Raw genomic sequence first — 57,671 nt, forward strand, 5'->3', positions numbered from 1 at the left:
CGCCCCACGAGGTCGACTGGCCTGTGCGCGTCGGCGCCGTGCCCGGTCCGGCACTGCACTTCCGTCCCCGTGAGATGACCGGAGAGCTCGAGCGAACGCTCGGGCAATCCGGAACGGTGGTGCTCCGCCAGGTGCTCTCCGGAACCGGCGGGGTCGGAAAAACCCAGCTCGCAGCCCACTACGCGCGTACACTCACACAGGTCACCGACCCCGAACACCGGGTGGACGTGCTGGTGTGGGCCGAAGCCTCCAGCGCCGAACGCATCACGACCGCGTATGCACAAGCGGCGCGATTCCTCTTCCCTCAGGTCCCCGACGACCCAAAGGAAGCCGCGAAGCTCTTCCTGACCTGGCTGGGCGACCCGAACAAACACCAGGGCCGCCGGTGGCTCGTGGTCTGGGACGACCTCACCGACCCCGCCAAGGTCGATGACCTCTGGCCACCCGCCGACCAACCCAACGGTCGGGTACTGGTGACCACTCGAAGGCGCGACCACGGGTTGTCGGTACAGGGCCGAGAACGTATCGACATCGACGTCTACAGTCCGGAAGAGGCCAGGGCTTTCCTCGCGCACGCCCTGGTCGAGGCCGGTATCCCCCACACCGACGAGCACGTGGACGATCTCGCCGAAGCGTTGGGGTATTTGCCGTTGGCGCTGAACCAGGCGGTCAGCTACATGGTCGATCGCCGGTTGAACGCGCCTGCCTATCTCGAGCTCTTCCACGACCGGATGACGAGTCTCCATGACGTCTTCCCGGACTGGGAGAGCCAGGCCCGGCTCGCCACGACCTGGGAACTCTCACTCGAGCAAGCTGACAGCTATGGCCCGAAGGGGGTTGCGCTCCCACTGATGGGGATCATCGCGCTCCTGGACGGGACCGGCATCCCCGAAGACGTGCTGGCCTCGGAACCTGTCGTCAGATGGGTGGACCCTTCACCACCTGCGGCCCCGGCCAAGAAGAGCCTCAGCCAGAAACTCACGAACGCCATGCGTGGCCGTACTGGCGCTCCAGATCCCCTGCCCCAACCGAGCATCGGCGCCCATCAAGTGCGCGGAGCTCTGGCCAATCTCGAACGATTGAGCCTGATCTCCCGCACCAGCCGTGGGAACAGCCAGCATGATCCAGCTGAGCCGAGGACAGATGCCTCAGTCGTGCGCTGCCATCAGCTCGTACAGCGCGCAACGCGCGAACACCATCTCACCCGGCCGAGTTACGAGGCCGTGCGCTTCACGGCTGACGCCCTGATGGATGTCTGGCCCGCAGTTGAACGCGACAGCTTCCTGGCCCAGCAACTCCGTGACAACGCTCGGTCGCTTCGCAGTCATTCCGCCTCCGACGGGCGTGGCGAGCGCTGGCTGTGGGAGCCCAATGGCCATGCCCTCTTGTTCCGAGCGGGGCGAAGTCTGGGCGAAACTGGCCGTGCCGCAGAAGCCGTCCGCTACTGGTCTGAAATGCACTCACTTTCCGATCAGGTTCTCGGACCTCACCACAGCGACACACTCACTACCCGCCACAACCTCGCCAATTCGCACGGCGAAGTCGGCCAACACAGCAAAGCCCTCACCCTTCACGAAGAACTCCTGACCGACCGCACCCGCATCCTCGGCCCCGACCACCCCGAAACACTCGCTACCAGGGCAAATATCGCCCTCTGGCTCGTCGAAACCGACCAACACAACAAAGCCCTCACCTGCCTCGAACAACTCCTCTCCGACTGCACCCGCATCCTCGGCCCCGACCACCCCGACACACTCACCACCCGCCACAACCTCGCTAGCTGCTACGGAGACGCCGGCGACCATGAGAAAGCCCTCACCTGCCTCGAACAACTCCTCTCCGACTGCACCCGCATCCTCGGCCCCGACCACCCCGAAACACTCACCACCCGCCACAACCTCGCTAGCTGCTACGGAGACGCCGGCGACCATGAGAAAGCCCTCACCTTCCTCGAACAACTCCTCACCGACTGCATCCGCATCCTCGGCCCCGACCACCCCAAACCCCTCACCAACAGAGCAAACATCGCCAGCTGCTACGGCGAGGCCGGCGATCTCAACCAAGCAATCACCCTTTACGAAGAACTCCTCACCGACTGCACCCGCATCCTCGGCCCCGACCACCCCGACACACTCACCACCCGCCACAACCTCGCTAGCTGCTACGGAGACGCCGGCGACCATGAGAACGCCCTCACCTTCCTCGAACAACTCCTCACCGACTGCATCCGCATCCTCGGCCCCGACCACCCCAAGACCCTCACCAACAGAGCAAACATCGCCAGCTGCTACGGCGAGGCCGGCGATCTCAACAAAGCAATCACCCTTTACGAAGAACTCCTCACCGACTGCACCCGCATCCTCGGCCCCGACCACCCCAAAACCCTCACCAACCGAGCAAGCATCGCCAGCTGCTACGGCGAGGCCGGTGATCTCAACAAAGCAATCACCCTTCACGAAGAACTCCTCACCGACTGCACCCGCATCCTCGGCCCCGACCACCCCAAAACCCTCACCAACCGAGCAAGCATCGCCAGCTGCTACGGCGAGGCCGGTGATCTCAACAAAGCAATCACCCTTCACGAAGAACTCCTCACCGACTGCACCCGCATCCTCGGCCCCGACCACCCCAAAACCCTCACCAACCGAGCAAGCATCGCCAGCTGCTACGGCGAGGCCGGTGATCTCAACAAAGCAATCACCCTTTACGAAGAACTCCTGATCGACCGCATCCGCATCCTCGGCCCCGACCACCCCAAAACCCTCACCAACAGAGCAAGCATCGCCAGCTGCTACGGCGAGGCCGGCGATCTCAACAAAGCAATCACCCTCTACGAAGAACTCCTCATCGACTACACCCGCATCCTCGGCCCCGACCCCCCCAAAACCCTCACCAACAGAGCAAGCATCGCCAGCTGCTACGGCGAGGCCGGCGATCTCAACAAAGCACTCACCCTCCTCGAACAACTCCTCACCGACTACACCCGCATCCTCGGCCCCGACCCCCCCAAAACCCTCACCAACAGAGCAAGCATCGCCAGCTGCTACGGCGAGGCCGGCGATCTCAACAAAGCACTCACCCTCCTCGAACAACTCCTCACCGACTACACCCACATCCTCGGCCCCAACCACCCCGAAACACTCCGCATCCGCAACAACCTCGCCCACTCCTACGGCAAGGCCGGTGATCTCAACAAAGCAATCACTCTCCTCGAACAACTCCTCACCGACTACACCCACATCCTCGGCCCCAACCACCCCGACACACTCCGCATCCGCAACAACCTCGCCCACTCCTACGGCAAGGCCGGTGATCTCAACAAAGCAATCACTCTCCTCGAACACCTCCTCACCGACTACACCCACATCCTCGGCCCCAACCACCTCCACACCCTCCGCATCCGCAGTAATCTCGCCTCCTTTCTCGGAGAAACCGGACAACACAACAAAGCCATCACCCTCTTCGAGCAACTCCTCAAGGACCAAACCCACACCCTCGGACCCAACCACCCCCACATCCTCACCACCCGCAACAATCTCGCCTTCTGGCTCGGCGAAGCCGACCGCCTCGACAAAGCCATCGCCCTCAATAAAAAACTTCTTACCGACCAAACACGGATCCTAGGCCCCCATCACCCCGACACGCTCAACACCAGGGCAAATATAGCCCGCTGGCTCGGAGAAACCGGCCAACACAACAAAGCCCTCACCCTCTTCGAGGAGCTCCTCACCGACTACACCCACACCCTCGGACCCAATCACCCCGGCACCCTCCGAACTCGCAGCAATCTCGCCCACTCCTGCAGCGAGGCCGGTGACCACAACAAAGCCCTCACCCTCTTCGAGCAACTCCTCACCGACTACACCCGCATCTTCGGCCCCCACCATCCAGAAACACTCCGCATCCGCAATAATTTCGCCCTCTGCCTCGGCGAAACCGACCACCAAAACAAATCCATTAACCTCTACGAAGAACTCCTGACCGACCAAACCCGGATCCTAGGCCCCCATCACCCCGACACGCTCATCACCCGCAACAATCTCGCCTTCCGACTCGGCCAACACAAAAGAGCCATCATCCTTTTCGAGGATCTCCTGGCCGACCAGACCCACATCCTAGGGCCCAACCATCCTGACACCCTCCTCACTAGGGCGAACATTGCCGGCTGGTTCGGGGAATCCGGACAACAGGGCAAAGCTATTTCCCTCTGCGAAGAACTACTCAACGACTACGCCCGCACACTCGGACGCGAACACCCCCGCACCCTCACCACCCGAAGAGAAATTGCTATCTGGACCTTCGAATCCGGCGATACCACCCGAGCCGTCGAACTATTGAGGGGCCTGTTGAGGGACAAAAGAGTATTTCTAGGTGCCCATCATCCTGATGTTCAGGACTCAGAAGAAATTCTTCAAGAATGGCTCGATGAGTGGGATAGACAGAACTCGGGCGAAAACCCTGAGCAGGACTGACGCCCACGCGGAAAGGGGCTCCGCGGTTTTCCCCGCAGTGGCGCCTCAGGTCCGGCTCCCCCGTATGAGGCATGGCCTCCGGGGGTACACGCTCATCCGTTCCCTACGCTCGCTCCCGGGCCGGGGATCCACCGGATCCACCTGTTTACCCCGGTTGCTCCGCCCGCTCTGTGCCTGCCCTTCAGCTCCGAGAAGCCCGAGAGATCCGAGGGACAGGATGAGACCCGCTCATTCCCAGGTCGGGGCTCCGGTGGTTGACGTGGGACCGCACCCTTCGCACTCCGCCGTTGAGTGAGCCGGGGGTTGGCCGATCGAGCGTGGCCGGGCGTGATGCACCGCCCAAATGCACCGGCCGCGGCTACGCCCCGGGGTTGAACGCGCCTGACCAGGTACGCCCCCGGGGAGGCGTGGGCTCTAACCCGGTCGAGACGCTGTGGGCACAACGGAAGTTCCGAGGATCCATAAGGCCCCCGAACCGGTCGTTCCGGTCGTTTTACCCCGGAGCTTGCAGGCGTCGGCCGTCGGTCGTCGGTCGTCGCCCGTTAGCCATTGGGCCCGTTGGCCGGCCGCGCGTCTGGCGGTCAGATCGACGGCGTTCGAGCGCACTTGTCGGTGCCGCTCGTCCGGTCTCTTCGAGAGCCTGGCCTGGTCAGCGATCCGGTCGGAGCCGTCCGGCCCCGACCAGAGCCGTCCGTGCCGACCGGAGCCGTCCGGAGCCGTCCTGACCCAACCGGCACGGACCGGATCAGACCCGAAAAGAGGGGTGCACCATGTCGTGGCCTAAAGGACAGGCAGCGTTCGTCACCGGGGCAGCATCGGGGCTGGGCCTGGGCATCGCCCGGGCTCTCGTGGCCGCCGGAGCCAAGGTGGCGCTGGTCGACATCGACGAGGAGCGGGTAAACGCCGCCGCCGACGAGCTGAGGGCCAAGGGCGGAACCGTCACCACGGTCGTGTTCGACATCAGCGACCCGGCTCTCTGGAAGCAGGCCGCCGACCAGGCCGAAGAGGCGCTGGGCCCGATCTCCATCCTCTGCAACAACGCCGGCGTGAGCGGCACCGCAGCGTTCGAGAACACCCCGTACGAGACGTGGCGCTGGGTGCACAGCATCAACCTCGACGCCCAGTATCTGGGTGTCGACACCTTCCTCCCCCGCTTCAAGAAGCACGGCGGCCGGGCGCACATCATGAGCACCTCGTCCATGGCCGGGATCGTGCCCATGAAGAACACCAGCGCGTACACGTCGTCCAAGTTCGCGAGTATCGGTTTCAACATGGTCCTGCGCGAGGAGCTCGACGAGACGGAGATCGGGGTCTCCGTGCTCTGTCCGGGCACGGTCGCGACCCGCATCGTCCAGAACGACGGAGCACTGCAGAAGAAGATGCTCGGCCGCGAGGTCGACGCCGAGTCGATCGTGCGCAACGCTGCTCAGCTCGCTGGTGGCGCGGGCCCGGACAAGGTCGGCGAGCAGGTCGTCGAGGCCATGCGGAACGATCAGTTCTGGATCGTCACCCACCGCGAATGGCTCCCGGTCGTGCAGCAGGTGCACGCGGAGACCGAACAGGCGTTCACCGAGTTCGACGGCCGCCATGGCGAAGATCCCACCGCCGTCGCCATGCTCGATGGGGGCTTCTCGGTGGCCGGCAAGTAGCGGGTCCGGTTCCGCCTTCAGTTGGAAATCCGGTGCCGCGCGCTCCGTTGATCCTCTGTCGCACCGATCGAGAGGGCCCCGAAGTTATATAGACACCAGTCATGCTGATGCGCAGGTCTGTGTGAATCTGCGCGAAAACTGTTCTATATAGGTTCGAGGCGCAGGGCCCACCGGAATCAGGTTAAGGCCCGGACCGGAATCGCACTGTCCGTCCGCACAGAAAGAGGCTCCGCGGCTTTCGCCGCGGAGCCCTTCTCCCCCACAATATGGCTCTGTGTCCAGGTACCCCCGGGCCTGTTTCCTGAGACAGGCCCGGGGGCCCTGGAGTCCCGGTTCACTTCCAGTGTCTGCTCGGCGTCACCTGAACATGAACCGGGGGTTTGTGGGCCGGTCGACCGTGTCACCTCGTGACCTGTGGTCTTCCGGCCTCATTCTCTTGTGGTCATGCTGTCTTGCGGGTCATGCGATCCTGCTTGGCCCTGCTGGTGCTGCTGGTACTGCGGGTCCTGCTGCTTCGCGGTGGCCGGTACCGCAGGGCTTCATCCCCCTCAATCCACCCTGCGGCCCGGACTCGGTCGTCCAAGGCCCGCCCCCTCCACGGGCCGCGGCACCGACCTCCACCACGGTTCGGGCATTGCCGAACCTACCTCCATTGCCTGGAGGAGCTGCCGCCATTCTACACCGGCTTTCTCGAGGTGGCGTCCGCTTTCCACGAGCTTTCCCGGCGAGGAACCCATCCTGAGGTTCTCGGACAGGGCGTCGTACCGTTTTGTCACGAACTGACGCCCTTCCTCGTCTTCGGCCCCCAGGACGTTCCACGAGAATGGCGGTTCCTCCCCCGCCCGGAGACGTTGGTCCAGTCGGCCGAACAGCAGATCGGCCAACATGATGAGTTGGACCTCGTTCCCCGGAAGGGGCGGTGTCAGAAGCATACTGCTGATCACACTGGCGATGGAACCCACCGAGGGCTCCTCCCCCTGGCACACGCAGAGCGTTTCTTGCTCTTTGGAGAATTCAGCGCCATCCAGCCCCATGTGCAACCCCCGATGGTGTATCAGCAGCGCACACCCGGGCTCGGGGCACGCCTCGACTTCCTGCTCTTCAGAACGAAATCCCAGGTCAGACCGGTTGATCGAGCCGACCGGGAGGCCGGACGCCGGATCGGACAAAGGGGAAGAACTCAGACCTTCCCGGAACCGAGTTCTGGGTTGTGGCTCACCCGTTTCGGCGTTGGTGGCTTTCCACCACGAACCCTTATGGGCGATTTCTGATGGGTTATCGAGTTCGTCATCAGGCACGGATCAGACCCCCAGACCCGGCGAAAAAATTTTCTGAGAGGCCCCGATCGAGGGCTCAGGAGGCCTTCCAGACCCCCGTTCGGCGGTGTTGGGGACCCCGGAAGCGGGGGTCCGGCCCCCGATCGCGGGGCCCGAGCACCGGTCCGCGGGGACCAGAGACCGGCCCGGAGGCACCGGAGATCGCCCCGGAGAGGCCGAGGTTCGACCCGGAAGGACCGAAAGGGCCGAAGGGGCCGAAGGCAAGCTCGAGCGTCGGCTCGAGGGGGCCGTCGGCCAGGTCTCGTCGCCCGAAGGCCGGACCTCAGGGGACAAAGGGCGGATCTCGGGCGCCGACTCGAGCTCCGGCGCGAGATCCGACCCAGCCCCCGGGCCATGTATCGGTTTGATCACGGATGCGGGCGTCGACTCAGCCCCGGGCTCGGACGTAGTCCGGCACTCGGGCGCGGACCTGGACTCGGAGGCTGCCCCGGACTCGGACACGAGCCCGGGGTCGAGCATCGAGCTGAGCCCGCATCCGGGACGACGGACTCCAGGCTTACCCCCGGAGCCCCTTCCGGCCGCCGCTCGACGATGCTTACCTCCGGACCCAATCACCGTGGCGGTGGGATCGACCCCGGTCCCGGTCCCGACTTCGACCCCGGAACCGGGTCCGGATGCGGCGCCGGGTCCGACCTCGGCCCCACCTTCGGAGGAGGGAGCGGTCGCGGACGCAGGTGCGCCCGGGCCGGCTGCGAGGGCAGCGGGGGCAACGGAGAGGACGCGGCGAGCGGGAGACACGTGCGACAGGTCCGACGCGTACCTGCGCACCCGGCGCGATCGCTGTCGACGCTCCTCCCGTCCCCAGTTGAGGGAGCCGAGCGAGTGGAGTGAGCTCAGCTGCCTGAGGGTGCTCAGCGGGTTCGGCAGGATCGAGGGGTTCCGCGGACTCAGAGAGCTCACTGAGCTGAGGGAGCCGAAGGCGCCGAGCGGGTGGAACGAGTTGAGGAGTTTCAGGGGTTCGGGGGTCCGGACCAGCGGCTGAGCGGGGGCCCGTTCCGGGGTCGAGCTCGCCTCACAGGGAGGAGGTGGAGGCGGAGGCTGGAGCGTAGACGGAGGCGGACTGAGGTTGGGGACAGGTGCCAACACACGTTCGGGTGGCACCGCAAGTACGCTTTTCATGTCGATCTGCCCTTACAGGTCGGCCATGGCCCCGGGGCGTGCTGCTACACGTCGCCGGGGTCCTTGCGTTCATCGGTTGCTCTGATCGTACTTCACTCTTACCTACCCGTACATAGACTTCTTGATACTGACCCACTGGGAACTGTTGACCCTCACTCAGCCATGCTCTGGACATGGACTTGCCGAGTGGCTACGGGCCTGACACGGAAATCGACGACGAGGGCATGGACCCGGTGTGGAAGCAGCTTGCTGCGATCCTCCTGGCCCGCATCGAGGCCGAGGTCTACCCGGCGGGTAGAGCCATCCCTTCACTCACACAGCTGCTGCAGGAGTTCGGGGTCTCCAGAGGAACGGTGCTGAAGGCAACCGGATACCTGGAAGATGCCGGGCTCCTGAGAGCCGTGCAGGGGCGCGGAGTGTTCGTTCTCCCGAAGCAGTGACCGCAGTACCTCCCGAGCGGGGGCGCTGCACTCCGGGGGTCGGTGTTCGCGGGGGCGTATCGACGACTGGGGTGACGACGTTCGACATGACAAGCGGCTCCGTTCGCTTGTCCCGGGCCCGGGGGTGCCGGTGGCACCTCCGGGCTCCTGCTTGAGGGGCTGTAGGGGGCTCACGTTACCTCAACTTGTATGCCTTGTTGGCAACATTGCCCATATGTTCTCTGTTCCAAACGTTCTTAACGTGTCCGCCATGGATGTTGACCGCTTCGACCCGACCCCCATCTACAAGCAGGTGGCCACGGCGCTCCGTGACCGGATCAAGTCAGGGGAGCTCAAGCCGAGAGATCCGATCCCGTCCGAGTCGAAGATGGTCGCCGACTACGACGTCGCCAGAGACACGGCCCGCAGAGCGATCGCACTCCTTCGCTCCGAGGGCTGGGTCGTGACACTGCCGCAGCGGGGCACCTTCGTCTCCGACTCCCCCGGTACGCCGCCGAGCAGCTGACCCGGACCCGGAATGTTCCGGGGGCCGTCCCGAAAAGCGTCCCGCGGGCTGCTCCTGAGGGCCTTCCGGCCCCGGTCTGCAATCCCGCTCCGGGTTCGATCCTGGGCTCCGTGCCGAGTTCCGTCGCGGGTTCTCCGCCGCGTTCCGCACCGGGCTCTTTTCGGGCTTCCGTTCCGACCCCAGAGCACGAGCCGGAACCAGCTCCGAGGTCGGAACCAGCTCCGAGGGCGGAGCCGGCCCCGATCCAGATCCCGACACCGGTTCCGAGCCCGGGTCGCGTCCCGCCACACCTGATCCCCGTTCCTTCCACAATCCGCATTCGTTTCCACGGACCCCGCCCGGGCCTACGGGTGGGGTCCGTTGTCGTGGGGTTGGGTCCTGCAGTTCCGCCTTCGTGGCCTTCGTGGCCTTCACGGTCTCCGTAGCCTCCGTGGGCTTCGTGGGTTCCGAGACCTTCGGGGCCTTCGGGGCCTTCGAGGCTCGTCCGGCCGCGCTGGCCTCGTTCGATCTCTGGGGGTTTACGCACCATCACACTGTGTCCACACTTCTTTCTGCCCCGGTCAAGGCGGGATCCACACCATCGAACTCCTGGTCGGACGGGCAGAAACGCGGCCCGGGGCGGTGGCCGTGCGGTGGACGTCGGGATTTTGCGAACTCCGAGCGGGAACTCATCCGACACCGCACGCATCGGAGCTAACCAAGAAGGACAAGAAGCCAACGTCGACCAGCAAGCTAGAAACACTGTGTTGGGTTCGGCGTGGCTCGTCGAGATGACTGACGGCCGAATGCGGACCCCTGACCCCCGGTCCGTCCTCGACACCGAGTGGGAGACATGGACACCAACGAAGAACACACGCCCCCTGGAACCCTCCCCCTGCGTCTGCTCGCCCTCGGCAGCGCGTTCGTGCTCCTCACAGCCGGCTGCGGGCTCGTCGGAGACAACTCCGAAAACCCCGGCGAGGGCGGAGACGACGGCGGAGAGGAGGCCGCAGGGAACGGCGAGGGCGGCTCCGAGCTTCCCGTCAGCTCGACCACCACTTCCTCCGAGTACGGACCGGACCTGGAGATCGAGGTTCGGGCACTCGAGACCGTCGGGGACGGGATCCTGCGCCTGACCGTAGGCGTGGGCAACCACGGCCACGACGACATCGGAAGTTTCCGGGTCCTGGAGAACAAGGACATCGGCGACAAGGACATCTCCGGTATCAGCCTCCTGGATCCCTCCACCGAACTACAGCACCTGCCATTCACCCTGTCCTCCGACGGCACATGCCACTGCGGCGGCCTGGAGGACGGCGTCGAGGCCGGCACGTTCGAAGAGGCATGGGTGACCTTTCCCGCGCCCGAAGGCGGGGCCGAGTCCCTCACGGTGCTGACCCCCACCACGGCGCCCTTCCCCGCGGTCCCCGTGTCCGAGGGCGAAGAGATCCAGGACCCGGGCTTGGAGGAGCCGGTGCTCCTCGAACTGCGCGACATCTCCGACGAGATGGTCGGGGACGGGCCGGAGAACGAGGACGGCTCCGAAGGCTCGGACGAGGACTCCGATGGAGGCAACGGCGACGGCGGCGACCGCGACGGTTCCGACGGGCTGGAGCGCAACGAGACCGACGACGAGATCAGCTACGACATCTCTTCGGACGTCCTGTTCGCCACCAACAGCAGCAACCTCGGCGACGACGCCGAACAGACCCTGGAACAGGTCGCCCAGGACATCGACGACGCCGGGATCGAGACCGTGCACATCGACGGCCACACCGACGACACCGGCAACGACGGGGTCAACGAACCGCTGTCACAGGACCGCGCCGACGCGGTCGAGGACCTGCTCGACGAGCTCGTGGACAGCAGCGGCGTCGATTACGAGTCCGAGGGGCACGGGTCCGCCGACCCCGTCTCCGACAACGACACCGACGAAGGCCGCGCGGAGAACCGCCGCGTAACCATCACCCTGGACAAGTGAGGACACCAGCGATGAGCACGCAACAGACCCCCCGCCAAGAATCCGTGCAGGGTCCGCGCCCCACCCGCACGCTCGTCCTGGGCACGGCCGCGGCCCTGGCCCTGGCCCTCGTACCCGTCAGCGCCGGGGCCACCGAATCGGACGCGCCCTCCTCCGCCGACCTGGAGGTCTTGGGCAGCTCCGAGGGGACCGGCGAGGACACCGCAGACATGGTCGCGGAGGTCAACGAAGTCTCCCGCCACCCCTCCGGCGGTTTCGTGAGCGTGGTCTACAGCATCTCCAACAACGGGACCGACGGCGTGCACATGGGAACGACGCTCGACTCGGACGGCGACTACAGCAGCTCTGCCCTCGCCGGGGTCACCCTGGCCGACCAGGGCGGAGCGACCCGCTACCACCCCTTGATGAACGCCGAGACCGAATGCATCTGCACGGTGACGCACGGGAACTCGGCCGAGAACCGGATCGACCCCAACGAGACCTACACCTACTGGGCGCTCTACAAGGTTCCCGACGAGGTGGAGAGCGTGGACGTGGAGATCCCCGAGTTCGGCGAGATCACCGACGTGGCGATGGGCTGAGTCGGGTGGAGCGCGCGCCCGAGAGCCCCGGTGCCCGGGCGCGCAGGCTCCCCCACCCCGTGTCGCGCTGCGCCCCCGGGCGGGCGCGCAGTGAACGCGGGCCCGGTCGTTCCGCCGTCCGGGGCGGCACGTGAGCCCGCCGGTACGGGATCGGGGAGCCCCTCCGAAAACTCCGAACGCGCGCTGCATCGGAGAGACAAGCGGGGAAGAGCGGCGAAAGACCGTCAGCGCACCGAACACGGAGAACAGCCCCGACGGGCCCATGAACCCCGGTCCGTCCCCGATACGAGCGGGAGACATGGACACCAACGAAGAACACACACACTCCAGGACCACCCCCTTGCGCCTGCTCGCCCTCGGCAGCGCGTTCGTGCTCCTCACAGCCGGCTGCGGGCTCGTCGGCAACAATTCCGGGGAGTCCGGCGGGGACGAGAGCGGAGAGGCCTCCGAGAACGGCGACAACGGCGATGGAGCCGAGGGCGCCGGCGGTGGGACCGCCGAACTGCCCGTCAGCACCACCGTCGTCGCGCACGACGACTACGAGCTCGAGCTGGAGGTGCGCGCCCTCGAACGCATCGGCGACGGGGTGCTGCGCCTGACCATGGGCGTGCACAACCACTCCGACGACGACGTGGGGACACTGCACGGCATGTACGACCGCGACTTCGGCGGCGGGGACCTGTCCGGGATGACGCTGCTCGACGCCGAGGAGCAGAAGCACCACGTCGCGTTCTCCACCGCGGGTGAGGACGACTGCTACTGCGGCGGGCTCGACGACGGCATCGAGGCCGGGACCGTGGAAGAGGCGTGGGTGACCTTCCCCGAGCCGACCGGGGGCGCGGAGAGCATGTCGGTGCTGACGCGTATCGCGCCGCCGTTCCACAACATCCCCATCAGCGACGGCGAGGAGACCGACCACCCCGACCTGAACGAGCCTGTGGTGCTGGACCTGCAGGAGAACGTCGACGAGCTGGCCGGCGGTGCCGGGGACGACAGCGAGGGCGACGGGGACGGCGATGGTGACAGTGACGGGGATGGCTCCGAGGGGCTGGAGCGGAGCGAGACCGACGACGAGATCAGCTACGACATCTCCTCGGACGTGCTGTTCGCCACCGACAGCGCCAACCTGAACGACGACGCCGAGCAGTCCCTCGAGCAGGTCGCCGAGGACATCGACGACGCCGGGATCGAGACCGTGCACATCGACGGCCACACCGACAACACCGGCAACGACGCGGTGAACGAGCCGCTGTCGCAGGACCGGGCCGAGGCGGTGGAGGAGCTGCTGGCCGAGCTCGTGGACAGCGGGGACGTGGAGTGGGAGGTCGAGGGACACGGGTCGGCCGACCCCGTGGCCGAGAACGACTCCGAGGACGGGCGGGAGCAGAACCGCCGGGTGACGATCACGTTGGACAAGTGAGGCTCGGCTGCGTCGAGACATCAAGCGCGATGCCTGAAGCCCGAAGCCTGAAGCCCGCGACGTGAAGCATGAAGCGTGAAGCAAGTGAGGACTGCACCTATGCGTAGTGAAGACACCCCGATCCCCACCCCCATCACCAGCACGGAGGGCACGTCCCGAGGCGGCGCTCGCCTGAGCGCGCGCCTGGGTACGCGCGTAAGTGCGCGCCGGACCGGCTTCCTGGCCGTGGGCGCGGCCGGGGCCCTGCTCCTGGCGCTGACGCCCGTCCAGGCCTCCGCCGCGCCTTCGGCGTCTTCCGCGCCTTCCGCCCCCGCCGAGCTGGAGGCCCTCGCCAGCGCGCAGGGCACCAGCGACGACACCATGGACGCGGTCGTCGAGGTCAACGAGGTCTCGCGCGACGCGAGCGGCCAGTACGCGACGGTCGTGTACACGATCGAGTACGACGGCTCCGACGACCTCTACCTGGGCAACGTGCTCACGCCCGGGGACTACGGCATGTTCGACCTGGCCGGCGTCTCCCTGGTCGATGCGGGCAACATGAAGTACCGCCCGCTGACCGACGCCGACGACAGGTGCCTGTGCTCGGAGCGCCTCGGTTCCAGCGTCACCGACCGGTTGGAGTCCGGGGAGTCGGTGAGTTACTGGGCGATGTATCCGCTGGAGGAGGGGGTCGAGAGCGTGGATGTCGACGTGCCCGAGTTCGGCGAGATCACGGATGTGCCCGTGAGCTGAGTGGGCCGACCAGGCCAGGCCCCATCCGCGGGGATCTTGCCACCAGAGCCGATTTCGGCGCTGAAACTGGCTCCAGTAAGATCCCCGAACTCTCGCGCGGCGATGCGATCCCCCGGCTCGCGGTCGGGCGGGTCGTGGTCCTCGCCGCCGAGCCAGTGGTTCCAGATGCGGACGGAGTGGGCCTGGGAGGTGTCGACGTGGAAAGGGGGGAGCGGACCCGCGCCGCCCCTGGAAAGCAAACGCGGATCCGCACTACCGGAAGGCCCCGGCCAGCCGGTCACGAACGGCCGGTTGGGGCCTTCACCGAGAACCGGGAATCACACCCCCGGCATCAGGTAGGCGCCGTCAGCATTCGGCACTGTAGAACGACTCGTTGTTCATCGTGGCCCGCTTCGCGTTCGCGCGAGCCCAGTACCCTGCGTCCGCTTCGTCGCGCACAACGGTCTCACCAGACGCGGTCGCGCCGTGGCAGGCGTCCGGCCCGGAAGGCTTGGTCGGAGACATCGAAGACGTCGTCGCAGGCCTGCGTAACGCTCGTGACGTGGGTAGCGATGACCACAGCGCAACCGCTCCGGGCCATCTCGCCCAACACGTCCATGACCATGGACGTGTTGGCCTCGTCCAGAGCCCCGGTCGGTTCGTCGGCCAGCACGACCGATGGATTTTTCACCATCAGCCGCGCCAGGGCGACCCGCTGTTGTTCACCACCCGACAGGTGGTGCACGGTCTCTTTCTCCCGACCGCCCAGGCCTACCCGCTCCAGGGCCGCGGAGCGCTCAGCAACGTCAGCTCTGCGTGCGACTTCGAGGTTGGCCCGCACCGTGGCGTTGTCGATCAGCGCATAGTCCTGGAACAGGTAGCCCAGGTGGTCACGGCGGAACCGGCGCCGCCGCCCCGGCCAGCTTGCGGCCAAGTCGCGGCCTTCGAACACGATGCGCCCGCGCGTAGGCGGTTCGAGCAAGCCCAAACAGTTGAGCAGGGTGGTCTTACCGGTCCCGCTCGCGCCGACCAGAGCCAACATTCGTCCGCCGTGCACGGTCAGGTCCAGGTCACGCCACAGGTGACGCTCCCCGAAGGACTTGGTCAGGTTTTCGGTCGCGATCATGCTGCTCCGTTTCATGCCTGGGAAGCTCCGTCACGAATCACGCGGCGGTGTAGAACGGCCAGAGTGAGCACGGTCAAGGCCAGCGCACCGAGGGCGATGCAGCCGGCCAGGGCGGGGGCGAGCGAGGCTTGGGCGGCCTGGACCGGGTCGAGTCCGCCGTACGAGGTGGCGAGATCGGACCTGGCCCGTAGGAAGGACCAACCCACAAAGGCCGAGAGCACCAGGACCTCGGCGATCAGGAACCGTCGGTGCACGGCGAGGAAACACCACCCGCTGATGTGTCGGGCGAAGATCGTCTGAGCTCGGACACGGACGACGACCAAACAGGTGGCCACGGAGGTCAGCAGTAGAACGACAGCCGCGGCGCCCAGGTTGAGACCCTCGATGCGTATGTCGGCGACGGTTTCGCCGTACTCGGCAGCTGCGAGGTCTCGGACCGGTTGCACCATGCTGATGTACTCGGCCATCTGTGGATCCTCGCGCAACCGGTCGGCCACAGCCGGGTCGGGAAAGGCCACTGCATTCTGGGTCATGAAGGTGACATAGCTGCTCTCCGAGAGGACCTGTTCCGAGGGCAGGGCGATCACGACCGGGTCGCGCACGAGGGGACGGGGGATCATGTCGGCGAAGGATCCGTAGGTGAAGACCTCCTGGCCCGCCGCCAAGGCCTCGGCGGAGAACTCAACGCTGCCCGGGTCCTCCTCGTAGATGTCGAACCAGCCACCTGGGCCGTTCGCGTGCAAGTCGTCGACACGCTCGCTCTGGGAGGGCGGAACAAGAATGCGCACCTGGTCGTGGTCCTGGTCCTGGTCAGCGGACTCCACGCGTTGGCCGTCCGCAGTGAACAGGTCGTGTTCTTCCAGGTAACGATCGTTGACGATGACCGCGTCGAAGCCCTCTTCCGCCGCGGGGTCCTGGGCAGTGTCGAAGCTCGAAGCCTGGGCTGCCAGGACAAGTTCGCCGCGGGCATCGGCCGAGCGGAGCCACTGTCCCAGCGGTCGGTCGACACCTTCTCCGGCCTCCTGGGCACTCAGAGCACGGGACAGACCCAGCCGCGATGTCTCCTCGGTCTCCGCAAAGGCAGGCATCGCCGCCTGTTGTTCAGCGGCGCGCTGTGAGGCTGCGACGAAAGCCCCCAGAACGGCCAGGACCAGGACCAGTGCCGGAATGCGGACCAGATACGTGCCCACCACCGTGGAGCGCACCGGAAGTCTGCCCTTGAGCGCCGGGATGAGCGGTGTCAGGTGCACGACGGCCAGAACGGTGGAATGCACGGCCAGGGCTGCCGCGCTGAAAAGCGCCGTGAACACCAATGCGGTCCGGGTGAACAATGCGATCTGGTTCCAGCCGTTGTAGACCCCCAGCACGGCCAGGGTCACCGCCGCGACGGCCGGCACCGCCATCGCCCACACTCTGGCCAGGGCCTTGAGGTCTCTGCCCAAGATCGACCAGTAGGAGCGCCCCTGCAGACGGCATACGGCGTAAGCGGTCGATGCGGTCAGCACCCCGGCCGCCGTTCCCGCAGCGATGACCAGCAGCCCCACCAGCCCCACGCGCGCAACCGGGCCGTCGACCGCGAACTCCCAGAGCTGAGCCGCGGAAACACCCTGCTCTTCCTTCAACCCGTGCTGGGACAGAGCGTCGACCAGCGCCGGACCAGCGGCTGGGTCACCGAAGACAAGGTAGTCGCCCCGTGCGCTGGTGGCTCGGGAGAAGTCCTCGATCGGATGAACCCGAAGTTCCATGAGCCGGCCGAAGGAAGGGTAGCCCTGATCCAGCCACTCGGCGTAGGGAGAATCGGCATCGCCTACGGCCAGGTACATGTGGGTCAGCGCGTCGGGCCGGTGCACATCGCGGGCGGCGTAACCGATCGCTGAGTCGTGCTCTTCGGCGACCTCTTGGACGGTCTCGACCACTTCCGACTGTTGAGCGGATCCCTCGTCCACGGTGATCCAGACCGTTTCAGAGTGCTGGGTGGTCATCATCCTCGGTTCCGCACCAGCCAGTGTGAACCCTGCCAAAAGAACGGAGAAAAGAAGAAGTGCGACGTGTGAGAAAAAGAGAACGCGGTTGATCATACCTGTTCTGCAGCGCCCCCTCGGAGCTATCGTCCACCCTGGCCCTTCGGCGCGCCCATTCAGCCCTGAATACCGAAGAGCGCCAGGCCAAGGTAGGGATTTTGTTCCCCGTTCGCAAGTTCCGGTCGAACAAAGCGAGTGATATGGGAACAGAACCCTAGCCAGATACTCTCCAGATGGTCATGACCAACAGAAACGCACAGGGCTGCGTCAAGGGTTTCCGGTGGCGCCTCTACCGACCCAGAAAGACTCTCACTGCGAAAGCCAAAAAAGAAACCCATTCACGGCGCACACCGAAGAACGTGCATTCGCGCCCGGAAAACGCCTTCATATCACCGAAGCATCTGCGCTCAATAATGACGCGCAATGCGCCTCCGGATCGAGACGCTAACCGCGCACTCGATAGCTCAGGTGGAGCACCCTGTTTCCCTGGATCACCACGTCAGGACCGTCCAAGAGGTGCTGCGCGTGGACGGATCCGAAGAAGCGTTTGCCGGACCCGAGCACGACCGGCGCGACGTCCATGCGCACCTCGTCGATCAGACCCGCGGCGAACACCTGGCCACCGACATCGCCGGCGGCGACGTTGACCACCCGGTCCCCCGCAAGCTCCTGCGCCTTGGCCATGGCGGCTTCGATGCCTTCGACGAAGTGGAACGGCGCTTCGGGGTCCCAGTCCTCGGGCGCCGGCCGGTGCGTCACGACGACCACGTGCTCACCCCCGCCCGGAGGCGTCCCGTCCCAGCCGTTCGTCAGGTCGAACACGTGGCGGCCGACGATGGTCGTCCCGATCTGGCCCCAGTACGGCCGGGTGTGGTCGTAGGAGGCCTGCGAGACCGTCATCCAGCCGTTGTCGTCCAACGGGACGTCGCCGTTGAAGTACCAGTCGAACAGCGGTCCGGGCTGGTCGTTCTCGTCCGCGACGAAGCCGTCCACCGAGACCACGTTGTACATGATCGCCTTGCCCACGGGGATCTCCTCCTTGAACTCCTGGAACACCTCGGGTTCCTTGGACCCTTCGGACCTCTTGGTCTCCCCTGGATTCCCTGACCCCCTTGATCCGCTGGAACCGCTGTGCCTGGTGAATGCTGTGGACACCGGCCGGCACGCTCGGGGCCCTGATCGCGACCGCCCCGCCGGTCAGCGCGCTTGTGGCCATGCTGGTCGCCGGTCACCAACGATCGCCGCGCTGGTCGGGCGCCGTGGTCGGGCGCGCTGTTCGGACTCCGGTCACCACGCGGTTCCCACAGTGCCCACGCTGTCGCCGCAAGGACGCTGTTCGCTGCTCACTGCTCGTCGCTGCCCGCTGCTCGTTCCGCGCAGCTCGTACGGCAGACCAGCCCAGCTCTCGTTGCCACTCCCCTGCCCGCTCGCGCACGCGCTCGAACGGGCGAACGAGCGGAACGAGCGCGCGCGGGCAGGCGGACAGAGCGCACGAGCGCCAAGCGCTGCTCGTATGCAGGCAACCCGGGAGGGCCTGCATACTGGTGCCACGCTCTGCATCACTTGGGCACTGCATTACTGCATTACTGCACGCCTGGCACAGGAGCTGACGCTGGACGCGGCACTGGGACTGGGGCTGGGAACCATTTGTGACCTGCACAGCCACAACTTGCAGATTTCCCGGTTACCCACCGGTAGACATGCAGGTCAGGAAGAGTGCTCCCCGCACGCGCGGGGGTGGTCCCGGCGCGTTCGGAAAACGGTCGGATACCGAACGGTGCTCCCCGCACGCGCGGGGGTGGTCCCGTCCCAGCTCCAGGACCCTGAGCTCGACGAGGGTGCTCCCCGCACGCGCGGGGGTGGTCCCATCGATACTGCTGCCGGCGCGCTTCCCGGTAAGTGCTTCCCGCGCACGCGGGTTGGTCTTACACGGCAGCGGTGGCTGGTGGCCAGTGCGCCTTTCAGGTGGCGGACGAGTCTTGGGTGGACAGCTCCATGGCCAGTTCGACACAGCGCCGTCGGGCTGGGGAGGCGTCGTAAGGCACCATGCCGATGACTTCGAGCGCGCTCATGGAGCCGACCTTCCGCCTGCCAGAGCTGGGGCCGGCCTCGTCCTGGCCGTCATCGGCGGGAGCGCCGTCATCCTCAGCAGCAGGGTGCAAAGCGTCCCAGGCGTCGAACAGGGCATCGTCCTCCTCATCCAGGCCGGATTCCTCGATGACGGCCTGCAGGGCGCTTTCGAAGGCGTGCCGCTCGGCGGCCACTTGAGTCACCCGTGGATCATCGACGGCGACACCGTCATCGAGCGCCTCCTCGGCTTCATCGATGCGGTCGGAGTCCTCCCGCAGAGAAGGATGCGTGGCCAAGGCGATGAAGCGGGAGGCCTGGACGGCCGCGCCGAGCGGGCCAAAGATCCGCTCGGTGACCAGGAGAGTGTCCAGGTCCGCCTGGCGCAAGGAGCCCTCGGGCAGGCCTTTGAGACGGTCCGTGACGAAGTCGGAGAGCAGGCCCATCCGGCTGCCTTCGGTGCGCATCCGCTGCACGGCGGTCCGCTGCCGCCGCAATTCCGCCTCCTGCTCGGCGAAGGTTTCCTCCAAGCGCTCCAGGATGCCCGCGATACCGTCTCCGCTCTCCGGACCGGCGGCAACCGTGCCGGTGGTAGCCGTGCCGGCCGTGAAGGCGTCACGGATGTCGTCGAGGGCGATCCCGGCGTCGGCCATTTTGCGGATCCACAGCAGGTGGATCATGTCCTCGTACCCGTAGCGGCGGCGGTCATCGCTGCCCCGCTCGGGCTCGGGGAGCAGGCCGATCTCGTGGTAATGGCGGATCGCCCGTGGCGTGGTGTCGGCGAAGACCGCCGCGTCCCCGATCTTGATCTGGCGGGATGGCACGAAAGACGAATGCATGAGCAGGGACCTTTCCTCAAGCGCTCAAGGGATCGGGACGTGAGTCCACCGGACCACATGCCGCTACGGAAGGTGCAACCCCAGGCACTCCGGCCCGCTCTGCACCACGCGCAATGCGCTCGCCACCCGTGCGCTGCCTGCGCGCGGCACGCACAAAGCACCGCACGCCGAGGCCCGGGGAACGGGAACCGGATCGGGGGTGCGCCCGCGTGCCTCGAACAGCGTGCATCGCGTTCCCTGTGCGATGGGCGATGCGCTTGAGGCGGGCGCTCCACGTAGGCGAGTGGGTCGGCAGCCGACACGGCCTGCATACTGATTCCACAATCAACCTGAACGGCACTCAGAACCACTTGTGACCTACACATCCACTTCTTGCAGATTTCCCGGGCGCTCACCGGCAGACATGCAGGCCAGGAAGAGTGCTCCCCGCGCACGCGGGGGTGGCCCCGAGACCGGGTCGTGGTCGGATGGTCCCGGACCGTGGCTCCCCGCGCACGCGGGGGTGGCCCGCACCTCGGCGTGCCGCTGGAAGAGTTCATGCCGTGCTCCCCGCGCACGCGGGGATGGTCCCTCGTCGTCCAAAGCCTGGGCTTGCTCCAGCTCGGGCACGTCCCGCATGCATGTGAAGGAAGCAGGGCGCATTCACGGGTGGCGGGTAAAAGATTGCGCCAACCACGCCAGATTGGTGCTCGGCGCGGCATCGTGGCGGTATGGGCATCGAACGGAACGAACCCCATGAGTGGAGCGAGCTCTCGGTCACCGAGGCCCGCGACCACTTCTCCGAACGCGTCAATCGCGCCCACTACGGCGGCGAGATCACGTACATCACCCGTGGCCGCCGCCACCAGCGGGCCGCGGCGATCGTTCCGGCTGACTTGGTCGAGCACTACGAGCAGCTGCTGGACGAGCGCGACGCCCGCGTCGCTGCCGAGCGCTTGGCCGACAACGAGGCCGGCCGCTCGAGCACCGTGCCTTTCGATAAGGCAATGGAGGAGCTCGACTTGGCCGAAGAGCTGGGCCGGTGACGGACCAGCCCTACGAGGTCTCCTTCGATGAGCCGGTCCTCAAGCAGTTGCGCCGGCTCGACAAGCCCGTGCGGGCCCGCATCTCCCGGACAGTCCGGGAGTTTCCCGGTTATCCGCCGGTAGACATGAAGGTCAGGAAGAGTGCTCCCCGCGCACGCGGGGATGGCCCCCTTGCCGTTGCAGTTCTGGCACGTGTCTTCCGCCCCGGAGCTTTCCGTGTCAGGGGTAACAGGTACCGGGTTCCGGGCACCGGTGGATGGCGGACGGTGGTCGGCCGATGGCCCCGACAGCGCGAGACCACCCAGATCACGTGCGGGCGATGATCAGGTAAGCCAGGTACGCCAGATACAGGCTCACCAACAACAGACCCTCCAGGCGGGTCACCCGCCTCCCGGTGCGGAAGAGCACCACCACCAGCAGCGAGACCACGGCCATCACGATCATGTCGATGTAGAGCACCTCCGCCGAGACCGCGACCGGCACGGGGGCAACCACCACGGTCAGGCCCAGGATGAACACGATGTTGTAGATACTGGAGCCGATCAGGTTCCCGATCGCGATGGAGGCCTGCCCCCTGATGGTCGCCACGATCGAGGTGACCAGCTCGGGCGCGGAGGTACCGATCGCCACGACCGTCAGCCCGATCAGCACGTCCGAGACCCCCAGCGCTGTGGCGATGTCGACCGCGCCGCTGACCAGCCAATCCGCCCCCAGAATCACCAGCGCGATCCCGGCGAGCAGGAACAGTGCGTCCAGAGCGAGACGGCCCGGGCCACCGCGAGCGGGTTGTTCGGGCACGTCCGTGTCTGCGGTGTCAGCAGCTTCGTGGGCGTCATCGGGGCCACCGGTGTCGTCGGTTTCGCCGGGGCCGCCGGCATCGCCGGCTCCGGCGGTGTGGCCGGCTTCGGCGTTGTCGCCGTTACCACTGGCTCCGGCAGTGCCACCGGTTCCACGGGTGCCACTGGTGCCACCGCCCGAACTCTGGGAGGACGGCTCCACAGCGTGAGGACGTCGGGCGTTCCGCACGATCGCGACGGTATAGGCCACCCCGATGCCCAACAGAAGCACGCCCATCGGCCAGCTGAGGCTCCCGCCCAGAGACAACAGGAACAACAGGACCGCAACCACGGCAACAACCGGAAGGTCCAGGCGCATCATCTGACGCTGGGTGAGGATCGGGCTCAGAGCAGCGCTGATGCCCAGGATCAGCAGCAGGTTGACGATGTTGGTACCGACGATGTTGCCGGTGACCAGACCCGGGTACCCGCGCAGCGCGGCTTCGATACCGACCGCCAGCTCGGGCAGGCTGCTGCCGATCGCGACCACGGTCAGGCCGATCACCATCGGCGAGATGCGCAACAGGGCCGAGACCCCGGTGGCGCCGCGGACCAGAAGCTCTCCACCGACCACGAGCACGGCCAAGCCCGCGGCCACGATTGCGTAGCTCATCATGCGGCCTCCCCGCACCCTCGGAGCAGAGCTTTCGCGGCCGAAGGCACTGCCGCGGTTGCGGGCACGGCCGCGATTGCGGCTGCGGTGCACTGGTTGGAAAGGCCAGGAAGGCCAGAACGGGGAGGAAGCGCAGGAACACCCGGGGGGCCTGGGACCCCTGCGGCCGCTCCGGTTCCTGCGGCCCCTGCGGCTCCTGGCCGACGCCTGTGTTCCTCATCCCCTGTCTCCGGGCGACCCGGCATCGTGGCTACGGCTCGACCGGCTCGTCCTGATCGTGCGGATCTCCTGTCCGTCCCGGTTCGAGACGGCCGGCCGGTGGGCGGAGCGGTGGGCGAATCGGCAGGTCGGCCGGTGGATCGTGTCATCGTGCTGTCCAGTGGTCGCGGGCGTTGAGGCCGGGGTATCCGGGGGGTGCGGGCGATGGTCTTCAGCTCGGTCGCTGAACCGCTCGGGGTCCAGTCGCTCCGAGACTCCGAGGCTCGGAGGTCGGCGGTTCGGAAGCTCGGCAGCCCGGCAGCTCTCGTCGCTGAGAGCCGGGGGCTTGCGACCGCTGCACGACCGGCTGCTGAGATAGCGGTCGACAACTCCGAGTGCGTCAGTTGAGGCAGTCGCGGCAGCTGAGGCAGCCGAGGTGGTCGAGGTAATCGAGGCGAGCGGCAGTTGCTGCAGTTGCTGCAGCTACGTAAGAGCGTTCCGGGTCAGCTCGGATCAGGCTCGGGGAGCAAGGTCCCGAAGCACCAGAACCCGTTCTCCGGATCCCGGACGCCGTACTCCCGCTGCCCGTAGGGCATGTCCTGCGGCTCGTACCAGATCGTCGCGCCGGCCGATCTGGCGTGCTCGAAGTGCGCGTCGACGTCGTCGACGTAGACCATGACGCCCGCGTGCACGGCCGGCAATGCGCCCGGTCCAGCCATCCCCATCGAAGGCTGGGCGCGGCTGAGCATCACGAACTGGTCGGCCATGCGCAGTTGGATGTTGCCGACCTCCCCGTCAGGGCTGCGGTGGGTAGCCACCTCGGTGAAGCCGAGCGCTTCGCTCAGGAAGTCCCTGATGCGGGCGGGATCGTCGTAGAGCAGGTACGGAATGACGTTGGGCGTGTGGATATCGACGGCCATGCTGCACCCCTCGGATACGGAGAGTGACTACTGACGCGGCCACCGTACAAGCGCGCGACCTGCCCGTATCGGATACTCGTCCGTTCCGGGGCCGTCCCGTTCAGGGGTGTGGCTGTCCTGCCGTCGGAGGAGGCCGCGCGGTCCGGTCTAGAGCTTCCGGACGGGCCCCTCGAACGATCGAACGGAGACGGCGCGCTCCCCGTACGTACTGGGATGGACCCCGGCACCTCAGCTCAGCGGACACCAAGCCGGTCGTAACTATCCAGGCGCATGCCCGTCAACCCTGGGCACCCGGAGCCCCGTGTGAAGTGACCCGGTCGCACGACCTGCATACTGGCTACAGGACTCGGATTCATGGAACTCAGAACCACTTGTGACCTGCATGCCCACAAGTTGCAGATTTCCCGGTTACCCGCCGGTAGACATGCAGGTCAGGAAGAGTGCTCCCCGCGCACGCGGGGGTGGTCCCGGCGCCGAGTGCGCGCTGTGCGGGGTCACCGTGTGCTCCCCGCGCACGCGGGGATGGTCCCAGGGCGACGTGGCCCCGGCGTTCGCGGTGGCGGTGCTCCCCGCGCACGCGGGGATGGGCCCCCGGCATCTCCAGCTCGTGGGACTTCCAGTCGTGCTCCCCGCGCACGCGGGGGTGGTCCCCGGCATGGGGTGGGCAGCGGCACCCACCGGTGGTGCTCCCCGCGCACGCGGGGGTGGTCCCCCCGGCGTCCCGATCCCCGACGGCGCGGCCGAGTGCTCCCCGCGCACGCGGGGGTGGTCCCGGTGACCGACCCCGGGTCGGTGAAGGCGGCAAGTGCGCCCCGCGCACGCGGGGGTGGTCCTTCGGACAGGTAGTGGTAGGCGAACCAGGTCATGTGCGCCCCGCGCACGCGGGGGTGGTCCGGAACAGGGAACAGGGAAAGGAAAGGAAACTAGTGCTCCCCGCGCACGCGGGGATGGTCCTCGGGACCACCAGTCCTTGGCGCCACGGCCCCAGTGCTCCCCGCGCACGCGGGGATTCCCCTACTCCCCAGACATGCGGCCTTACGCAAATGCGGCAGGAGACAACACCATGAGCAGCCCCAATGCCCGCCCCGCCGTCCTGCTCATCCTGGCGACGGCAGTGCTCGGCAGCGCGGCCGTCATCCTGACACCGGCACTGTTCGACGAGTTCCACGCCGGCCGGCTCATCGCCATCATCGCCCTGGTGGGCGCTGCCATCGCGACGGGCTTCATGGCCAAGCGACACCGGAAGAAGCTCACCGGATAGCCAGAAAACCCGAGCAGCTCGGAGAGCTCGGACAACTCGGACCGCACCCGAGGCACCGATTCGGCACGGCTTCGCGCGATGATTCGCCGGCGAGGCCCTTCGGGTGAAGCGCTTGGAGAGACGAGTCCGGGGCCGGTCGGGTGACCCAGCGAGTGGCGAGCGAGTGGCCGAGAGGTGTCCTGGCGAGCGTCTTCTCGAAGGGGAAGCCGCTCCTTGCAGACGCCTCCCCGGCGGGGCGAACCGGAACCGCCCGGGCTGCATCGCACCACAAGATCCGGGTTCCAGGCTCCACACCCCCTACAACCACAACAGCATCCCGCAGTCCGCAACCCTCAACCCCGCGGCACCGACCTCTGAGGGTCGTCATACGGCCCGTGCGCGGAGACCCCGTGCTCAGGCGGCCGATCCGATGACGACCGGTCCTCTGACCACGAGCCCTCTGACAGCGAGGTCTCGGGGTCACGGACAAGTCGGCTCACCGGCCCCAGACTCATCCGAGCCTCGGGGGCTGAGACATCGCCCCATCAGTAACCCCCGTCCCTCAGCCCCCGGGACGGGTCCCGAGCCCCGGGAGTCCGCAGGACTCGTGGCTCTCATTGGCCCCATAGGTCTCGCAGGCCTCGTGGTGCTCTCAGGCCCAGGAGCCCAAGGAAGCCCAGAGGGCCCAGCGAGTTCGGCGAGTTCGGCGAAGCCGGTCAACCCGGGTCAAACCGACGAAGCCGGTGAACCTGCGAAGTCAGCCGAACCTGAAGAGCCGGTGGGGTCCGTGAGCTCCACGGGGTCCGCGAACTCCGTGGACACCGCAGGCCGCGCAGTCTCCGTGTGCTCCGTGGACTTCACGGCCTCCGTGGGGTTGACGGGGTCGGCGGGACCGGTGGGAAGAGCGGGTTCAGCGGGATCCGCGGTACCCCCGCGCGACCACACGACCCGAGCGCCCCCAACGCCCCTCGGGACCCGTGGGACCCGTGGCCGACGCGGGATCCGCGGCTTCGAAGGTCCGGTGGCCCAAAGGTCCGCTGGTCCGGTGGACCGCTGAACGGTGGACCGCTGTGCCGCGGAGCAGTGGACTGCCGGCCCGGCAGGAGCCCTGGCCCCTCGGATCCGACAATCGAATCGACATGACACCTGGTGAAACCTCATGCACAAACCTGAAGGACACACGCCCGGCGAGACGCGCGAGGCCCGCGAAGCGCACGAGGCGCGCGATCCCCGCAACCCCCTCACCCCCTCCAGCGCACCCGCACCCACCCCCTCCGCCTTCCCGCACCGAACCCTCCTCCGCGGTCTCGCCGCGGCCGGCGCGCTGACCCTCGCGCTCACCGGATGCGGGCTGCTCAACGGCAACGATTCCGGCGACGGCGACGAAGAAGGCGAGAACGGCGACGCCTCCGGCGGGGGCGGCGCCCAGGAGGCGATCGAGCTCCCGGTCAGCTCCGAGACCACCTCCACCGAGTACGGCTCCGACCTCCAGGTCGAGATCCAGGCCCTGGAGCGCATCGACGACGACCTCCTGCGCCTGAGCATCGGCGTCGGCAACGACACCCCCGAGGACATCCGGAACTTCGACCACCTCCGCGACCGCGACTACGGACGCTACGACGCCTCCGGCGCCACCCTCCTCGACCCCGGCAGCGACTCCCAGCACATGCCGATGACCGTCTCCGGCAGCGACGGCGAGTGCTACTGCTCCGAGCTCGAGGACCGCACGGCCGGCGCAGGCATCGTCGAACCGCTCTGGGTCGTCTTCCCCGCCCCCTCCGAGGACGTCGAGGCCATGACGGTCACCACCCCCATCACCGGCCCGTTCCACGGCGTTCCGATCACCGACGCCGACGACGCGGGCGACATCGACGTGCCCGACCTCGACGACCCGGTCGTGCACGAGCTCCTCCACGAGACCGACCAGACCGTCGAGGGTTACCAGCGCTACGAGACCGACGACGATGTCACCTACGAGCTCGCCTCCGACGTGCTCTTCGACACCGAGAGCGCCGACCTCGGCGACGAGGCCGAGGAGACCCTGACGGACGTGGCCTCGGAGATCGACTCCGTGGAGCCCGACAGCGTCACCATCGACGGCCACACCGACAACACCGGCGACGACTCGGTCAACGAGCCCCTGTCCCTGGAGCGCGCCGAGGCCGTGGAGACCGCCCTCACCGGTCTGGTCGGCGCGGACGTGGACTACGCGGTCGACGGCCACGGTTCGGCCGATCCGGTCGCCGACAACGACACCGACGCGGGCCAGGAGCAGAACCGCCGGGTCACCGTCTCCTTCGAGAAGTGAGCGCGGGACGTGGCCAGGGACACGGCCGAGCGCGCGGCCGGGCGTCCGGCCAGGAGCGTGGCCGGCAGCGCGGCACCCGCACGGGCGCGGGCGCGCACGCGTTCGAGCAGGTCCGGCAAGAGCCGGTCCGGCGAGGGCAACAGTCGCGGCAGATTCGACGGATGAGGGAAGAGAGCATGACTGAGCAGCACGAGACCGGGGCCGGACTCGGATCCGGGGTCGGGTCCGAGCCCGAGGGCGGGCACACGAGCAAGGTCGCAGGCAAGGGCCGGGGACGCAGGGGCGCACTGGCAGCCGGGGCGCTGTCGATGGTCGCGGCGGGCGCCCTGGTGCTCTCGCCTGCGGCGGGGGCGGTCACCGCTCCGGCCGACAACGCGGAGGCCGGCAGTGACGGGGCCGACGGGGAGAGCCTCGGTTCCGTCGAGGCCGCCGACCCGGACGCCGAGGGGCTGGTCGCGTCGGTCGAGGAGGTCTCGCGCGAGTCCTCCGGCCAGTACGTGACCGTGCTCTGGAGCATCACCAACGAGACGGCGGAGAGCGGCACGCTCCAGTTCCGGTCCGAGGACAAGGACTTCGAGCGCAACGACTTCGCCGGCGTCACCGTGCGCGACGACGCGTCGAACACCCGCTTCCACCCGGGCATGAACGGCGACAGCCAGTGCCTGTGCTCGAGCGATCGCCCGGGTGCCATCGAGAACGAGGTGGAGCCGGGCCAGACCCTCACGTACTGGTCGCTGTACTCGGTGCCGGGTGAGGTGGAGGAGCTGTCGGTGGAGATCCCGTTCTTCCACGACATCCCCGACGTCCCGATCTCCTGACCTGGCCGGAGAGCGGAACGTAGGTCGGGGCCGAGGCCGGACCGGGACCGGAACACAGGCCGAGGCTCAGTCCGGTCCGGGGGACTGCTCCGCGGCCCCCCGGGCCTGGTCGGGCCTGACGGGATCTGACGGGACCTGACCGGGTCTGACGGGGGTCTGCGCAGCAGCTGGCCCCGGCAACGTCCGGGTTCGGTGGAACCCCCGACCCTGCGGGCGCTCGACCAGCCGGCGCCCCAGCCCGGCGGGCCCCGACCCCGTGGGCATCCACGCGCGGGTCGGGGCTTCTTCCATGGAGGCACCGGATCCAACGACGGCTCGGGGCCGAGGACTCCAGAGCACCCGATCCACCGACCGGTTCGGGTTCCAGGGGCACGACCCCGGCGACTCGGGACCCGCCACGCCGGCTCGGGCCCCGCTCAGACCGGTGGACCGACAGGTGCGCCCGCCCGCGTGCGCGAACACACGGGCGGGCGCGCTCACCTCACCTGCGCCTCGGTTTCACCCGCTCACTCCGACCGTTCGGAGCCCTCGCGGGGGAAGGGCGGCGGGTCGTCCGGCCACCCCGATCCCTCGGGGACGTCCGCTCCACCGGGTGAACCGGCCCCATCCGGCCCGGGGACCTGCGGGGCATCGGGAGCTCCGTCCCCGTCAGGGGAGCCCACCGCGCCCGGGTGACCGGGGATCTCCGGGTAGTCGGGCCACTCCCCAGGGCCGGGGCCGGACGCACCATCGGTCGCCTCATCCGCCGCGTCCTCGGTCTCACCGCAGTCCGCGCTCTCATAGGTGAAGCTCACGCCCCCGGCCAACTCGTCCACGGCCCTCACGTCAGCCCCTTCGGGCGCCAGGGTGGAACCGCCACCCCCGCCTGCGCCGGTGGGCGAGTCGAGCTCGGGCGCTCCAGCGCCCCCGCCCCCGTAGAGGCCACCGCCTCCGCCGCCGCCCGCACCGGCGAGCGTGTTCCCGTCGGTCGGCCCGTGCGCCCCGGCACCCCCGGTCCCGCCACTGCCGTCGAAGCCCGGGAGCCCGTCGTCATTGGTGTCTCCGCCGAGCCCGGGAGCGTTGGTGGTCGCGCCCTCCCCGCCCCCGCCGTTCTCCTCGTTGAGCCGGTGCGGCTCGCCGTCCGAACCGTTCCGTCCACCGTCACCGCCGTTTCCGCCGGGCACATAAACGTTGTCTTCACCGTCGAAACCACGACCGCCCTGGCCGCCACCGCCGGCGGCCACGATGATCTCCTCGCCCTCGTGGGAAACCACGGTCGCGCCGCCGCCCCCGCCGGCGCGCAGCGTCTCGCTCCCGGAACTGGTGACGCCGCCATCGCCCCCGTCGTGTCCGCCACCGCCGTAGGCGCCGCTCCCGTTGGAGGCGGTCCCCGCGGTGTCCACGGAGAAGGACTCACCCGGTGTGGCCTCCACCGTCGCGGTGACCTGCGCGGCGTGACCAGCCGTCCCGATCTCACCGACCGATTCGCCGCTCGACCCGTGCGCGACGATCTCCACGTCGCACGTGCTCGACGGGTCACCGGGCAGGGTGAAGGTCAGGTCCGATCCGGACGCGTCCTCGTGCTCGAACTCCTCCGTCACGGTCTCCGCCGCCACGGGTGCCGCACCGGCGGCGTAGAGGGCCCCCGCTGCCAGGCCGATGGCCGACAGCGCGCTCATACCACGTTGAGTTACATTCATGCCACGCACGCTAGGTAAGACGAGGGTTGCCGAAAGGTAATGACACACACCTGCGGAACCGTTTCGGCAAGTTCGCAGCGACGAACCCGCGGTTTCCGGGTGAGCCGGTCAGATCAGCCTTCCCTCGCGGACAGGGCCGCTTTCCACAGATCGGGCCACACCCCCGGCCGGCACCCCCGGGCCTTGGGCAGCCGCCCGCCCCCACGCCGCTCACCTGTGCGTTCGCCCCCGTAGGCGCCGTCTGCGCACGCCGCATCCCAACACCCACACTCGGCCGCAAATCTTCATTCAGAACTCGACAATTGCCCCCGTGAAGCGACAAAACCACCCATAACCTCAAAGAACTCCCGCACCCATGGACACGGGCGCTCAGCAGGCACGGTTCGACCACGTGCCCGGGTCCCGAGGGCGCGGGAGCGTCATTTCCGGCGCCACACTTCGGGGGCAGGGTGAAGATCACCTATCTGATCAACGACATGTACGGGATCGGGGGCACGGTGCGCACCGTCGCCAACCAGGCGGCCGCGCTCACCGCCCGCCACGAGGTGGAGATCGTGTCGATCTTCCGCCACCGTGAGCAGCCCGTGCTTCCCGTGCCGCCAGGGGTCCGCCTGACCTGGCTCGTCGACACCCGCGACAAGGAACAGGTGCCCGTCGGCGAGGACGGGCGCCCGCTGCACGAGAACGACCCCCGTGCCGGGCAGCCGCCCGAGGTCTTCCCGGTCGAGGACGGCCGCGGCGACCAGCACAGCAAGCTCACCGACGACCGCCTCACCGAGTTCCTCTCCACCACCGACTCGGACGTCGTCGTCGGCACACGTCCGGGCCTCAACGTCGCCATCGCACGCGCGGCGCCGGACCGCATCGTCAAGATCGGTCAGGAACACCTCACCTTCGAGCAGCACAAGGACTCGCTGCGCAAGGTGATGGCGCGCACCTATCCGTCGCTGGACGCGTTCGTCACCGTCACCGAGGCCGACGCGCGCACCTACTCCGTGCGCATGCCGCTGCCCGGGGTACGGCTCGTGGCGATCCCCAACTCGGTCCCCCGCCCCGCCTTCACCGCGGACGGCGCGAACACGCGCACCATCGTCTCCGCGGGACGCCTGGCACCCAGCAAACGCCACGACCTGCTCGTGGAGGCCTTCGCCGGCGTGGCCGACGAGCACCCCGACTGGACCCTGCGCATCTACGGGCGGGGCAGCCAGCGCGGACGCCTCGCCAAGCAGGTGCGACAGCTAGGGATGCAGGACCGCATCTGGCTCATGGGGCCCCACCCGCGCGTGGAGGAGGCCTGGGCGCAGGGGGCGTTCGCCGCGGTCACCTCGAGCGAGGAACCGTTCGGCATGACCATCGTCGAGGCGATGCGTTCCGGGCTGCCCGTGGTGAGCACCGACTGCCCGCACGGGCCCTCCAGCATCATCAAGGACCACCAGGACGGGATCCTGGTGCCCAACCGGTCGGCGACCGGCATCGCCCAAGGGCTGGCCGAGCTCATGGGCAACGAACCCCTGCGGCGCCGGATGGCCCATGCCGCGCTCAGCGACTCCGAACGCTTCGACCCGGCGCGGGTGGTGCGCCTGCACGAACAGCTCTTCGACGAACTGCGCCTGGACAAGGCCCAGTCGGGGCTGATCCACCTGCACGCCACCACGATCCCGCAGGCGCGCGGTGCCGCCGACGACGTGGAGGACCCCGACCTGTACCTGCCGGGCGACCCGGTTCCGGGCCCCGCCACGGGTGCGGGCGGCGACATCCCACGCGCGCCCGCGCCCCGGACGGAGACCCCGCCGGCGTGCATCGTGGAGGCCACCGGCGACGGGTTGACGACGCTGACCTTCAACGACCCTCCGGACAGCGTGGTGCTGTCGGTGCCCGGGGAACGCCACACGCACGTGCCCGACGAGCAGGGGCGGGTGGTCATCGATCCGGCGACCGAGCACCTGACCGCGCGGACCTGGGACGTGCTGCGCACCGACGGGGAGCGCACATCACCGGTCGAGGACGTGCAGATCCACCAGTACGGGTATCCGCTGCGGCCGGAGGAGACCCTGGACCTGGCGCTGGCAGTGCCCACGCGGAGCGCGAAGGGCCGGTTGCAGGTGCACGTGCGGCGCGCGAGCCACCACGCGGAGATCGAGCACGTGGAGGTGCACGACGGGCTCATCACCTTGCAGGGCCACGGGCTGGGGGCCCCTGTGCCCGACCCGCGTGCACGCCTGGCGGTCCGGCTGCGGAGCTCGCCCAAGGTGCTGCGCGAGTTCTCGGCCCCGGTGGCGGCCAGCGGCAAGTTCACCGCGGTGGTGGACCCGGCCGTGGTGGTGCGCGGACGGCACGGGGAGTCGGAGCGCTGGGAGCTGCGGCTGGTGCTCTCCGACGGGACCGAGTACACGGTGGGCCGGCACCTGTCGGGGGTGGTCGGGTACAAGCGCATCATCGACTACCCGTCGGTGGAGGTGTGCCCGAACCGGGCGTACGGGTCGCGGGTGCAGCCGTACTACACGGTCAACGACCGGTTGGCGTTGATGACCTCTCCGGTGCCGCCGACGTTGCGTGTGGAGGCGGCGAACGTGCGGCCGCGGCACCGCGGGAAGATGCAGATGGACGTGCTGCTGGACATGGTCCTGCCGGAGGGGGCCGAGTGCGCGGTGGAGGTCGTGCGCGGTGAGGGGGCCGGGCAGCGGTTCCCGCTCCACGAGGTGCCCGTGCGCACGGTCGACGCGAGCCGGTTGCAGGGCGAGTTGAAGCGGCTCGGCCTCGAGGGGGAGATCGGCGAGCCGCGGTCGTGGCAGCTGCGGTTCCTGGTCGGCCCGCCCGGCGCGTTGGACCGAGTGCCCGCGCGGGCGGTCCCGGGGCGCACCCATCGGCGGTGGCACCACGGCGGGTTCGTGCGGTCGGCGACGGTGGTGCCGTTGGACTCGGGGGACGTGCGCGTGACGGTCGCGGACGTGCGGATGGTGGCCGCGCTGCGCCGACGGATCCATTGAGCTGAGCGGGCGGGGTGCGCTGACGGGCGAGTCGGAAGCGCAAAGCGCGCGCCCCATGAGTGCGATGCTGAGCGCCCGGTACCCGAGCCACGGGGCACCGGGCGCCACGCGCGTGGCCCGGTGGGCGCTGGCCTCTGCTCACTGAGCGCATACACCGTGCCCGGGGGACGCAGGTCTCGGGCTGTCAGGCCTCCGGGACCACAGCTTGCGCACCGAGCGAATCCACCGAGTGCGGACAGCGCGCTCGCGGAGGGGCGCTGGGCCTGCGCCCCCACGCACCGGCCGGTCCGACGCTCAGGGCCGGAGGCATTCAGGCCTCGCAAGGCGTGCGCGCGGACACTGCCCTACGAACCGGGGGGTGTCGTTCCTTTGCGCCGATGGCGCACGAGTTCGATCACTGCCCAGGTCAGGGCCAGGACAGCGAGCACGAAGGCTACGGCCACGCCGACCACCTCTGCCGTGCTCTCGACCTGGAAGACCAGGTTGTAGAGGGCAACGCCGAACAGGATGACGGAACCGACACCCTGCGAGATCCAAGCGCGGTGGGGGAAAGGGCGGTCGGGATCGGTCATGGTGCGAGTCCTTCCAGGGGACACGGACGACGGGTGGGGGGACGATCAACCCGCCGCACGGCCATGCGGGCCCGTGGGGGCAGTGAGACTCACCGTAGGTCCGTGGGGCTCGGTCGACCAGCATCGATCGACGACCCCGGTTCGGGGAGCACGCGCGTGGCCCAACCCGGCCACAGAACGGCCTGACAGCGCGTGCCCGGGCACCGATCGTTCGGCAGATCCCGGGTAGACCCCTCCTGGAAGTCATCCTCCCGACGACCTTTCCGGCACGCTTCGATCCGGTGAGCGCCGATCCAGCAGGCGCCGATCCGGCGGGGCACGCCCCGGCAAGAACTGCTCCGGCAGGGCCTGACCCGCGCCCGCCGCGCACGAGTACGAGTTCGTCCCACTTCCCGTGTCCCGTATCCGTAGCCCGTAGCCGGAGTCCCGTCACCGGTGACCCAGGGTCCCGTAACCCGGGTCCCGTTCCACTTCCCGCATCCCGCATTCCGCGTCCCGCGTCCCGGCTCCTGAGCCCCGAGCCTTCGAACCTCCGCGCAGCTCTCCACCGCAACTCGCGCCCATGCACCGGTGCCCGCACGGCGCACAGAGCGTCCCGCGTTCCGTGTGCGCCGCGTCTTCAGGCCCCGCCCTCGCCACTTGTGGTGACACGCGTGACGTCACGCGGGACGCCGCACGTCACCCCCGACGCACCCAGGCCCCCGGCCCCCGGGCCCGATGGGCGCCCTCCCGACCCCGAGGTCCGGTCTCCCGCATTCGCTCGCCGATCCCCGATCCCCGACCTCCGACGCAACGAAGACGAAGGAGCCCCGTGGCAACCCACCGCATCAGCATCGCCCCCGACGATTTCGACCGCGACGCGGTCGCGCACGCCCTGCACGCCGCCGGTCCCGTCACCCCCGTGGACCTGGGCGGGGTCGACGCCCTGGCCATCACCCACCACGACGCCCTCCGCACCGTCCTGGCCGACCGCACCGACACCTACGTGCGAGGCAACGCCCCGCACCACTGGCGGGCCCTGCGCGAGGGCGACGTCGATCCGACCAGCCCCCTCGTCCGCCTGCTCAGCGGCAGCATCGGCAGCCTGCTCACCAGCCACGGCGCCGCACACGCCCGCCTGCGCAAACCCCTGCAGACCCACTTCACCCGGCGGCGGGTGGAAGAGCTCCGCCCGCTGGTCGAGGACCTGACCACGTCCCTGCTGGACGACCTCGACGGCCGCGAACGGGTCGACCTGAAGGAAGACTTCGCCTGGCCGCTGACCGTGGGAGTTCTGGTCCACCTGCTGGGCGTCGACCGCAGCGACGCGCCCGTGCTCGGCGACCTCGCCCGCCGGATCTTCCAACTGACCGACACGGAGGTCTTCGCCGACACACACCGTTTCCTCGCGGCGCTGCTCGAACAGCGCAGGCTGGAGCCCGGGCACGACCTGGTCAGCGCGTTGGCCAAGACCGACGACGAGGCCGAGGGGGACGACCACCTCGGGGACGCCCAGGTCGTGGCCAACCTCTTCCTCCTGGTCGCCGCCGGCTTCGAGACCACCATGGGAACCCTGGCCAACGGGATCCGCGCCCTGCTGGAACACCCCGACCAGCTTCGCCGCCTCACCGGCCAGGAGGTGACCTGGGGCTCGGGGGTGGAGGAGATCCTGCGCCGCCACTCCTCGGTCAGCCTGCTTCCGGGCGTCTTCACCACCCGCGAGACCGAGCTGGCCGGGGTCACCGTGCCCGAGGGCGAGCTCCTGCTCCTGGCGTTCGCCGCGGCCGGGCTCGACCGTACGAGCTGGGACGGGCCCGACACCTTCGACGTGGGCCGCGACGCCCGCGGCCACCTGGGTTTCGGCCACGGCCCCCACCTGTGCCTGGGAGCCCCGTTGGCGCGCCTGGAGCTCACCGTCGCCCTGCCCACGCTGTTCGCACGCTTCCCTCGTCTGGAACTGGAGCCCGCGCAGTCCGAGGTCACCCCCGTCCGGAGCTGGATGATGCGCCACGACGAACACCTGTGGGTGCGGACCGCGGCCGCACGGTCGCCTCTCCCGGAGGACACACCCGTGTGACCCCCGGCGCCGGCGTTCCGTCCCGCCGGGGACACAGCCGCCCGGCCCCGGCGCCACTTCCCCTTCCCCGGGCGCCGCTCCCCGCCGGGAAGGGCCCGGGGGCCCACGCCAGGGGTCTCAGCGACGCCGGAGTGACGGGTCCAGGAGCGCGGGCGGGGTGTCGTTCTTCTCGTGTGCTGCCAGGTCGGTGCCGGGGGCGACGACGGAGTCGATCGCGTCGAGCACGTCGCCGGTGAGCACGGTGTCCGCGGCGGCCAGCTGCGCATCCAGGTGGTCCTGTGTGCGGGGTCCGATGAGCGCGCTGGTCACGCCCGGGTGGGAGGTCACGAACCCGAGAGCGAGCTGGATCATGGTCAGTCCGGCCTCGTCGGCGACGGAGGCCAGCTGCTCGACCGCATCGAGCCGGGCCCGGTTGGCCGGGATCGCGGTGTCGAAGCGCTGCGGCATGAGGGCCGAGCGGCTGGTGGCGACCTCCCGGCCCTGCCGGATCGCGCCCGACAGCCAACCGGAGGCCAGCGGGCTCCACACCAGCACACCCAGCCCGTAGTCCTGGGCCACGGGCAGCACGTCGGTCTCAATGCCGCGTTGCAGGATCGAGTAGCTGGGCTGCTCGGTGGTGTAACGGCCGAGGTGGTGCGTGCGAGCGGCCCACTGGGCCTCGACGAGCCGGTAGGCGGGGAAGGTCGAGGAGCCGAAGTGGCGGATCTTGCCCGCCCGCTGGAGGTCGGTCAGGGCCGACAGGGTCTCCTCGTCGCTGGTCGCCGGGTCCCAGCGGTGGATCTGGTACAGGTCCACGTGATCGACGCCGAGGCGGCGCAGGCTGTCGTCCAGCGCGGTGGTCAACCAGCGTCGCGAGGCGCCCCGGCGATGGCGCTCCTCGCCCATGGGCAGGCCGGCCTTGGTGGCCAGCACGACGTCGTCCCTGCGGCCGGCGATGGCCCTGCCGACCATCTCCTCGGACTCGCCGCGGCTGTACACGTCGGCGGTGTCGATGAGGTTGACCCCTGCCTCGAGGGCGGTGTCGACGATGGCGGTGACCTGGTCCTGGGTGGTGCCACCCATGGCACCGAAGTTCATCGCTCCCAGCGCGAGCGAGCTGACCTGCACACCGGTGCGGCCCAAGGTGCGGTACTGCATGGCGGTTCCCTCCACGGTGACGCGGCGCCGGCGCATGGTGGGCATGCGCGGCTTTGGCGGGTGCGTTCCGGCTCTGGCATCATGCATAAACGGAACAGTGATCCGGAAAGGACTATACGGAGCACTGTTCCGCTTGGCAAGCGTGTGGAGGAGCGGAGAGCAGAGCAGTGAACGACGACGGCAAGGGCCCGGGGCGGCCGGCGCGGGGCAAGCGGGCCGACGCCCGGCGCAACGAGGGGACACTGCTCGAGGCCGCCGCCGCGGTCTTCGCGACCTCGGGTGTGGAGGCGCCGGTGCGTGACATCGCGGCCCGGGCCGGGGTCGGGATGGGCACGATCTACCGCCACTTCCCCAAGCGCGCCGACCTGATCATCGCCGTCTACCGGCACCAGGTCGAAACCTGTGCCGAGGCCGGGCCCGAGCTGCTGGCGAGCAGCGCGACCCCGTACGGGGCGCTGGCGCGATGGATCGACCTCTTCGTCGACTTCCTGGTCACCAAACACGGGCTCGCCGCGGCGCTGCGGTCGGACAACACCGCCTTCGACGCGCTGCACGCGTACTTCCTGGACCGTCTCCTGCCCGTGTGTTCCCAACTGCTCGACGCCGCGGCCGAGGCCGGTGAGATCCGCTGCGGTATCGAGGCCTACGAGCTCATGCGCGGGGTCGGCAACATCTGCATCGGCGCGGAGGAGGACCCCCGGTACGATCCGCGCCGGGTGGTGGAGCTCCTCATCGCGGGGCTACAGCGGCCGGGATAGGGGCTGTTCGGCGACGCCCACCCGTCACCCGCCACCAACCCTCAACGGACGCCTCCGGCGCAGCACCCTTCCCGTCACCCGCCACCAACCCTCAACGGACGCCTCCGGCGCAGCACCCTTCCCGTCACCCGCCACCAACCTGAACGGACGCTGGGCGACACGGTGGCCGGCCGAAGCGACGGGAGGCGTGCGCAAGACAGGTTCCGGCTTGGCAGCTACCACTCCGGCATCGGTTCGGGAGGGGCCCTGGGAACGGCACGTTCTGCGGGCCCGGCGGTCTCAGACGACCGGGCCGGTCACTTGCCCCCGGACTCGGCGAGGATCTCCCCGACCGACTGGGCGGCCCTGACCGGCTCCCACTGCACGCGTCCGTCGGCGCCGACCTCGTAGCCGCGCACCTCCGGGCGAGGGAGGGCGTTGTAGGAGAACGGGGTCGAGAAGTAGTAGGCCCCGGTGTCGTGCACGGCGACGAGGTCCCCGGGTTCGGCTGCGGGCAGGTCCACGTCCTGGGCGAGCAGGTCGCCGGAGAAGCAGCAGGGTCCGGCCACGTCCGAGCGCAGGGCGGGGCCGGTAGCCGAGTCGGTCGCGAGGCTGGGCGCGGGGGTGGACCCGGGTTCCCCGTCGGCGCGGGTGTCGTGCGCGGACGTCGTGCCGCGGAACCGTCCGTCGGGCGCGTGCAGGCTGACCCGCAGCGGCCACGACTCGGGGGCGAACGCGGTGCGGGTCGCCACCTGGGCTCCGGCGTGGGTGATGACGACCTGGCGCCCGCCGATGTGCTTGACGTACTCCACCCGCGCCACGATCGTCCCGGCCTTGGCGAGCAGGGAACGCCCGAACTCGGTGGTGACGGTGTAGCGGCCGTCGAAGAGCCCCGGGACCGCATCCTCGATCGCCTCGCGGTACCGGTGGAAGGTCGGGTCGGTCTCCTCGGAGGTGAAGTTGACCGGGAGGCCGCCGCCGATGTCGATACGGTCCACCTGCCGGTGTCCGACGCGGGCGTTGATCTCCTCGGCCAAGTCGTGCACGGCCGCGACACCGGAGGCGATCTGGTCCAAGGCCATGCCCTGGGATCCGGAGTGCACGTGGACCTGGTTGAGCCAGGGGCGTTCGGCGTAGGCCTGGACGAGCATCTCCCGGGCTCCGGGGTCGGCCAGGCCCACCCCGAACTTGGAGGTGTGCGAGGCGGTACTCATCGCCTCGATGCCGCCGGAGCCGGTCTGGGGGTTGATGCGGAAACCGATGCTCGGGGCGCGGGTCGAGGGGGTGGAGGCGGGGCCGGGGCCGGGCTCTGCGGTCGAGCCGGGGCCGTGCACGGTGGTGCGCAACCGGTCGATGCGGTCGAGTTCCTGCACGTTGTCGATGTTGAGGTTCGCGCCGAGTTCGAGGGCGTGGCGCAGCTCGGTGGGGGTCTTGGCCGGGGAGTCGAACACGATGCGGGAGGGGTCGAAGCCGGCCTCGAGTGCCATGGCGAGCTCGCCCGGGCTGGCGACCTCGCAGCCCATGCCGGCCTCGGCGAACCACCTGAGCACCGGGACCAGGGTCGCGGCCTTGGCCGCCACGGTGTGCAGGCGCTCGCCGGGGCCGTCGAAGGCGTCGTGGAGTTCACGGATGCGGGCGCCGACCTCGTCGCGGTCGAGCACGCCGATCAGCGGGTGGTCATCGTCGTCGAACACGCCTTCTGCGGCGAGGGCCTCGACGGCGTGTGCCCGGCGTTCGGCGAAGTCCATGGGGGGCGTGGGGCTTTCGGAAGCCGAGGGGCCTTCGTGACCGTCGCGGTCCTCGCGCTCCTGACGCTCCTCGTGGCCCATGTGACCCTCGTGCTCCATGCGCGCCTACCTCCTCGTTCGTCGGGCCCGCGCCCGTCCGGTCTGCATGCCGTCTGTCCGCACTGCCTGCCGTTCCGGCCTGTCCCCCGGCCCCCCGTTGGCCGGGTGCCCTGTGGCCGGGTGAAAGGACGGCCGGTCCACGGAACGTTACGGGTCGGAGCGGTCGCGGCTCGGTCTGGGGTGGGCGTTCTGTGGTCGAATACCCGATTCCCGGTTGGGGCTGGGTGAGCTGGGTGTGCCGTGCGCGCCGGGTGCGCTCGGTGTTCCGGACGCGTCGGCTGTACGGGGGCGGCGGCCTGTCCCCGAGCCATGAAAGGGCGGTGAAAGCCCCGCAGTGAGCATGGTTGGCATGTCTGGTCGGCGCGGGACCGACCAGCTGACGGAACACCGAACACGGAACATCGAACGCAGAACGCTGAACACGGGGGACCTATGTACACGCGTGTGCTGGTGATCGCGGCGACCGGGCTGTTGGGCCTGGGTGCGGGGTTGGGGCCCGCATCCGCGTCGGTCTCGGCTCCGGCGGAGGGGGCAGCCGAGGCCGACCGGACGCCGTTCCAATCCGTCTGCGGCCCCACGACGACGTTCCCCATCGAGGGGGCGGAACTGTCGCTGGACCTGACCTGCACCGACCTGGGAACGCAGGTCGAGGCGACGTTGGAGGACACCGCCCACGACCACGGGTGCGCGCACGTCCGGTTCGAGGGCCCGAACGCGCCGGACGAGACCTTCACGGTCTGCGGTCCGGGTGAGACGACGGACATCTCGTTCACCGAGCACGCCGACGAGGTGCGGGGCGAGCTCTGGACGTCCTGACCTACGGCCCTCACGGACCTCACGGCGTCATGAACGGATGAGCGCATGACGGCGTGAGATCAGAACCTCGATTTCTGGACCTGAACTGAAGGAACGTTGCAGGACCTCGGCTCCAGGACAACGACCCCAAGACCCCTCCGGGCCCGAAGGGGAGGGCGTGCCCCCGCCCCGCCGGGTCCACACGGTGGCCCGAGCCCCACGGCCTGAAGGCCTGACGGCCCGGGGACGGCCGGCCGCCGAGCTCGAGCGCACGCACCACGGGGGCGCGTTCGGGTTCGCGCGGATGACCGGATGAGAGGCCAACGGGCCACCGGCGCGGTGGGGGTGTCCGGCGTGGACGGCCGGACACCCCCACCGTTTTTTGTGCCTTACTCAGAGCAGCAGGGCCGTAACGGCGAACACGAAGGAGACGATCCCCAGGGCCGCCAAGAACGACTCGGTCCTTGGGGAGACCGCGAGTCGTGATTTTTTGGTGGTCAGCCGATCCGATCTGGAAGCCGTGACCGCCAGAAGACACGTCGATCCCAGGTACCCATCCGGCCGCAATCAGATAGCTCAAGTAGTTCCGCTTCATTCCGGACCTGGACGGCTCGGCCCTGTATTGCCCACACAGGCCGACCTGTATGAACTTCACGGTCGGCATCATGACAACAGGTAACCGAACACAAACCCGACCCCGCTTGCCACAACGCACAGTACCGACGCCAAGACAAGAAGGGCTTTCGCCCGGCGAACCTCATCCCTGTTCATCGGCCGCAGCTTCCATCCTTGCCTTCTGCGCCGACGCAGCAAGTGCACTTCCACGGCCAGCAGGGACAGCACCCCCACAGCAGCGACCGCGGCAGCCCACCACAGTCCGGATGAAAGGGAGACCAGGGAAGAGATCAGGAGCACCGCTATGAGACCAGCGGAGTACAGCCTCCACGCTCTCGTCTGAGTGGCACCGCCCCCGCGTCCTCGCATGTGCACCTGCAACGCACCCCCAGCGTCCCTCATTCAACGGCGAAGATCAGAGCAGCAGCCAGCGCAACGACGACCAGCGCAACGAGGGACTCAACGTTCTTCAAGGGACCGCATTTTTTCACCCTGACCACGATGTACACCAGTGCGGCAGAGAGAATCAAAGAGCCCAGAAGCGCGGGCACGAGCCCTCCATCCTCTTGCGTCGTTGGCACACTCAGCGCATAACCCTCGGCGCACGGGCAACACCTAGACCTCGAACACCAGCGCGAGAAGCGCAGAGACCACGGTCACGGCGTACAGAAAAGGTTCTGCGACCCTGTGAATCAGGCCTGCACTGTAGCCCTTTATCAGCATCCGCGCCAGCGCAAGAACTGACGCAGAAAACAAGCTCACGCACATGACCAGGAAGAACATAGTGACCACCTCAAAGCAAACGTTCGTGAGGCACAGCGCAGCGTTGCGCGACAGCCGGTCGAAACGCAGGACAGGCCGAGCAAAGTCCATAGCTCTGCAGACCTGAGGGGTCCATCTTGTTGATGGGGTCGCATTCGGCGTAGGTGGAGTTGTTCATCTCCTGCCGGGACGGGTCCGCCTGGGTGAAGTTGAGGGTGAACGTGTCCAGGAACCGGTGGGACAGGTGCACCCTCCCGTCCAGGAACTTGCCCGGCGGGGCAATGGCTGCCCCACCGGGTGTACTTCTTCAACTCTCCGAGGGCCGGGAGTACAATCACGAGAAATAGAGAAAGACGCAAACGGCGATCGCCACCCCCGAGATAATCATGACGGCATTTTCGATCCCTCCACCGCGACGGCCAGTTCCACTCTTATATCCAAGAGAAGCCATGGCCCCAAGGCAGATGATCACTGCGACTGCTGCAACCATCAGAACCAAATCTGGGTCTTCTTTCTCTGCTCGTACTACACGAACCTCAGGGGATCGAGCCTATTGGGTCGCCCCATAGGCTCCCCCGGCCATCGTTCCGATCACACCACCGGCGGCATAGCCAGCCTTGCAACCGACCCACGCACCTGGAAGGGCGCCGATACCACCGGTCATCAGGCCTCCCGCGAGTGCACCGAAACCTCCCACGAGCACACATCCGGCCGCAGCTCCAATGATTGCGCCACCTCCGCCATATGCTCCGATCTCCTTGACCGAGACAAGGCCTGTGGGGTCCATCTTGTTGATGGGGTCGCATTCGGCGTAGGTGGAGTTGTTCATCTCCTGCCGGGACGGGTCCGGCTGGGTGAAGTTCATCGTGAGTGTGTCCAGGAACCGGTGGGACAGGTGCACCGTCCCGTCCAGGAACTGGTAGGCGCCCGTGTATCCGAACGCGTTCAGCTCCCCGGCCTGGCTGTCTTCGATGGTCTCACTGGTCTGCTCGCCGTAGGGGCTGTAGTCATAGACCGCGTCCGGGGAATCGGCCTCCGACCCCTCGGCCGTCAGCGCGAGCACGGTGTTCTGACCGTCGATCGTGTAGTGGAACCGCTCGTCCTCGGCCCAGTCGACCATCGAGATCAACTCACCCTCGGGGTCGCGCACGAAACTCGTCCGGTCGCCCTCAGCAGCGATGTTCGTCACGCCCAGCGCCGTGTTGGACAACTGCCGGTCCACACGCTCGTCGCCGTCCACGTCAGTGATCCCGCGCATCTGCGTCTGGTCCGAGGTGTCATAGCTCAGGCTCGTCGACAGATCGCCGTCACCATCGTCGGAGCGCAGCATCTGGTTGGTCGGGCTGTACTCATAGGAGTCCGAGCCGCGCTCGACCATGTTCCCGGCCTCGTCGTGGGCGACATCCTCACCACGGGCCGAGGTGACCTGGTCGGAGTCGTCATAGCTGAAGCTGTCGTCGCCGGCCTCGACCATGTTGCCGGCGTCGTCGTAGACGTAGTCGGTCTCGCCGTTGCTGGTCAGACGCTGCAACCCGTCGTAGGTGAAGGACTCGGTGTCCCCGTCCACGGTCCGGGCCTGCATCTGGTCGCTGTCGGCGCCGTCGTTGTCGTAGGAGTACGACGCGGACAGCAACTCCTGGTCCTCGGCCCCGGTCGTGGTGATGCCGGTCAGCCGCGCGGAGTCGTCGTAGGTCCGGGACTCCTCGGCCCCATCCGGGTGGGTGATCAGCGTGCGCTGGTTGTTGGCGTCCGACTCGAACGTGGTCTCCGCCCCGGTGTGGTCGGTCAGCGAGGTGAGACGGAACGCCGCGTCATAGGCGTACTCGGTGGTCTGGCCGTGCTCGGTCAGCTCGGTCAGGTTGCCGGCCGCGTCGTAGGAGTACTCGGTGGTCTCGGTGCCGCCCGAGTCCGAACGCTCGGACTCGAGCAGGTCACCGCGCCCGTTGTAGTCGAACTCCGTCGTGGCCTGGTCGGTGTGGGTCTCCACCTGGCGGCCGTTGCCGTCATAGGTGATGGACTCCACGACGTCGCCGTCGTGGGAGACCGAGACGATGCGGTCGAGCCGGTCGTAGCCGTACTCGATCGTGGTGCCGTTGCCGTCGGTCACCTCGGTGACCCGCGAGAGCGAGTCGTAGCCGAACTCCATGTCACCGGCGGGCCCGGGCTCGGTCATCGAGACCAGGTTGCCGACATCGTCGTAGGAGAACGTGGTCTCGTTGCCGTTGGCGTCGGTGGAGGAGGACACCAACCCCTGACCGGTGTAGTCCATGTCGGCCACGGTGATGTCCATGTCGTCCTGGCTCGCGGAGACCATGTTCCCCGAGTCGTCGTAGGACATCGACAGCTCGTCACCGTCGGGCGTGGTCACGCTGGTCGGCTTGGCAGGGTTCGCACCGTCGGTGAACCCGACCGCGGTCTCCGCCCCGGTCGGCAGCTCCGTGCCGATGAGGTTGTTGAACTCGTCGTGCTCGTAGGTCACCGAGGCCTCGAGCGCGTCGGTGGTGGTGGCGATGTCGGAGTTGGCGGTCCAGGTCTGCGAACGGGTGTTGTCGACCTGGTCGGTGGCCTCGGTCTGGCGGCCCTGGTCGTCGAAGACGAAGCCGGACTCACCGCCGTTCGGGTCCTCGACGGTGGTCTCGCTGCCCTCTTCGGGGCTGTCGTCGTAGGAGTAGGACGTGGTCGCCCCGTCGTCCGAACCGTTCGGCACGCTCAGGGACGCGACCTGGTCGTCGTCGTTGTAGCTCACGCTCCAGGTGGCACCGGTGGGGTCGGTGACCGAGGACAGGAGCCCGCCGTCGGTGTAGGAGAACTCGATGTCCTGCCCGGCGCGGTCGGTGAGCTCGGTCAGGTTGCCGTCACCGTCGTAGGAGAAGGCCGAGGCGGTCTCGTCGACGGGGTCGGTGATCTCGGTGACCTGGTCGGTGGCGTCCTCGTCCCAGTCGAAGGTGGTGACGCGGTCCTGGGTGTCCACGACCGAGGCGAGGTGCCCGTCGGGGTCGTAGCGCATCCGGTGGGTGTTGCCGTTGCGGTCGGCCTGGGAGTACAGCCACCCCTGGGCGTCGAAGGTCCAGACCTGGTCCTCGTACTCACCCCGGTGGAAGGTGAGCGCGTAGTGGCCGTTGTCGAGCTCTGCCAGGTCGCCGTTGATGCCGGACGGGGTGTCGTAACCGCCGTCGTCGTTCTCGGTGAAGCTCTCGCAGAACCCGGAGGGCCCCTGCAGCACGACGGTTCCGTCGAAGATCTGGAGCCCGACCTCCTGGCCGTGGGACAGGGTCCAGCCGTCCTGGCCGTCGGTGGAGTTGTAGAAGCTGGAGACCGACAGGTCCATCCCGGTGCCGACCATGGTCAGGTCGCGGTGCTGGACGACGAGGTTGCCGGTGGCGGTGTTGACCGCGAGCTCGAGGCGGTCGCTGACCTGGTGGCGTTCGAGCGGGTACCACTCCTGGATCCCGCCGTTGCCGTGGTTGCCGCAGTGGTCGGCCAAGGCGTCGTCGTCCTGGGCCTCCTCGGAACCGGGTTCGATGCCGGGCGGGGTCCAGGCCTCCTCGGGCGGGTCACCGCCGGCGGGTTCGGTGTTGGCCTCGCCCGGTTCCCAGGTCTCGGGGACCGGAACGGTGCGGTCGGCCGGTGAGTGGGGGTCGTCGTCGGCCCAGGCGGGCGGCGCGTGCAGCAGACCGGTGACGAGTGTGGCCGCGGCGACCGAGGCCACAGCGACGCGGGGGGATCGGCGTCTCAAGGGGGAACGCTCCAGAAGTGGGGATGTCGTGACGGGCGCGCGCGTCAGGGCCCCTGGGCCGGGAGCAGGCGGCTGTGGCCGTTCGCGAACGCCGTGCTGACGTTACGTGCGTTCACAGCTCGCAGTTGATCACCCTGAGCAACAGAGACTCCCCTGGGTAATGTTCGTCGGCGCCAGGTTTGCACCGGTGAGTACACGGGGAGCCAAGCGTTCTGTTGGCCGGAGCTGGCCGGGGAACGGCGTCCCACATGCCGCACATCCCCCGCCGGAACCCGGGTTCCCCACCGCGCATTCAGTTGTCGCTGACCAAATGTGGCCACATGCAACAGTTTCCGGGTCCGCCGCGCTGGCACGCGTACAGGCCAGAGCCGGCGAGATACACGCGCTCACGACCGCGCTCACAACGAGGTGTAACCGCCGTCGACCACGAACTCCGAGGCGGTGCAGTAGCTCGACGCGTCGTCGGCCAGGAAGGACACCACGGCGGCGACCTCCTCCGGGTCGCCCATCCGCCGCAGCGGCGTACCCTGCGCCATCTGGGCCGGGCCTTCCTTGCCAGCGATCATGGGGGTGTCGATCGGTCCCGGGTGGACGGAGTTGACCCGGATGCCCTCCGGCCCCAGTTCCTGGGCCACCGACTTGGTCATGCCGCGCACGGCCCACTTCGAGGCCACGTAACCGAGGATCTCGGGGTGGGCGATCATGCCGTCCACCGAGGAGATGTTGACGATGGAACCGCCACCGCCCCGGCGCATCGAGGGCAGCACCGCGCGCATACCGAGGAACACCCCCACCTGGTTGACGTTGATCACCCGGGTGTAATCGTCCAGGCTCAGCTCCTCGAACCGGCAGCGGTGCACGACCCCGGCGCCGTTGACGAGCGTGGTGATCGGCCCGAACGCCTCCTCGGTCTCCGAGACGACCCGCTGCCAGCCGTCCTCGTCAGCCACGTCGAGCTCGACGGAACGCGCGCGCTCGCCCAGCTCCTCGGAGAGCTCCTCCGCCCGGGGCGTGATGTCGGCGAGCACGACGTGCGCGCCTTCCGCGACGAGGCGACGCGCGCAGGCAGCACCTATTCCGCTCGCCCCGCCGGTGATGACGGCAACTTTTTTCCGGGACTGCCCCATGTGTGCCCTCTCTTCCTTCGGTTCCGACACCACGACGTGTTCGGAGAGACGTTCGACATAACGGCGCTTTCCCGCGGTGGTGTTTTTCGGGATTGCCTACTCGGGGCGCCCCGAACCCATCCAGTCGACGATGGTCCAGCCCTCGTCCGGGCTTCCTTCCAACGTGACGGTCCCGGTCGTGTGGGGCACCAATTCGGCCATCGACACCTCGTCGGTATCGACCGACCCGTCCACGAGCAGGGCGCCCATCATGATGGTGAACCCGTGGGAGAAGACCACAGGGCGTTCGCCGCCGTCCTCATATACATGTTCGAGCGCCCCCTCGAACCGCTCGAGGAACTCTTCGCCGTTCTCCCCGGTATTGCCTTCCAGGGTGGCGAGGCCGTCGGCCTCCACGTCCAGGGAATCTGCGAGGTGTGCCTCGAGGTCGCCCTCGGCCCAGCGGGTTGCCATTTCGAGAATGTGCTCGCCGGCGCTCTCCTCGCTCCGTCCTTCGACGAGCGGTAGGTCGACCTCATGGATCCCCTCGATGACATCGACGGTGAGATCCAGGGAATCCGCCAGATACCCGGCGGTCTGCTCGGTACGTGTCATGACCGAGGAATAGACCGCGTCGTGGCCCTCCGGTCTCAGCTCGTCCGCCACCGCGCGGGCCTCTTCATGGCCGTCCTCGGTCAGCAGCGTTCCCGGTACCGACGTGGTGACGACCCCGGACGCGTTCCCGAAGGACTCCCCGTGCCGCACGAGAGTGACCGTCAGTGGGCCGTTCTCGGGGTCGGAGCGGTCCGCGTCGGCCTCACCTTCGCCACGTGCGCAACCGGCCGCCACCAACGCCACGGTGAGACCGCAGACGACGTATCCGACCGGGCGGAGCAGGTTCTTTTCCATGCGAACATCGACCATCGGTCTGCTCCTCACAGACGTCGGGACCTCTATTCGGTCCCGTGAAGGAATGGTCAGCCGGCCCACACGGGCGCCTCGGGCGGGTGGCGGCCCCGGGCCGGTATGCGTCAGTAACCGGGGCCCGTGGTCATTCCGCCGTCGGCGACGAACTCGCTCCCCGTGCAGTAGGCGGACTTGTCGGACAGCAGGAAACTCGCCAGGCGCGACACCTCGATCGGCTGTCCCCAGCGTGAGATCGGCATGGAAGCGAAGAGCCCGCCCGAGTCCACGCCGTCCACGGTGTCGACGCCGGTGGTCATGGGGGTGGCGATGGCCCCGGGGTGGAGTGAGTTCACCCGGATCCCTCTGCTGCCGAGTTCGCGCGCCGCCACCTTGGTCAATCCCCGTATCGCGAATTTGGCGGCGCTGTAGGCGGACAGCCCGGCGGCACCGACGAACCCTTCGATGGAGGAGGTGTTGACGATGGAGCCGCCGCCGGAACCCTCGATGGCGCCCGCCGCGGTTTTGACACCCAACCACGAACCGGCCACGTTCACCTGCCACACGTGGTTGAACTCATCGAGCGTCATGTCTTCGATCGTTCGAAAGCGCAGGACCCCGGCGTTGTTGACCAAGCCGTGCAGCGCGCCGTAACGCGAGACGGCCTCTTCGACAGCGGCCGTCCAGTGATCGTGGTTGGTGACGTCGTGGTGTACGTAATGGCAGGCCGCGCCCAATTCCCTCGCCAGGGCCCGGCCCTCGGTGTCGAGGACATCGCCGAAGACCACTTCGGCGCCCTCGTCGACACAATGCCGTACGTGCGATTCGCCTATGCCCCGCGCCCCGCCGGTGACGAGGACGACTCTCCCGTCGAGAATTCCCATGCCCGGGACGTTAGAGGTGACGGCCCCGGCGGGTCCGGCGGTGTCCCGCTCACCGGAACAGGGCTCGGCGCAGCCTCGCGCGCGACGGCACCGACCGTCCCACCTGGGGCTCGTCGCGGTCTCGGCCCTCCCGCCGGATACGGTGGTCCTCCCCCGTCGCGGCCGGCCTGAGCCCGTGTCCAGCCGCTCCCCGTTCGGAACCGCAGGCGGCCCGCCGCCGTCCATATCCCTGTCCCATCCCCCGTCCCCTGGACCGCCATGGCCTCCCATCACCCGGCTGACGCGCACCCACGGCCCCGCGCGCGCAGCCGCCGCATCCGCCCCCTGTCCACCGCCGCGCTCGCTGCCGCTGCATTGGCGCTGACGGGGTGCACCTCGCTCGGGCTCGCCGGCCAGTTGGACAGCGTCCCGGAGTACCGCGTCGATGCCGACATCGCCCCGGACGGCAGTGTCGCGGTGACCGAGACCTTCACCTACGACTTCAAGAGCGACCCGAGCCCCGGGCCGTTCCGGAACCTGCCGGTGATCGTCGAGGACCGCGACGGTCAACACCGCCCCGTGCAGGTGCACGACGTCGAGGCCTCCAGCCCTTCGGGGGCGCCCGCCGACGTGCAGGAAGAGGAGACCGGGCGCGGTTGGCGCATGTTCCTCATCGGCGACACCGGCGACCCGGTGACCGGGGAGCAGACCTACGAGCTCTCCTACACACTCACCGGAGCGGTCACCGAGGGGCCGGACGGCACACCCGAGCTGCACTGGCCGTTCATCGGCGAAGGGTGGTCGGTCCCGATCCGTACCGCCCAGGTGAGCGTGCGCGCCCCCGGTATAGACGCGGCCGAGTGCGCGGTCCGAAACGAGGACGAGGGCCACGAGAGCGCCTGCGCGGAGGGCGGGACCGTGGAAGCGGGCCGCGCCGGCGACGGCGACGGGACCGGTGGGGCCCGGGCCGAGTTCTCCGACGGCTGGTCCTCACCCGGACGGGCCATGGACGTGACCGTGCAGATGCCCGAAGGCACGGTCGAGGTCTCCGACGACACGGCCTTCAGGCCGTTGCCGCACTGGCTCACGTGGTCGGGGCTGGCCTGGATGGTCGGGCTCTGCGCGGCCGGCACCGCCCTGGTGGTGCTGCGGCACAAGCAGAAACAGCGGGCCCGGGGGCGGGCGCGCGTGCACAGCCCCGTGGATCCGTCGGGGTTGTCGGCCGCCGCGGCCGGATACCTGTGCACGTCGCGGGTGCTGAAGCCGCAGCACATCGTCGCGGCGCTCACGGAGATGGAGGAGCGGGGCCTGGTGGTCGCGCGCCCCCACCCCGAGCGCCCGGGAGGCCACGTCTTCGAGCGCGGCGACGCCGGGGTCAAGGGCGGCCCGCCGGCCCACGGGGTGCTGCTGGCGGCGCTGTTCTCCGGGCAGGAGACCCGGGTGGACGTCAAGGACCTCGGCCCGAGGTTGGACGCGGACTTCGGCCGGCGCATGCAGGAGGCGCTGCGCCGGGAAGGCGACGAGCAGGGGCTCTACGTACCGAAGGCCCGGTTCCGGTGGCGGGCGCTGCTCGTGGCCCCGCTGCCCGTGCTCGCGTTCCTGGTCCCGCCGGTCCTCAACGACGTCGCCTACGCCGGGCTGGGCCAGCTCACCGTGATCGGCGCCGTGGTGTTCGGGTTGTGCCTGTCCTGGTCCCTGCTGCCGTCCGGGCTCACGCCGGCGGGCCAGAACGTGCACGCCGACCTGAGGCGTGCACAGAGCGAGGGGGACCTTCCGCCCGCGACGTCCCTGGCTCTGGCCTCGGACGCGGAACGCTCCGAGAGCCTCGGCGAACTGCGCCCGGGTTTCGAGGGCCGGGTCTCCCACGCCGCGTGGGGCCAGGAGTTCTTCGCGACCGTGCACTCCTCCCCCGGGTCCGGCGGGGCCTCGCCCGGGTTCGGAGGCGGGGGCGGAGGCCGTGGCGGGGGCGGCGGCCGCAGGTAGCGCGCGGAAGCGCCGCCGACCCGGCGACTGTGCGAGCGTGGACTTTCTCAGGAAGGCGAGGGTTCAGGGGTGCAGCCTGTGGAACGTGTACTCCCGCCGGAGGCTCTCGACCGGGGCCGGGCCCGCGTGGGCAGTCGTCGCTGCCGTCGGTCCTGGTGATGCGGCCGGCGTGGGCGGGGTGCACCTCGTCGACGGGCTGCTCACCACGACCGCCGAACGCGAACTCGGCCCGGCCGCAGACATGCTCGGGCCGCGCCGAGGAACCCTGCTCCCCCAGCGCGGCCCGTCCACGCGTACTGTCCCGGGGCGATCAGGACGGGCGCGGGGTGCGGGGCGGTTCCGTGCGCCGGTCGCCGGTCGCCTCGAAGGCGGCCGCGATCCCCAGCAGACGTGCGTCGTCGTAGGCACGGCCGGCGAAGGTCAGCCCGACCGGCATCCCGGTGTCGGCCATCGTGCCCATCGGAACGGTGACCGTGGGGATGCCCAGGTGCCGCCAGACCAGGTTGCCGTTGGCCACCCACACCCCGTTGCGCCAGGCCAGGTCGGCCGAGTCGGGGTCGGTGTCGGCATCGGCGGGCCCGACGTCGGCGACGGCGGGGAAGGCGATCGCGTCCAGGCCCAGGCGGTCCAGCCAGTCCTCGAAGTCGGCCCGGCGGGTGGCCACCAGCCCCTCGAGGCCCTCCTTCAGGTGCGGGATCTCCGTGAGCTCCAGGCCGGGGTGGTCGCGTACGAAGTCCGGGTAGGCGGCGATGTCGTCGTCGAAGCCGTCGTAGCGGTCCGGGAGGGTGCCCGGGTCGTGCGGGAAGATGCGGGAGCCGTCGACCCGGGCGAGGTCGTCCAGGTGCGGGTCGCCGTTGGCCTGCAGGAAGTCCTGCCAGGCCCAGGCCGACAGGTCGAGGAGTTCGCGGTCCAGGTACTCCGGGCTCACCAGCCCGCGGGTCCTGATCGTGGGCGCGCCGGGGCGGTCACCCTCGTAGTTGGTCACCACGGGCAGGTCGGTGTCGAGCACCCGTGTGCCCGCGGCCTCCAGGTCGGCCCGGGCCTCCTCCCACAGCCGCAGCACACTGTCGCGGGTGTGCACCTGCTGCCCGGTGGGGCCGCCGATACCGGGTTCGGGCGCGGTCCCGGCCTCGGGGTCGGTTCCGGTGTACAGGCGCGGGGCGCCGATCCTGAGCCCGTGCAGGGCGCGGCGGCCGGCGTCGGCGCTGTCCGCGCCCAGGTCGGTGTAGGCGGGCGGGCGCACGCGTGAGGCGGGCGGGACCTCGATCCAGGGTTGGACCCGCCAGAAGTCGCCGCGCTGTTCGCGATCGTCGGCGACGATCACGTCCAGCAGCTCGAGCATGTCGGTCATGGTGCGGGTGTGGGGCACCACGACGTCCATGGTGGGCACCAGGGGCCAGTTGCCACGGATGGAGATCACGCCCCAGGAGGGGGTGTAGGCGCACAGGGCGTTGTTGGAGGCGGGCGCGCGCCCCGACGACCAGGTCTCCTCGGCCAGGCCGAAGGCGGCGAAGCTCGCCGCGGTGGCCGTGCCCGATCCGTTGGAGGAGCCCGAGGCGAAGGCGGAGGTCAGGTAGGCGCCGTTGTAGGGGCTCTCCGCCCGTCCGTACACGCCGCGCTGCATCCCTCCGTTGGCCATGGGCGGCATGTTGGTGAGCCCGATGAGCACGGCGCCGTTCTCCCGCAGCCGTTCGACCGTGTAGGAGTCGCGCTGGGCGACGAGGTGCTCGAAGGCCGGCGAACCCGCGGCGACGCTGAGGCCGCGGGCCTGGTAGCTGTCCTTGGCGGTGTAGGGGATGCCGTCGAGCGGTCCCAGGGTCTGCCCGTTCGCTCGGCGGTCGTCGGAGGCGCGGGCCTCCTCCACGGCTCGGGGGTTCGTCACGACCACGGCGTTGAGGGCGGCCCCGGCACGGTCGTGGGCGGCGATGCGTTCGAGGTAGCGGTGGACCAGTTCCTCGCTGGTGACGCGCCCCCGCTGCAGGGCCTCGCGCAGCTGCGGGATCGTGGCCTCGACGACGTCGAAGGGTGCCATCAGCGCACGCTCCCCTGTTCGGTGCGCGGTGCGGGCTGCTGCTGGGTGATGCAGTGGATTCCGCCGCCGAAGCGGAAGATGTCGCGGGCGTCGACCTGCTCGACGGTGCGGCCGGGGTAGGCCTCGGCGAGGATCTGCGCTGCGGCCAGGTCGTTGGGGTCGTCGAAGGAGCACAGCACCACGGCGCCGTCGGTGACGTAGTGGTTGATGTAGGACCAGTCGACGAAGCTGCCGTCCTCGTCGGTGAGGGTCCTGGGCGCGGGCACGTCGACGATGCGCAACTTCTCGCCGCGGGCGTCGACGGCCTGCTCCAGGACACGGCGCAGGTCGCGGGTGATCTCGTGGTCGGGGTGGCGCGGGTCGTCCTGGCGGTGGAGCAGGAGGGTGCCGGACGCGGTGAAGGCCGCGACGATGTCGACGTGGCCGCGGGTGCCGAAATCGTCGTAGTCGCGCCAGAGCCCGCGCGGCAGCCACACGGCGTGGCTGGTGCCCAGGCGGGCGTGGACCTCGGCCTCCACGTCGGCCTTGGTGAGCCCGGGGTTGCGGCCCGGGTCGAGCTGCACGGTCTCGGTGAGCAGGACCGTGCCCGCGCCGTCGACGTGGATGCCGCCTCCCTCGTTGACCAGGGGGCTCGCGATGCGGGGCACCCCGGACCGTTCGGCCACGGCGGTGCCCACGCGCCGGTCGGAGTCCCAGGCGGCCCAGTCCTGGGCGCCCCACCCGTTGAAGATCCAGTCGACGGCGGCCACGCGCCCGTCGGGCCCGTGCACGAAGGTCGGGCCGGAGTCGCGCATCCACGCGTCGTCCAGGGGGACCTCGACGGTGTCGATGCCCGGGCCCAGCAGCGCCGCGGCGGTCGTGGCGTCCTCGGGTGCGACGGCGACGGTGACGGGCTCGTGGGCGGCGACCGTGCGGGCGACGGTGGTCCAGGCGGCACGGGCCCGGTGCAGGGTGGCGCTCCCGGGAGGGCCGAAGGTGTCGTTGGCCGGAGGGAAGGCCATCCAGGTGCGGTCGTGCGGTGCCCACTCCGGCGGCATCACCGTGGTGAGGGGCGCGTCGGCGGTGCTGTGCGCGAACATGTCGTTCCCTTGTCGTGGTGGTGTCGGGGCCGACACTAGGTCGGGTACTCGGTGGTCTCGAAGCGGCGGCGGAAGAACTCGGGGCTGCGCGCGTACTGCACGGCCATCGCGATCAGTCCCAGGACGAAGATGGCCAGGCCCAGGACGAAGACCAGCCCCACCCCGCCGACCTCGGACCCGGATCCGTAGGCGGGGTCCATGGAGTCCCAGGCGGTCTGGAAGAAGAAGACGAGCAGCAGGAGCCCGCCCAGCAGCGGCGCCACCAGCTTGGTCACCAGGGCGCCCAGGGACGCGGTCGCCTCGCGGCGGAAGTACCAGACGCAGGCCAGGGCGGTCACGCCGTAGTAGAAGCAGACCATCATGCCCAGGGTGGTGATGGTGTCCCACAGGACGTTCTCGGAGATCACGCGCATGACGGCGTAGAAGACCGAGGCGATGACGACGGCGACGACGGTCGCGTACCCGGGTGTGCGGTAGGTGGGGTGGACCTTCGCGTACTTGGACGAGAGGGCCCCGTAGTGGCCCATCGCGAGCATGGTCCGGGCCGGGGAGATCATCGTGGACTGCAGCGAGGAGGCGGAGGAGGACAGCACCGCCAGGGACATCAGGACGGCGAAGGGGCCCATGACCGGTCCGGCCAGTGCGGCGAAGACGTTCTCCTGGATGTCGGGGTTGCCGAGGCCGAACTCGGCGGTGGACACACCCGCGAAGGACAGGGTGGCCACCGAGACCGCGGTGTAGAGGGCCACGACCACGAGGATGGTGGCGATGGCGGCCTTGCCCGGGGTGGTCGTCGTGCCGCGGCTCTCCTCGTTCATCGTCACGACCACGTCCCATCCCCAGTAGATGAAGACGGACAGGGCCACGCCCGCGGCGAAGGCGGAGAAGGACTCCACGCCGAACGGGTTGAACCACTCCAGCCGCACCGGGGTGGCGTCGAAGGCCGAGCCGCCGGCGACGTGGCCGAACGCTGCGACGGCGAACCAGGCGAGCACGACGACCTGGAAGGTGACCAGCACGTACTGGAAGGTCTTGGTGGCCTCCAGGCCGCGGTAGGAGATCCAGGCCGCGGCGGCCATGAAGACCAGGCAGGTCGCGATGTTGACGGGCACGTTGCGCGTCAGGTCGGCGACCCAGTCCTGGCCGCTGATCTGGGACAGGGCCAGGTAGAAGAAGTCGACGGCGATCCCGGCGAGGTTGGACAGCACCAGGATGGTCGCCGCCAGCAGACACCAGCTGCCGAACCAGCCGACCCAGGGGCCGAAGGTGCGGGAGGCCCAGGTGAAGGTGGTGCCCGAGTCCGGCATGGCCTTGTTGAGCTGGCGGTAGCCGATCGCCACCAGGAGCATCGGCACGAACCCGACCAGCAGGATCGCGGGCAGGTGCTCGCCGACGGCGGAGGCGGTCGGGCCGAGGGCACCGGAGAGCGTGTAGGCCGGGGCGATGGTGGACACGCCGATGACCAGCCCTCCCAGGAGGCCGACGGCCCCGGTGCTCAGGCCTTTCCAGTGGGCGCGGCCGTCCTCGCCCTGTTGCCGGGTCGGGGGCCGGCTGGTGTCGGTCATGGTTGCTCCCTGTGGTCGCCGGGTGGGGTGTGGGCGCCGAGGGGCCGGCGCCGGGAACCGGTGAGCCGCGTGCGGTCTCACCAGGGGGTGGGGTTCGTGCGCGGTGCGCCGGCCCCTGAGAGTGTGCGGACGTGCGGGTCAGGCGGGTTCGGTCACGGACGCGAGGATCTCCTCGGCCGCGCGGCGCCCCTGCCTCAGGGCGCCGTCGACGTGCTGGTAGCCCTCGGCGGCCAGGTCGGAGCAGGCCCAGTGGAGGGGGCCGACGGGCTCGCGCTGGTGTGCGCCGTACCGGTGCAGGCCGCCCACGTCGAAGCTGGCGGCGTAGGCGCCCCGGGTCCATTCCTCGGAGACGAAGTCGGACTCGAAGTAGACGGTGGGTTCGAGGGCCTCCTCGCCCAGGTAGCGGGCGAGGGAGTTCAGGACGATGCTGCGGCGCTCGTCGGCGTCGCGCTTGAAGAGGTCGTCGGCGAGCTCGTCGGAGACGAAGGCGACCAGGGTGCCGCGGGTGTCTCCGTGGTTGGTGTTGTCGTAGACCTCCTGGCAGTACTCCTTGGCGCCGAAGCCGGTGCCGGAGAGGCCCTTGTCGCGCCAGAAGGGGCGGTCGTAGACGGCGTGGACCTTGATGACCAGGCCCATGGAGGTGTGCTGGTGCATCTGCTGCTGCAGCCACGGGAGGGCGGGTTCGAAGGAGATGCGCGAGTACAGGTTGGGCGGGACCGCCACGATCACCTGGTGGGCCCGGACGGTGAGGCGGTCGGAGACGACGGTGGCGGGGCCGTGGCCGTCCTCGTCCCAACGGATGGTGCGCACGGGGGTCTCGAGGTGGACGGTGCCCTCGTGCAGGGCGCCGGCCATGGTCTCGGAGACCGACTGCATGCCGCCGACGACGCGGCGGTCGAGGATGAAGTCCTCGTCGACGAGGTTGGAGAAGGAGCCCGCGGAGGCGGCCATGAGCACGGCCTGCAGGGCGGAGAAGGAGTGGGACGGCTTGGTGATCATGCCGCCGGCCATGAAGATGCCGAGGTTCTCGCGGGCGTCGGCGTCGTCGGTCTGTGCGCGCATCCAGGCGTCGAAGGTGACGGTGTCGAGCTCGCGGGCCAGCGGGTGGTCCCAGGGGCGGTCGGGGCCGATCTGCGCCGCGAGCTCGTCCAGGAGCCCGATGACACGCTTCATCTCCGCCTCGGTGGCCTCGCCGGCGGGGAACATCTCGCCGGTGAACTCGTGGCGGGTGCCGTCGGCGGCCAGGAAGACGTCGGAGCCCTCGCGGTGTCGCGGGTAGGTGCTCATGCCCAGCTCGTCGAGGAGTCCGTAGAGCTCGGTCTGGTCGGGCGAGACCCACTGGCCGCCGATCTCGAGGAAGGCCCCGTCGATCTCCCGGGACCAGGTGCGCCCGCCCACGCGGTCGCGGGCCTCCAGGACGGCGACGGTCCGGCCGGCGGCCTGGAGGGTGCGGGCGGCCATCAGCCCGGCGGGGCCGGCGCCCACGACGACGACGTCGCGTTCGAGCACCTCGGTGCTGCCGATGACGTGTGTGCCACTCATGGATGTGCTCCTTCGAACATCAAAATGAACTTCATTCATTAATAGGGTCCACGTCTCCGCTGTCAAGAGCGGAAGCGCAACCCCTGGGCCAGGTCAGCACGGTCGACGCGCCGGACGGCCGTAACCGCAGGGCTTCTACACTGGGCAAAAATCCGTCGGCATCCCCGCGCCGGCACGCAGGAGGAAGGCGCCAGTGAGCCAGCGAACCCCCAGCACCCGAGGCAAGGGCCGTCCCTCCTCGCCGATCCTGTCGCGCGAACGCCTGTCGCAGGCAGCGATCCGGATCGTGGAGAAGCAGGGCTACAAGCGCCTGACCATGGCCTCACTGGCGCGTGAGCTCGGTGTCTCGGCCTCGGCGCTGTACAACCACGTCGCCTCGAAGCGGGACGTGCTCGTCCTGATCCAGGACCGCATCAACGAACAGATCGACTGCTCGCCCTTCGCGACCGAACCCTGGGACGAGGCGCTGCGGCGGTGGGCGCTCTCCTACCGGCAGTGCTTCATCCAGCACACGGCCCTCATCCCGGTCATGGCGGTGCTGCCCGTGGCCGACTCCCCCCAGACACTGCGCATGTACGAACGGGTGGCGCGCGGGCTGCACGAGGCCGGGGTCGACGGCCCCGACGCGGTCGACATCATCGTGGGCATCGAGGCACTGGTGTTCGGCGCCGCCTACGACGCCTCGGCCCCCACCGACATCTTCGACCCCGGCGAACTGGAAGAACTCGCCCCGAACTTCACCCGCTTCGCCGCACAGCGACCGAAGGACCCGCGGGAGGCCGCCGACCGCGCCTTCGAGCTCTCGCTCGACGCACTGATCGACGGCCTGCGCCGCAGGTACACCGACCCTGCCGGCTGAGGCCTCCGCCCGGGACGGCCTCTCTCAGATCTCCAGCGCGTGCATGACGTGCTTGACCTTGGTGTACTCCTCCACCGAGTAGAGCGAGAGGTCCTTGCCGTAACCGGAGGACTTGAAGCCGCCGTGGGGCATCTCCGCGGCCAGCAGCACGTGTGTGTTCACCCAGACGCAGCCGAAGTCGAGGGCGCGCGTCAGGCGCATGGCGGTGCCGTGGTCGGAGGTCCACACGCTGGAGGCCAGGGCGTAGTCGACGTCGTTGGCCAGTGCGACGGCCTCCTTCTCGGAAGCGAAGCTCTGCACCGTCAGGACCGGGCCGAAGGTCTCCTCCTGGACCAGCTCGTCGTCCTGGCGCAGGCCGGTGACCACGGTGGGACGGAAGAAGTACCCGTCGGAGCCCTCGACGGGGCCGCCGCCGGTGACCACCGAGGCGTGCTCGGGCAGGCGCTCGAGCTTGTCCTTGACCGAGCCGAAGTGGCGCACGTTGTTGAGCGGCCCGAAGTCGTTCTGCGACTCGTCGGCGTTGCCGGTGGCGGTGGCCGCGGCGGCCTCGGCGAGCAGGCCCACGAACTCGTCGTGCGCGCTCTCCTCGACGAGGATGCGGGTGACGGCTG

At 68.8% G+C, this 57,671-nt stretch carries 42 protein-coding genes (1 of these 42 running past the window's edge); 18 read left to right on the top strand and 24 right to left on the bottom strand.

Features of this window, described 5'->3' with window-relative positions; translation table 11 throughout:
* Window positions 1-74: 74 nt before the first annotated feature.
* Together IDM40_RS18690 and IDM40_RS18695 are read left to right on the top strand one after the other, a co-directional pair.
* A complete protein-coding gene (locus tag IDM40_RS18690; protein WP_193123318.1) occupies window positions 75-4,472 on the top strand; it encodes a tetratricopeptide repeat protein in 4,398 nt (1,465 codons plus the stop codon).
* Window positions 4,473-5,242: 770 nt separating this feature from the next.
* Window positions 5,243-6,121 (top strand): SDR family NAD(P)-dependent oxidoreductase, encoded by an 879-nt coding sequence (locus IDM40_RS18695; RefSeq protein ID WP_193123319.1) that lies wholly within the window; start codon window positions 5,243-5,245, stop codon window positions 6,119-6,121.
* Between the two features lie 548 nt (window positions 6,122-6,669).
* On the opposite strand, the gene IDM40_RS18700 is transcribed toward IDM40_RS18695, so the two are convergent.
* Window positions 6,670-7,419: a hypothetical protein gene (locus tag IDM40_RS18700; protein ID WP_193123320.1), complete on the bottom strand. Its 750-nt coding sequence runs from the start codon at window positions 7,417-7,419 to the stop codon at window positions 6,670-6,672.
* A gap of 1,331 nt (window positions 7,420-8,750) precedes the next feature.
* Between IDM40_RS18700 and IDM40_RS18705 the strand changes: the two genes are divergently transcribed.
* The 6 genes from IDM40_RS18705 to IDM40_RS18730 all read left to right on the top strand — a co-directional run bounded on the left by IDM40_RS18705 (window position 8,751) and on the right by IDM40_RS18730 (window position 14,215).
* Window positions 8,751-9,017, top strand: a complete 267-nt coding sequence (locus IDM40_RS18705; RefSeq protein ID WP_193123321.1) for a GntR family transcriptional regulator — start codon at window positions 8,751-8,753, stop codon at window positions 9,015-9,017.
* Window positions 9,018-9,267: 250 nt separating this feature from the next.
* Window positions 9,268-9,522, top strand: coding sequence for a winged helix-turn-helix domain-containing protein (locus IDM40_RS18710; RefSeq protein WP_193123322.1), 255 nt, complete (start codon window positions 9,268-9,270; stop codon window positions 9,520-9,522).
* Window positions 9,523-10,354: 832 nt separating this feature from the next.
* Window positions 10,355-11,482: an OmpA family protein gene (locus IDM40_RS18715; RefSeq protein WP_193123323.1), complete on the top strand. Its 1,128-nt coding sequence runs from the start codon at window positions 10,355-10,357 to the stop codon at window positions 11,480-11,482.
* 11 nt (window positions 11,483-11,493) lie between these two features.
* A complete protein-coding gene (locus tag IDM40_RS18720; RefSeq protein ID WP_193123324.1) occupies window positions 11,494-12,063 on the top strand; it encodes a hypothetical protein in 570 nt (189 codons plus the stop codon).
* A gap of 298 nt (window positions 12,064-12,361) precedes the next feature.
* A complete protein-coding gene (locus IDM40_RS28275; protein WP_235997739.1) occupies window positions 12,362-13,483 on the top strand; it encodes an OmpA family protein in 1,122 nt (373 codons plus the stop codon).
* 99 nt (window positions 13,484-13,582) lie between these two features.
* On the top strand, window positions 13,583-14,215 hold the full coding sequence (locus tag IDM40_RS18730; protein ID WP_193123325.1) for a hypothetical protein: 633 nt from the start codon (window positions 13,583-13,585) through the stop codon (window positions 14,213-14,215).
* Here the strand turns inward: IDM40_RS18730 and IDM40_RS28680 are convergent.
* The 6 genes from IDM40_RS28680 to IDM40_RS18760 all read right to left on the bottom strand — a co-directional run bounded on the left by IDM40_RS28680 (window position 14,122) and on the right by IDM40_RS18760 (window position 20,247).
* The gene (locus IDM40_RS28680) at window positions 14,122-14,496 is read right to left on the bottom strand and encodes an SAM-dependent methyltransferase (protein WP_328807063.1); all 375 of its coding nucleotides are present in this window, start codon (window positions 14,494-14,496) and stop codon (window positions 14,122-14,124) included. The two genes, IDM40_RS18730 and IDM40_RS28680, sit on opposite strands and share 94 nt — an antisense overlap.
* Window positions 14,497-14,560: 64 nt before the next feature.
* A complete protein-coding gene (locus tag IDM40_RS28950) occupies window positions 14,561-14,719 on the bottom strand; it encodes a lactococcin 972 family bacteriocin (RefSeq protein WP_193123326.1) in 159 nt (52 codons plus the stop codon).
* On the bottom strand, window positions 14,661-15,320 hold the full coding sequence (locus tag IDM40_RS18745) for an ATP-binding cassette domain-containing protein (protein WP_193123327.1): 660 nt from the start codon (window positions 15,318-15,320) through the stop codon (window positions 14,661-14,663). The genes IDM40_RS28950 and IDM40_RS18745 overlap by 59 nt, the downstream gene beginning before the upstream one ends.
* 11 nt (window positions 15,321-15,331) lie before the next feature.
* Window positions 15,332-17,398, bottom strand: a complete 2,067-nt coding sequence (locus IDM40_RS18750) for a bacteriocin-associated integral membrane family protein (protein WP_193123328.1) — start codon at window positions 17,396-17,398, stop codon at window positions 15,332-15,334.
* Between the two features lie 387 nt (window positions 17,399-17,785).
* Window positions 17,786-18,397, bottom strand: coding sequence for a dihydrofolate reductase family protein (locus tag IDM40_RS18755; protein ID WP_328807064.1), 612 nt, complete (start codon window positions 18,395-18,397; stop codon window positions 17,786-17,788).
* A gap of 905 nt (window positions 18,398-19,302) precedes the next feature.
* Window positions 19,303-20,247 (bottom strand): MerR family transcriptional regulator, encoded by a 945-nt coding sequence (locus tag IDM40_RS18760; RefSeq protein WP_193123329.1) that lies wholly within the window; start codon window positions 20,245-20,247, stop codon window positions 19,303-19,305.
* A 710-nt stretch (window positions 20,248-20,957) separates the two neighbouring features.
* Between IDM40_RS18760 and IDM40_RS18765 the strand changes: the two genes are divergently transcribed.
* The gene (locus IDM40_RS18765) at window positions 20,958-21,272 is read left to right on the top strand and encodes a type II toxin-antitoxin system Phd/YefM family antitoxin (RefSeq protein ID WP_193123330.1); all 315 of its coding nucleotides are present in this window, start codon (window positions 20,958-20,960) and stop codon (window positions 21,270-21,272) included.
* A 306-nt stretch (window positions 21,273-21,578) separates the two neighbouring features.
* Here the strand turns inward: IDM40_RS18765 and IDM40_RS18770 are convergent, their stop codons facing one another.
* Entirely contained in the window at window positions 21,579-22,724 is a 1,146-nt protein-coding gene (locus IDM40_RS18770; RefSeq protein WP_193123331.1) for a calcium/sodium antiporter, read from the bottom strand.
* A gap of 698 nt (window positions 22,725-23,422) precedes the next feature.
* Window positions 23,423-23,839, bottom strand: coding sequence for a VOC family protein (locus IDM40_RS18775; protein WP_193123332.1), 417 nt, complete (start codon window positions 23,837-23,839; stop codon window positions 23,423-23,425).
* Window positions 23,840-24,902: 1,063 nt separating this feature from the next.
* On the opposite strand from IDM40_RS18775, the gene IDM40_RS18780 reads away from it, so the two are divergent.
* The 3 genes from IDM40_RS18780 (at window position 24,903) to IDM40_RS18790 (ending at window position 28,205) form a co-directional block, all read left to right on the top strand.
* Window positions 24,903-25,100 (top strand): hypothetical protein, encoded by a 198-nt coding sequence (locus IDM40_RS18780; protein ID WP_193123333.1) that lies wholly within the window; start codon window positions 24,903-24,905, stop codon window positions 25,098-25,100.
* A gap of 1,138 nt (window positions 25,101-26,238) precedes the next feature.
* On the top strand, window positions 26,239-27,387 hold the full coding sequence (locus IDM40_RS18785) for an OmpA family protein (protein ID WP_193123334.1): 1,149 nt from the start codon (window positions 26,239-26,241) through the stop codon (window positions 27,385-27,387).
* A gap of 176 nt (window positions 27,388-27,563) precedes the next feature.
* Window positions 27,564-28,205 carry a hypothetical protein gene (locus tag IDM40_RS18790; RefSeq protein WP_193123335.1) on the top strand — a complete coding sequence of 214 codons (642 nt, stop codon included), beginning with the start codon at window positions 27,564-27,566 and terminating at the stop codon, window positions 28,203-28,205.
* Between the two features lie 506 nt (window positions 28,206-28,711).
* On the opposite strand, the gene IDM40_RS18795 is transcribed toward IDM40_RS18790, so the two are convergent.
* A complete protein-coding gene (locus IDM40_RS18795; RefSeq protein WP_193123336.1) occupies window positions 28,712-29,863 on the bottom strand; it encodes a hypothetical protein in 1,152 nt (383 codons plus the stop codon).
* Between the two features lie 470 nt (window positions 29,864-30,333).
* Here IDM40_RS18795 and IDM40_RS18800 point away from each other — a divergent pair, with 470 nt between their 5' ends.
* The gene (locus IDM40_RS18800) at window positions 30,334-32,871 is read left to right on the top strand and encodes a glycosyltransferase family 4 protein (protein ID WP_193123337.1); all 2,538 of its coding nucleotides are present in this window, start codon (window positions 30,334-30,336) and stop codon (window positions 32,869-32,871) included.
* Between the two features lie 344 nt (window positions 32,872-33,215).
* Here IDM40_RS18800 and IDM40_RS18805 read toward each other — a convergent pair whose 3' ends face one another.
* Window positions 33,216-33,443 (bottom strand): hypothetical protein, encoded by a 228-nt coding sequence (locus IDM40_RS18805; RefSeq protein WP_193123338.1) that lies wholly within the window; start codon window positions 33,441-33,443, stop codon window positions 33,216-33,218.
* Window positions 33,444-34,254: 811 nt separating this feature from the next.
* Here IDM40_RS18805 and IDM40_RS18810 point away from each other — a divergent pair.
* Window positions 34,255-35,499, top strand: coding sequence for a cytochrome P450 (locus IDM40_RS18810; protein WP_193123339.1), 1,245 nt, complete (start codon window positions 34,255-34,257; stop codon window positions 35,497-35,499).
* 117 nt (window positions 35,500-35,616) lie between these two features.
* Here the strand turns inward: IDM40_RS18810 and IDM40_RS18815 are convergent, their stop codons facing one another.
* Complete coding sequence (locus tag IDM40_RS18815; RefSeq protein ID WP_235997741.1) at window positions 35,617-36,681, bottom strand: aldo/keto reductase; 1,065 nt, start codon at window positions 36,679-36,681, stop codon at window positions 35,617-35,619.
* A gap of 122 nt (window positions 36,682-36,803) precedes the next feature.
* Here IDM40_RS18815 and IDM40_RS18820 point away from each other — a divergent pair, with 122 nt between their 5' ends.
* Window positions 36,804-37,394: a TetR/AcrR family transcriptional regulator gene (locus IDM40_RS18820; RefSeq protein ID WP_193123340.1), complete on the top strand. Its 591-nt coding sequence runs from the start codon at window positions 36,804-36,806 to the stop codon at window positions 37,392-37,394.
* A gap of 296 nt (window positions 37,395-37,690) precedes the next feature.
* On the opposite strand, the gene IDM40_RS18825 is transcribed toward IDM40_RS18820, so the two are convergent.
* Window positions 37,691-39,121 carry a type III PLP-dependent enzyme domain-containing protein gene (locus IDM40_RS18825; protein ID WP_193123400.1) on the bottom strand — a complete coding sequence of 477 codons (1,431 nt, stop codon included), beginning with the start codon at window positions 39,119-39,121 and terminating at the stop codon, window positions 37,691-37,693.
* A gap of 531 nt (window positions 39,122-39,652) precedes the next feature.
* Between IDM40_RS18825 and IDM40_RS18830 the strand changes: the two genes are divergently transcribed.
* Window positions 39,653-40,036 (top strand): hypothetical protein, encoded by a 384-nt coding sequence (locus IDM40_RS18830; RefSeq protein WP_193123341.1) that lies wholly within the window; start codon window positions 39,653-39,655, stop codon window positions 40,034-40,036.
* Window positions 40,037-41,028: 992 nt separating this feature from the next.
* Here the strand turns inward: IDM40_RS18830 and IDM40_RS18835 are convergent.
* The 6 genes from IDM40_RS18835 to IDM40_RS18860 all read right to left on the bottom strand — a co-directional run bounded on the left by IDM40_RS18835 (window position 41,029) and on the right by IDM40_RS18860 (window position 48,021).
* Window positions 41,029-41,181, bottom strand: coding sequence for a hypothetical protein (locus tag IDM40_RS18835; protein ID WP_193123342.1), 153 nt, complete (start codon window positions 41,179-41,181; stop codon window positions 41,029-41,031).
* Window positions 41,182-41,245: 64 nt separating this feature from the next.
* Window positions 41,246-41,503 (bottom strand): hypothetical protein, encoded by a 258-nt coding sequence (locus IDM40_RS18840; protein ID WP_193123343.1) that lies wholly within the window; start codon window positions 41,501-41,503, stop codon window positions 41,246-41,248.
* Window positions 41,504-41,942: 439 nt separating this feature from the next.
* Window positions 41,943-45,128, bottom strand: a complete 3,186-nt coding sequence (locus tag IDM40_RS18845) for an RHS repeat-associated core domain-containing protein (protein WP_235997745.1) — start codon at window positions 45,126-45,128, stop codon at window positions 41,943-41,945.
* Window positions 45,129-45,526: 398 nt separating this feature from the next.
* A complete protein-coding gene (locus IDM40_RS18850) occupies window positions 45,527-46,255 on the bottom strand; it encodes an SDR family NAD(P)-dependent oxidoreductase (protein ID WP_193123344.1) in 729 nt (242 codons plus the stop codon).
* Window positions 46,256-46,351: 96 nt separating this feature from the next.
* Window positions 46,352-47,158: a histidine phosphatase family protein gene (locus IDM40_RS18855; protein WP_193123345.1), complete on the bottom strand. Its 807-nt coding sequence runs from the start codon at window positions 47,156-47,158 to the stop codon at window positions 46,352-46,354.
* 107 nt (window positions 47,159-47,265) lie between these two features.
* Window positions 47,266-48,021 carry an SDR family oxidoreductase gene (locus tag IDM40_RS18860; RefSeq protein ID WP_193123346.1) on the bottom strand — a complete coding sequence of 252 codons (756 nt, stop codon included), beginning with the start codon at window positions 48,019-48,021 and terminating at the stop codon, window positions 47,266-47,268.
* Between the two features lie 258 nt (window positions 48,022-48,279).
* On the opposite strand from IDM40_RS18860, the gene IDM40_RS18865 reads away from it, so the two are divergent.
* Window positions 48,280-49,983: a DUF2207 domain-containing protein gene (locus tag IDM40_RS18865; protein ID WP_193123347.1), complete on the top strand. Its 1,704-nt coding sequence runs from the start codon at window positions 48,280-48,282 to the stop codon at window positions 49,981-49,983.
* A gap of 310 nt (window positions 49,984-50,293) precedes the next feature.
* Here the strand turns inward: IDM40_RS18865 and IDM40_RS18870 are convergent, their stop codons facing one another.
* From IDM40_RS18870 to IDM40_RS18885, 4 genes are all read right to left on the bottom strand, one after another.
* Entirely contained in the window at window positions 50,294-52,015 is a 1,722-nt protein-coding gene (locus IDM40_RS18870) for an amidase (RefSeq protein WP_193123348.1), read from the bottom strand.
* Complete coding sequence (locus IDM40_RS18875; RefSeq protein ID WP_193123349.1) at window positions 52,015-53,094, bottom strand: agmatine deiminase family protein; 1,080 nt, start codon at window positions 53,092-53,094, stop codon at window positions 52,015-52,017. Before IDM40_RS18875 ends, IDM40_RS18870 begins: the two co-directional genes overlap by 1 nt.
* A 35-nt stretch (window positions 53,095-53,129) precedes the next feature.
* Complete coding sequence (locus tag IDM40_RS18880) at window positions 53,130-54,659, bottom strand: APC family permease (protein WP_193123350.1); 1,530 nt, start codon at window positions 54,657-54,659, stop codon at window positions 53,130-53,132.
* A 138-nt stretch (window positions 54,660-54,797) separates the two neighbouring features.
* Entirely contained in the window at window positions 54,798-56,201 is a 1,404-nt protein-coding gene (locus IDM40_RS18885) for a flavin monoamine oxidase family protein (protein WP_193123351.1), read from the bottom strand.
* Between the two features lie 193 nt (window positions 56,202-56,394).
* Here IDM40_RS18885 and IDM40_RS18890 point away from each other — a divergent pair, with 193 nt between their 5' ends.
* Window positions 56,395-57,060 carry a TetR/AcrR family transcriptional regulator gene (locus IDM40_RS18890; RefSeq protein ID WP_193123352.1) on the top strand — a complete coding sequence of 222 codons (666 nt, stop codon included), beginning with the start codon at window positions 56,395-56,397 and terminating at the stop codon, window positions 57,058-57,060.
* 24 nt (window positions 57,061-57,084) lie between these two features.
* On the opposite strand, the gene IDM40_RS18895 is transcribed toward IDM40_RS18890, so the two are convergent.
* Window positions 57,085-57,671: the 3' portion of an aminobutyraldehyde dehydrogenase gene (locus IDM40_RS18895; RefSeq protein WP_193123353.1), read on the bottom strand. The gene runs 847 nt beyond the window's last position; the window shows 587 of its 1,434 coding nt (coding positions 848-1,434); its start codon lies off the right edge, out of view; it ends in the stop codon at window positions 57,085-57,087.

It is taken from the genome of Nocardiopsis coralli, from assembly GCF_014892575.1.
Lineage (GTDB): Bacteria > Actinomycetota > Actinomycetes > Streptosporangiales > Streptosporangiaceae > Nocardiopsis > Nocardiopsis coralli.

What these genes read in the sequence shown, in the direction of transcription:
- IDM40_RS18690 (WP_193123318.1), top strand. Translation starts at nt 75, where the DNA reads ATGACCGGAGAGCTCGAGCGAACGCTCGGGCAATCCGGAACGGTGGTG.
- IDM40_RS18695 (WP_193123319.1), top strand. Translation starts at nt 5,243, where the DNA reads ATGTCGTGGCCTAAAGGACAGGCAGCGTTCGTCACCGGGGCAGCATCG.
- IDM40_RS18705 (WP_193123321.1), top strand. Translation starts at nt 8,751, where the DNA reads ATGGACTTGCCGAGTGGCTACGGGCCTGACACGGAAATCGACGACGAG.
- IDM40_RS18710 (WP_193123322.1), top strand. Translation starts at nt 9,268, where the DNA reads ATGGATGTTGACCGCTTCGACCCGACCCCCATCTACAAGCAGGTGGCC.
- IDM40_RS18715 (WP_193123323.1), top strand. Translation starts at nt 10,355, where the DNA reads ATGGACACCAACGAAGAACACACGCCCCCTGGAACCCTCCCCCTGCGT.
- IDM40_RS18720 (WP_193123324.1), top strand. Translation starts at nt 11,494, where the DNA reads ATGAGCACGCAACAGACCCCCCGCCAAGAATCCGTGCAGGGTCCGCGC.
- IDM40_RS28275 (WP_235997739.1), top strand. Translation starts at nt 12,362, where the DNA reads ATGGACACCAACGAAGAACACACACACTCCAGGACCACCCCCTTGCGC.
- IDM40_RS18730 (WP_193123325.1), top strand. Translation starts at nt 13,583, where the DNA reads ATGCGTAGTGAAGACACCCCGATCCCCACCCCCATCACCAGCACGGAG.
- IDM40_RS28950 (WP_193123326.1), bottom strand. Translation starts at nt 14,719, where the DNA reads ATGTCTCCGACCAAGCCTTCCGGGCCGGACGCCTGCCACGGCGCGACC.
- IDM40_RS18745 (WP_193123327.1), bottom strand. Translation starts at nt 15,320, where the DNA reads ATGATCGCGACCGAAAACCTGACCAAGTCCTTCGGGGAGCGTCACCTG.
- IDM40_RS18750 (WP_193123328.1), bottom strand. Translation starts at nt 17,398, where the DNA reads ATGATCAACCGCGTTCTCTTTTTCTCACACGTCGCACTTCTTCTTTTC.
- IDM40_RS18760 (WP_193123329.1), bottom strand. Translation starts at nt 20,247, where the DNA reads ATGCATTCGTCTTTCGTGCCATCCCGCCAGATCAAGATCGGGGACGCG.
- IDM40_RS18765 (WP_193123330.1), top strand. Translation starts at nt 20,958, where the DNA reads ATGGGCATCGAACGGAACGAACCCCATGAGTGGAGCGAGCTCTCGGTC.
- IDM40_RS18770 (WP_193123331.1), bottom strand. Translation starts at nt 22,724, where the DNA reads ATGATGAGCTACGCAATCGTGGCCGCGGGCTTGGCCGTGCTCGTGGTC.
- IDM40_RS18775 (WP_193123332.1), bottom strand. Translation starts at nt 23,839, where the DNA reads ATGGCCGTCGATATCCACACGCCCAACGTCATTCCGTACCTGCTCTAC.
- IDM40_RS18780 (WP_193123333.1), top strand. Translation starts at nt 24,903, where the DNA reads ATGAGCAGCCCCAATGCCCGCCCCGCCGTCCTGCTCATCCTGGCGACG.
- IDM40_RS18785 (WP_193123334.1), top strand. Translation starts at nt 26,239, where the DNA reads ATGCACAAACCTGAAGGACACACGCCCGGCGAGACGCGCGAGGCCCGC.
- IDM40_RS18790 (WP_193123335.1), top strand. Translation starts at nt 27,564, where the DNA reads ATGACTGAGCAGCACGAGACCGGGGCCGGACTCGGATCCGGGGTCGGG.
- IDM40_RS18795 (WP_193123336.1), bottom strand. Translation starts at nt 29,863, where the DNA reads ATGAGCGCGCTGTCGGCCATCGGCCTGGCAGCGGGGGCCCTCTACGCC.
- IDM40_RS18805 (WP_193123338.1), bottom strand. Translation starts at nt 33,443, where the DNA reads ATGACCGATCCCGACCGCCCTTTCCCCCACCGCGCTTGGATCTCGCAG.
- IDM40_RS18815 (WP_235997741.1), bottom strand. Translation starts at nt 36,681, where the DNA reads ATGCCCACCATGCGCCGGCGCCGCGTCACCGTGGAGGGAACCGCCATG.
- IDM40_RS18825 (WP_193123400.1), bottom strand. Translation starts at nt 39,121, where the DNA reads ATGGACTTCGCCGAACGCCGGGCACACGCCGTCGAGGCCCTCGCCGCA.
- IDM40_RS18830 (WP_193123341.1), top strand. Translation starts at nt 39,653, where the DNA reads ATGTACACGCGTGTGCTGGTGATCGCGGCGACCGGGCTGTTGGGCCTG.
- IDM40_RS18840 (WP_193123343.1), bottom strand. Translation starts at nt 41,503, where the DNA reads ATGGACTTTGCTCGGCCTGTCCTGCGTTTCGACCGGCTGTCGCGCAAC.
- IDM40_RS18850 (WP_193123344.1), bottom strand. Translation starts at nt 46,255, where the DNA reads ATGGGGCAGTCCCGGAAAAAAGTTGCCGTCATCACCGGCGGGGCGAGC.
- IDM40_RS18855 (WP_193123345.1), bottom strand. Translation starts at nt 47,158, where the DNA reads ATGGTCGATGTTCGCATGGAAAAGAACCTGCTCCGCCCGGTCGGATAC.
- IDM40_RS18860 (WP_193123346.1), bottom strand. Translation starts at nt 48,021, where the DNA reads ATGGGAATTCTCGACGGGAGAGTCGTCCTCGTCACCGGCGGGGCGCGG.
- IDM40_RS18865 (WP_193123347.1), top strand. Translation starts at nt 48,280, where the DNA reads ATGGCCTCCCATCACCCGGCTGACGCGCACCCACGGCCCCGCGCGCGC.
- IDM40_RS18870 (WP_193123348.1), bottom strand. Translation starts at nt 52,015, where the DNA reads ATGGCACCCTTCGACGTCGTCGAGGCCACGATCCCGCAGCTGCGCGAG.
- IDM40_RS18875 (WP_193123349.1), bottom strand. Translation starts at nt 53,094, where the DNA reads ATGTTCGCGCACAGCACCGCCGACGCGCCCCTCACCACGGTGATGCCG.
- IDM40_RS18880 (WP_193123350.1), bottom strand. Translation starts at nt 54,659, where the DNA reads ATGACCGACACCAGCCGGCCCCCGACCCGGCAACAGGGCGAGGACGGC.
- IDM40_RS18885 (WP_193123351.1), bottom strand. Translation starts at nt 56,201, where the DNA reads ATGAGTGGCACACACGTCATCGGCAGCACCGAGGTGCTCGAACGCGAC.